The organism is Stappia sp., from assembly GCF_040110915.1.
Lineage (GTDB): Bacteria > Pseudomonadota > Alphaproteobacteria > Rhizobiales > Stappiaceae > Stappia.
In genome coordinates this window covers 792,862-850,532 of sequence record NZ_CP157793.1, presented here as the reverse complement: position 1 = coordinate 850,532, position 57,671 = coordinate 792,862, and the positions used below count along the sequence as shown (strand labels likewise).

The following is a 57,671-nucleotide window of genomic DNA, read 5'->3' as shown; positions in this document are numbered from 1 at the left end:
ACGTTGGCCCAGAGCAGGCGATTGCGGAAGTTGAGTTGCGCCAGCCCACGCTCATGCGGGTCCGGGACGCGGTCCCCCACCGGATCGCCGTGCAAACGGTTGAACACAGGCGCCAGCCGTGCAGCAAGGTCGCCCGCCAACTGCGCCGACCTCGTTAAGACCGCGTGCGTCGCCTCGGATGGATTGATGCTGTACCATCGTAAATCGCGCCGAAAGCGCCGCTCCGCGCGCCAGCGGCGCCGGGCGGCCCGCCGCTGCTCCCGTTCGTTGGCGATCAGGACCCTGCGCGCCTCGGTGCGATGCCCGCTCTCCCGCAAGACCTTGGCCAGCTGCTGATAGGGCTGCGGATGGAAGTCACTGCCGAGCCGTGCGCCCTTCTTGAGCCAGGCGAGCCGCATGTCCATGTCGAGCGGCCCCACCACATTGTCATAGGTCATGCCGACGAGGCTGAGATTGCGGACCTTTTCCCAACTTGCGCGATCATCAACGAGATCAGCGACATGCGCTGCGTGCAGGACTACCGCGCCATTCACCGACACCAGGTCGCGCCAGAACATGCCGCCCAAGACCTGCATGCGTTGCCCGTTGAGCGCCGTCCCATCGCCGCCGTCGAGCTTGGCGCCGTTGCAGGCAAGCTGCCCGCCGATCTCCGCGCCAGCCAAGTTCACCTTGCCGGTGCTCTCGAGCTTCAGCAGAAACACGCCGCCGGTGATCGTTGCACTGTGGGCATTGAGCGCCATCCCGCCGCCGCCGTCGAGCCTGGCGCCCGTGCAGGCAAGCTGCCCGCCGATCTCGGCGCCCGCAAGGTTCACTTCGCCGCTGCTCTTAAACCCCTCCAGAAAGACATCGCCGGTGATTGTCGCCCCTTGCGCGTTGAGCGCTTCACCGCCGCCGTCGTCGTTGAGCTTGGCACCGCTGCAGTCCAACTGCCCACCGATCTCGGCGCTGTTAACATCAACCGTTCCGGTGCTCTCGAGCTTCAGCAGAAATACGCCGTCGGTGATCGTTGCACCTTGCGCGTTGAGCGCATTTCCGTCGCCGCCGTCAAGCTTAGCGCCGTTGCACGAAAGCTGCCCGCCGATCTCGGCGCTGGTTACATCAACCGTTCCGGTGCTCTCAAGCTGTCGCAGAAACACGCCGCCGGTGATCGTTGCGCTGTGCGCGTTGAGCGCATTTCCGTCGCCGCCGTCGAGCTTGGCGCCGTCGCAGTCAAGCTGCCCGCCGATCTCGGCGCCGACGAGGTCGACCGGCCCGGCGCTCTCGAGGCGGGCGAGCCAGACGTTTCCTGAGACGCTCGCGCGCGACGCAAAGAGCCCCGGAAGCCGGCTGCCCGCGAGATCGAGTCGCTGCAGCCGCGCCTGCGGCGCCAGAATTCCCATCTCTAACATGCAGTTTCGCATCAGCGTCGCGCCGCGCGCCGTGGCGAAGCTGAGATCCAGCGCCCCCGCCACCCAGGCTCCCTGGAGCCCTACGCCGCGCTCGTGCACCCGGCAGCCGTCGCAGCCGCCGAGGATGAGGTAGCGCAGCAGGTCGGCGCGCACGGTGCGGCCGTCGCTCGGGTCCGAAGGGCGCGTGCCGTCCTCCAGAACGACCATCTCTCCGGCCTGACAGCCCGCGATCAGGGCATTTTCGGCACGCGTCAATTCGCCCTGCGCCTCAAGCGCGTCGATATCCGCCTTGGATCGGATGGGCATCGGCAGCGGGTTTTCGGACATGGGGCAACGGCTGGACTGCGTTGGTGGCGGAAGGCGCGAATGCAACCCGACGCTAGGCGCTTCGCCCCACCGCCGCAACGCCCGGCGTGCCCGCATCCCCAGCCCGGCCCGCGTATGCCCGGACGCAGGCGAAGCCGGCGAGCCGGGGGCCAATCGATGCCCGAGCCGGAGTGGCGGTGCGGACAGCGCCCCCCCCCTCGCCCCATGCCCACCCGCTCGGGTGCCAATGGGCCCCGGCTCTCGCGGACGCTCGGCCGGGGTGACGCCGGAGTGGGCTCGAGGCTGCGTGATGACGGCGGCGCTCAAGGCTCGCGGAGAGTGCCGGCCCGCATCCGCGCCGGCCGGCGGCCCATCTTGCCTCGCGAAACCTCACAATGTCAGGACTTGCAGGAAAATATCGATAAAGTCGTTTTCTGCCTCCGCAACGTCGGCAATGCGGAGAGGTAAGCACTCACATTTGTGTGATCATTTGAAAAACAATGCAGAATCAGGTCTCTTAAAGATCTATCCCTCGAGGTCCACGTAGGAAAAATATAAACTTCCGTTGAGATCGCGACACGCCGGACCGCGGACCCCATCGATGCTGCTGCAATACGTTTCCAATCTCGGCCTGCTGTCGTTCGGCGCCCTCGTGCTGTTCTTCCTGCGCATCACGCTGGACGTGTCGCGCCATGCCATTGTGAGCAAGGTCGTCATCGGCTGCACCTTCGGCGCGATGAGCGTGATGGTGGTCAATGTCCCGCTCAGCATTCCCAACGGCGCGACCTTCGACACCCGCGCCGGACCGGCGATCCTGTCGGCCTTCTACGCCGGGCCCGTGGCGGGCCTGCTGACCGCCGCGATCGGCGCCATCGCCCGATATCAGGTGGGCGGGCCGGCCGTCGTCGGAGGGATCCTCAGCTTCTTCTTCTACGCCGGCGCCGGATGGGCGGCGGGCTATTATCTTCTGTCGGTCAAGCGGCGCCTGCCGACGCTGCGCGATCTGGTGGCCATTTCCGCCGTCGGAACGCTGCTCGCCGTTCCCGCCCTCTTCATCGGCTCCGGAATTGCCTTCGGCCTGAGCCTGCTCGCGGTGGCCTGGCCCTATCTGCTGATCGGCAATATCTCCGGCGTGGTCGTGCTCGGCCTGACCACCCGCGAGGTGCTGCGCGCCAAGCAGAACCAGGACGCGCTCAGCGACGCGGTGATCACAGCCGATCTGGCGCGCGCCTCGGCGCAGCTGGCCCTTTGGCAATACGATCGCGCCATGGACCGCGTGACGCTGGACGAGGCGGGGCTTGCCCTTTACGGCCTGGATCCCGAAACCTTCTCCGGCAGCTATGCCGCCTGGCGCGAGCGCATCGTGGAGGAAGACCGGCCGGCGCTCGACGCGGCCATCGCCTCCGCGCGGCGCACGGGCGCGGCCTTCGACGTGACGGTGCGGGTGCGCCAGGACAGGGACTGGCCGCGCTGGGTGCGCGCGACCGGGCAGTTCCGCCTGGAGGGCGGACGTCCCGGCGACGAGGCGATCGGCGTGCATTCCGACATCACGGACCTGCGTCAGCTGGAAGCCGACCTGCGCCAGACCGCCCATGAGGCCTCGGAGAAGTCGCGCAATCTGGAGGTCACCCTGTCGTCGATGAAACACGGCGTGGCGGTGCTCGACAAGGACGGCTGTCTGGTGCTCGTCAACCAGCGCGCGCTCGATCTGTTCGACATGCCGAGGGACGTGGCGGCCGTGGGACGGCACTACACGAGCTTTCTGCGTTATCACCGCGAGCACGGCAATTTCCATCTCGACCCGGACGAGGCGATGCGGCGGATCTGGGAGCGGGTCGGGCGCGGCGAGATCTACCGAACGCGCATGCAACTCACGCCGGATCGGGTGATCGCCGTCACCGTCGCCCCCATGCCGGACGGCGGCTGGGTGGAAACTCACGAGGACATCACCGAGCAGGAGCGTGCGGCCGCGCAATTGCGCGAGGCGGCCGAGCGCGACGGGTTGACCGGCCTCGCCAATCGCGCGGCCTTCGACCAGGCGCTGGAGGAGGCCGTGCGCCGCGGCGCGGCGGGCGCGTCCGGCGAGGCGCTGATGCTGGTCGACCTCAATGATTTCAAGACCGTGAACGACAGTTACGGCCATTCCCTGGGCGATGCGGTGCTGAAGCGCGTGGCGGCGATCCTCGACCGGGTCGCCGGCGAACGGCATCTGGCCGCGCGTCTGGGCGGCGACGAATTCGCGATCCTGTTCCGGCCCGGCACGCAAGGCGACGACAGGCCGGAGGCCCAGGCGCGACGCGTGATCGACGAGATCGCCCGCACCCATGTCTTCGACGGCCTGCGGGTCAAGCTCGGCGTCAGCATCGGCATCGCCGCGATCACCCCCGATTGTCGGTCGCGGGCCGAGATCATGACCCGCGCCGACAGCGCGCTCTACAAGATCAAGTCGCAGCGCGAGATCGGCTTCCGGGAATTCGACAAGACCATCGAACGCGAGATCACGCGGCGCAAGCGCCTGGAGGGCAAGCTTCTGACCGCCGCCAAGGCCGAGACCTTCGCCCTGCACTATCAGCCGATCATCGATCTCGCACACGACCGGGTGGTGGGCCACGAGGCGCTGCTGCGCTGGCAATGCCCGAACGGCACGATGGTGCCGCCGTCGGAGTTCATCCCCATCGCGGAGGATCTCGGCACGATCGACGATCTGGGGCTTTGGGTTCTGGAGACCGCGGTCAAGGAGGCGATGCACTGGCCGGCGGACGTCTGCGTGTCGGTCAATGTCTCGCCGCGCCAGCTCGGCAAGGACATGTTCGTCGGCGCTGTCGAACGGGTGCTGGCCAAATGGCAGCTTGACCCGGCGCGGCTGGAGTTCGAGATCACCGAAAATGTGCTGATCGAGCGCAATGACGCCACCTTGACCGAAATCCAGGCCCTGCGCGCCCTGGGAACGCGGATCGCGCTGGACGATTTCGGTACCGGCTTTTCCTCGCTCAGCTATCTCCACCGCTTCCCGCTCGACAAGATCAAGATCGACCGCTCCTTCGTCTCGCGCATCACCAGCGATCACACCTCGGCGTCGATCGTCTCGACCATTGCCAATCTGGCCCGCAACATCGGACTGGACACCACGGCGGAGGGCATCGAGACGCAGGAGCAGAAGGCCTTTCTGGCGCTCGCCGGCTGCACCAACGGCCAGGGCTTCCTGATCGGACGACCGCAGGCCGAACCGCTGCTGCCCGAGGCGCTGATCCACGAACCTGCCCGGCGCTGAGCGAAGGCGCCCGCTCCGGACCGCGCCCCGGACAAAGCCGGAACGACGGGGTTTCCGTCGCCGGCCTTTCGGACCATATTGCGGCCATGGCCAAGCGACCCGACCCGACCCGCCCCTCCGCCGCGAAAGCGAAACCCGAGCCGGAGGCCGATGCCTATCCGACCGCCGGCGAGCCGGACGCGCCCGCCGGCTTCGGCGAGGCGCCGCAGGCGCCGCTCACGGGCGCGCCGCTCGGCGGCGGCATTTCCGACTGGGCACGACAGATCACCGAGGACGATGCGGCGCCGAGCCGGTCGGCGCCGAAAGCCGGCGCGGCCGGCACGGGCAAGCGCACAGCGAAAACCTCCGCCCGCGAGCGCGAACGCGCCGGCGGCGACGGGTCGGTGCGCGCCGAGGTCTCCGAGGGACGCGGCGCGAAGCTTTCGCCCAAGGGCGCCAAGGCGAAGGGCCGGCTCCAGCCCCCCGCCCGATCCGCGCGCGGCACCTCCATGGGCGCCTCGAACGATCCCCGCGAACGCGCCGCCGGCGGGCTCAACCCGGTCGCCGGCCTGGACATGAGCCTGGAGGACGCCGAGGCGCTGCTGGCGAAGCAGGTCGCGGAGACGAAGAAGCGCACCAAGGGCAAGGGCAGGAAGCCCGCGCCGGAAATGTCCGACGGCACCACCGGGCATACCGCCACCGTCGAGGCGCTGTCGGCGCTGATCGAGAGCGGCAACCCGCTGCACAAGAACGGCGAGGCCTGGGTTCCGCATCGCCCGGAGCGGCCGGAAAAATCCGAGGGCGGTGTCGAGATCGTGCTCAAGTCGGAGTACGAGCCGAAGGGTGATCAGCCGACCGCCATCGCCGATCTGGTGGAAGGTCTCCAGACCGACGACAAGACGCAGGTGCTGCTCGGCGTCACCGGCTCGGGCAAGACCTACACGATGGCGCAGGTGATCGCCCGCACCCAGCGCCCGGCGCTGATCCTGGCGCCCAACAAGACGCTGGCCGCCCAGCTCTACGGCGAGTTCAAGTCGTTCTTCCCCGACAACGCGGTGGAGTATTTCGTCTCCTATTACGACTACTACCAGCCCGAAGCCTACGTCCCGCGCACCGATACCTACATCGAGAAGGAATCATCGGTGAACGAGCAGATCGACCGGATGCGCCACTCGGCCACCCGGGCGCTGCTGGAGCGCGACGACGTCATCATCGTCGCCTCGGTCTCCTGCATCTACGGTATCGGCTCGGTCGAGACCTACACCGCCATGACCTTCGCCATCGAGGTGGGCGAGCGCATCGACCAGCGGCAGCTGCTCGCCGATCTCGTGGCGCTGCAATACAAGCGCAACGACGCCGCCTTCCAGCGCGGCACCTTCCGGGTGCGCGGCGACACGGTGGAGATTTTTCCGGCCCACTACGAGGACCGGGCCTGGCGCGTCTCGCTGTTCGGCGACGAAATCGAGTCGATCACCGAGTTCGACCCGCTGACCGGCCAGAAGGCGGCGGAGATGAAGTCCGTCAAGATCTACGCCAACTCGCACTATGTGACGCCCAAGCCGACGCTCGATCAGGCGATCAAGTCGATCAAGAGCGAGCTGAAACAGCGGCTGGAGGAGCTGAACGCCCACGGCCGGCTGCTGGAGGCGCAACGGCTGGAGCAGCGCACGCTGTTCGACATCGAGATGCTGGAGGCGACCGGCTCCTGCGCCGGCATCGAGAACTATTCGCGCTATCTCACGGGCCGCAATCCCGGCGAACCGCCGCCGACGCTCTTCGAGTATCTGCCCGACGACGCCATCGTCTTCATCGACGAAAGCCATGTCACCGTGCCGCAGATCGGCGGCATGTATCGCGGCGACTTCCGCCGCAAGGCGACCTTGGCCGAATACGGCTTCCGCCTGCCGTCCTGCATGGACAACCGCCCCTTGCGTTTCGAGGAGTGGGACGCCATGCGGCCGCAGACGATCTGCGTCTCGGCGACGCCGGGAAGCTGGGAGATGGACCAGTCGGGCGGCGTCTTCGCCGAACAGGTCATTCGCCCGACCGGTCTGGTCGATCCGCAGATCGACATCCGCCCCGCCTCGTCGCAGGTCGACGATCTGCTCGGCGAGGTGCGCGCGGTGGCGGCCAAGGGCTATCGCGCGCTGGTCACCGTGCTGACCAAGCGCATGGCGGAGGATCTGACCGAATATCTGCACGAGAACGGCGTGCGGGTGCGCTACATGCACTCCGACATCGACACGCTGGAGCGCATCGAGATCATCCGCGACCTGCGGCTCGGGGCCTTCGACGTGCTGGTCGGCATCAACCTGCTGCGCGAGGGGCTGGACATTCCCGAGTGCGGGCTGGTCGCCATTCTCGACGCCGACAAGGAGGGCTTCCTGCGCTCCGAGACCTCGCTCATCCAGACCATCGGCCGCGCGGCGCGCAACGTCGACGGGCGCGTGCTGCTCTATGCCGACCGGACGACCGGCTCGATGGAGCGCGCCATCGCCGAGACCAACCGGCGCCGGGAGAAGCAGGAGGCCTACAACGCCGAACACGGCATCACGCCGGAAAGCGTGCGCCGCTCCATCGGCGACATCATGGACTCGGTCTACGAGCAGGATCACGTCACGGTGGACGCCGGCTTCGCCGAGGACGGCAAGCTGGTCGGCCACAATCTGCAGGCGCATATCTCCGATCTGGAACGGCAGATGCGCGAGGCGGCGGCCGATCTCGACTTCGAGACCGCCGCCCGGCTGCGCGACGAGGTCCGCCGGCTGCAGGAAACGGAACTGGCCGTGGCCGACGATCCGCTGTCGCGGCAATCGGAGCTGGACGAGAGGACCGGCGGCTACAAGGGCGACCGGAAATTCGGCAAGGGCGGCACCAAGGCCGGCGCCAGCGGCGCCAGGAAGGAAACCGCCCGGGACCGCGCCGCAAAGGCCCGCGCGGGTGCATCCCCCTTGCCCGACACGTCAAGAGTGCGCAAGAATACGCTCGACGAGATGACCGTGGGCCGCACGGAAGTGCCGCTGTCGAACCGGCCGCTGCCGACAAAGCCGGTCAACCCGGCGCAACAGGCGGAGGACGACGCCCGCCCGCTCCGCCGCGGCAAGATCGGCGCGGGGTCCTATGAGGACCCGGCGGAGGAAAAGCGGCGCCGGGGGCGGCCGAAGAAGAGTGGACGGCCGGGGCAATGAGGGGCATTACGCGGCACACTTTCCTGAGGGAGCCGAAAACGCTAGTTGGTAGATGAGAATGGGATATAGGGTCAAAACCTATTGATCGTATTGATTTAACGCACCAAGCCAGCTTCAAGATTTTCAATCAATGGGGCGGTGGCTTGGATGGGGCGCTTGTTTTGGTTGTCGGATGAGCGATGGGCGGTCATCGAACCGCTCTTGCCGAGGAACAAGGGCGGCGCGCGCCGGGTCGATGACCGTCGGGTGATTTCCGGCATTATCCATGTGCTCAAAGTGTGCTGCAGGTAGTGCAATTGTCCGGCAGACTATGGGCCTTCGACGATGATCTACAACCGCTTCAACCGATGGTCCCGCAAACGGTTCTGGACGGACCTAGTCGAAGCGCTCGCGGCGTCCGGCACGGTCACCAAAAGCACCTCCATCGACAGCACCTACGTCAAGGCGCATCGCTCGGCCTATGGCGGAAGAGGGGGCGAAATAACTGCTCGCCCACAAGGGCTATTACGCCAACAGTCTGCGAAAGCGCTCGCGCCAGGGCGCAATCATCCCGGTCATTCCCGGTCGTTCCAACCGAAAGCGCGCCATCCGTTATGACAAGTCCCGCTACAAGAGCCGACATCTCATCGAGAACGCCTTTTGCCGCCTGAAGGATTTTCGCCGTGTCGCAACCCGCTACAACAAACTCGCCAGGAACTTTCTTTCCGCCGTCGCCTTGGCTAACCTCGTCGCGTTCTGGCTATAATTGAGTCTAGAGCTTAACAATCAAACAGATTTGTGCCACGCGTGTTGCCATGCAGACGTCCAGAGAATTTTTCGAATACGATTTCACCAGCACACTGTTTCCGATGGAAACGTGCCGATTTCTCATTGGCAACGGAGCAGTTGAAATTAGTTCTCATATTCAAAGGTGTTTGAGCAAATCAGACGAAGACAAATCCTACCAATTTCTCGCGCAGACGCGCGTATATGCGTCAAAGCCTCGGAACCATCTTCGTCGAACTGTGAAGCTTGACCCTGTGTCTGAGTTCTTTCTGTATGACGTAGTCTTCCGAAATCGTTCAAAGTTTCGCAAGCCTTTCCACAATGACAAAAAGCACTTCGGATATCGCTTTGAAGATGGGAAACCTATTCCCGCAACAGCTTCCTATACGGGATACAAGAAAGCAGTTGTCGCATATGCTGCAAAGTTCGACCATTCTTTGAGCTTTGATGTCGCTTCATATTTCAACGGCATTTACCACCACGACATTGTTGCATGGTTTGCCAACCTGGGTGTCGATATGGACGACGTGAGCGCCCTTGGCACATATTTGAGGCAAAGCAACTCAGGGCGGAGCATCGACTGTTGGCCGCAGGGAATGTACCCCGCCAAAATGGTCGGCAGTGACTTTCTGCGATTTATCGAACAGCACCACGGAATTAAGTCTAGCGCTGTTGTCCGTTTCATGGATGACTTTGTCCTATACTCAGACGATCAAGAAACGCTGAAAGAAGATTTTTATTTGATACAAAAATTACTTGGCCAGAAGGGTTTGACGGTCAACCCCAGCAAGACTGTTGCTGGCGGCGCTGTCGCCGCACAAGTCGAAGATAACATTGACGAAGTGAAGGCCAACTTGCTCGCCAAACGCAGAAAGGCTGCGCGTCTCGTATATCTGGATGACTTTGAATCTGCGTTTGAAGAAATTCAGATTACAGATAAAGAACTTGAATACCTACGAGAACTCCTAAAATCGCGGCACCTTGAGGAAGAAGACGCTGAGCTTGTCCTGAGCCTTTTTCGTGACCATCCCGAGGAAGTGCAGCCTCACCTTGCGCACTTTGCCACGAGCTTCCCCCACTTGGCCAAAAACATTTGGTCATTCTGCAAGCACATCGAAGATAATGATTTTATCGGAGAAATGATTTCTGCAGCCACTTATTACGGTGGCTTGCAAGAATATCAAATATTCTGGTTTGCTTGGATTTTGCAAGACTATGCGATGAACACAAAATACGCCCCTGAAATCATTTCAAGGCTCTACAATCATCCGAATGCTTCAATTATCTCAAAGGCCAAGATTTTGGAAATCTCCGACAACCGATTTGGGCTTGTGGAAATGCGTGACGAACAACTTGTTGCTGGCCGTTCTGATTGGCTCGCATGGGCAAGTGCGGTCGGTCACAGAAGTCTATTGCCGATATCACGCAATCATAAGCTTGAGTATTTCGCTAATTCATCACCAATGAACCATTTAATCAAATCAATATTGTCTGGAACTTAAACGCTTTTACTCGGGCCACTGCAAGAGACCTGCTCCACTGAATGTACCCGTTCATAGGCTAGGCTCCAGGCTCAATTATAGCCAGAACGCGACGAGGGTAGCCAATGCGACGGCTGACAGCCTATGGGCCTTCGACGACGATCTATAAGCGGTTCAACCGCTGGTCCCGCAAACGGTTCTGGGCGGATCTGGTCGAAGCGCTCGCGGCGTCCGGGCGCGGTCACCAAGAGCACCTCCATCGAAAGCAGCTACGTCAAGGCGCATCGCTCGACCCATGGCGGAACTTGTGCCGGGGATCTTCGTCGAAGGCGAGTCGGCAGTGCGTCTCGCCGCTCCCGCGCCCGACTGCGCCGCCCTCGGGTCGGCCGACGTCCCTCTGGGCGGGGCGGCGGCGGAACGCGCCGGCGACGCGACCTGCCCGCCGCGCTGAAACGCTTGCGGAGGTATCCAAGAGCGCCCGATCTCGGGCGGCCGTTGCGCTAACGCGGACCGGCTGAGGGCCCCAATGGACCCCGGCTCGGAGGCCGGGGTGACGCAGGTGGGTGGGGTGGATGTGGCGGTACGCCGCTAACTGGCGTGGCCGGCCCCGAAATGGGAGGTAAACCGGCTGCCCTTTCGGCCTGGTGGTCACCACGGACACCGCGCAGGCGGCGGTCCTGTGTCAAATGACGCCCCCGACCGAGGTGGAGGGCGGCGCGGCCGGGATATGTTTCCCGCATCCCTTTAGCGGACAGTGCGATGCTTGGGCCTCACCGCGGATGCAACTCCGCTCGCTATCCCCCTCACGCCTCCGGTTCGGTCTCGAACCTCAGGGGGAAGCCGTGGGCCTTGGCGGCGTCGCTGGCGCGGGTGGCCTTGGTTTCGGCGACGTCGCGGGGATAGACCGCGACGACGCAGACGCCCTGCTGGTGGGCGGTCAGCATCACCTTGAAGGCCTCGTCGTCGGACATGCGGAACTCGGCCTTCAGCACCGCCACGACGAATTCGCGCGGAGTGAAGTCGTCGTTCACCAGAAGCACCTTGTAGAGGCGCGGACGCTCCGTCCGGGTTTTGGTTCCGGGCGCCAGTTTGGTCGCATTGTCGGTCATGGGCGTGTTTCATATCACAGGCGGCGCGGATTTGCACGCGCGCGGGCGCGCGACCCTTGCCTTCGCGCGGCGAACCGCCTACCTCCGCCTCATGCTGAACCGACCGAACACCCCCGCTCCGCGCGCCGCAAGGCGCCCCGTCACCCACACCGTCCACGGCATCACGCGAACGGACGATTACGCCTGGCTCCGGGCGGACAACTGGCAGGAGGTGATGCGCGCGCCCGACACGCTCGACGCCGACATCCGCGCCTATCTGGAGGCGGAAAACGCGCATCTCGAGGCCGGGCTCGCCCACACGCAGGACCTGCAGGACACGCTCTTCGCCGAGATGAAGGGCCGCATCAAGGAGGACGACAGCTCCGTTCCCTCCCCCGACGGCGCCTATGCCTACGGCGTGCGCTATGTCACCGGCGGTCAGCACCCCCGGCTGGTGCGCATTCCCCGCGAGGACATGGACAGCGAGGACATGCAAAGCGCGGATGGGGGCAGCGACAGCGCCCGCGAGGAGGTGCTGATCGACGGCGACCGCGAGGCCGAGGGCAAGGCCTATTTCCGCCTCGCCGGCGCGATGCACGCGCCCGATCACAGCCGCCTCGCCTGGGCGCATGACGACACCGGCTCGGAGTTCTTCACCCTGTCCATCCGCGATCTCGCGACCGGGGAAGACCTGCCGGACCGCATCCCCGACACCGCCGGCGGCGGGGTGTGGTCGGCCTGCGGGCGCCATGTGTTCTACGTCCGCCTCGACGCCAATCACCGGCCGTCGAAACTCTTCCGCCACGAGATCGGCACGGATGTCGCCGACGACGTGCTCGTCTACGAGGAGCCGGACGCCGGCTTCTTCATGGGTGTGGGCAAGACCCAGTCGGGCCGCTTCATCGTCATCGACGTGCACGACCATGAAACCTCGGAAGTCCGGCTCATCCCGGCCGACGATCCGACCGCCGCGCCCCTGCTGGTGGCCCCGCGCGAGACGGCGGTGGAGTATTCCATCGAGGACGACGGCGGCGACCGGCTCGTCATCCTGACCAATGCCGACGGGGCGGAGGATTTCCGCATCGCGACCGCGCGGCTCGCCGATGTGCGCGCGGGCCAGGGGCGCGCCGCCTGGTCCGATCTCGTGCCGCATGTGCCGGGCCGGCTGATCCTGTCGCACACGGTCTATGCCAAGCACATGGTGCGGCTGGAGCGCGAGGACGGCCTGCCGCGCATCGTCGTGCGCCGGCTCGCCGACGGCACCGAGCATGCGATCGCCTTCGACGAGGAGGCCTATTCGCTGGGGCTTTCGGACGGCTACGAGTTCGACACCAACCGCATCCGCTTCTCCTATTCCTCGATGACCACGCCGTCGCAGGTCTTCGACTACGACATGGAGACGCGCGCGCGCACGCTTCGCAAGACGCAGGAGGTGCCCTCGGGCCACGACAGGGACGCCTATGTCACCCGGCGCATCCACGCCCCGGCGGCGGACGGCGAGACGGTGCCCGTCACGCTGCTTTATCGCAAGGACACGCCGCTCGACGGCTCCGCGCCCTGCCTGCTCTACGGCTACGGCTCCTACGGCATCACGATCCCGGCGAGCTTCAACACCAATTGCCTGTCGCTGGTGGACCGCGGCTTCGTCTATGCGATCGCGCATATCCGCGGCGGCAAGGACAAGGGCTTTCGCTGGTACGCAAACGGCCGGCGGGAGACCAAGGCCAACACCTTCACCGATTTCATCGCCGCCGCGCGGCATCTGGCGGGCGAGGGCCTCACCTCGGCGGAGCGGATCGTGGCGCAGGGCGGATCGGCCGGCGGCATGCTGATGGGCGCGGTCGCCAACATGGCGCCCGACGCCTTCGGCGGGATCATCGCCGAGGTGCCCTTCGTCGACGTGCTCAACACCATGCTCGACGAGACGCTGCCGCTCACCCCGCCGGAATGGCCCGAGTGGGGCAACCCGCTCGCGCGGGAAGAGGACTACCGCGTCATCGCCGCCTATTCGCCCTATGACAACGTCGAGGCGAAAGCCTATCCGGCGATCCTCGCCGTCGGCGGGCTGACCGATCCGCGCGTGACCTATTGGGAGCCGGCGAAATGGGTCGCGCGGCTGCGCGAGCGCAAGACCGGCGATGCGCCGCTGTTCCTCAAGACCAACATGGACGCCGGCCACGGCGGGGCCTCGGGCCGCTTCGACCGCCTGAAGGAAGTCGCGCTCAACTACGCCTTCGCGCTGTCGGTCGTCGGCAAGGCCTGACCGCACTCCCGGTCGCGGTCCCGGGCGCGCGCCGGGCCGCGATCCGGCCGCGCGATCCGGGGCGGTGGGTGGCACGTAGACAGGGGCAAATTCTCACCCGGAGACCCTGCCCATGCCCTTTGCCATTCCTTCCCGCACCTCTTTCGGATTGCGGCGCCTGTGGCCGGCGCTGGCCGTCGTGTCGTCGCTCGCGGCGATGGCCCTTGCCGCCCCGGCCGCTCTGGCCAAATCGGATGCCCTCGTTCTGGAGGAGTATTTCCAGGGCCGCACGGTCGGCAAGGGGGTGTTCGAAAGCGGGATCGCCGGGGTGCGCCGGGAGTTCACCGTGGTGACGCACGGGACCTGGAACCCGAAGACCTTCACCCTGCGCCTGCGCGAGGATTTCGCCTATGACGACGGGGAACGCGACACCAAGGTCTGGTTCTTCCAGAAGGTCGCGGCCGACCGTTACATCGGCACCCGCTCCGACGTGCTCAATCCGGTGACGATCCGCGCCGGGGGCCCGAGCATCACCTTCAGTTATGCCGCCGAGGTCGCGACCGGGGACGGACCCGTCGCACTGCGCTTCTTCGACACGCTCACCAGGGTGGACGCGCGCACGGTGCGCAACACGGCCGATGTCATGAAGTACGGGATCGTCGTGGGCACGGTCGATCTGACCTTCCGCAAGCGCTGATGCGCAGGGCCGCAAGCGCTGACGCGCGGGGGTCCGGACGTCGGCACGAAAGGAAGGACCGGAGACCCCGTCGTCTCCGGTCCGCGCAAGGCCCGCCGGCGCCGTCCGTGGCTGGTCGGCGACGCCGCCGGTCCGTGCCTTTTCCCCCTATTGTCGATCGGGCCCCCCTTTTGTCGACGGGGCCCCTATTGTCGACGGGGCCCCTTTTGTCGACGGGGCAAGGGGGAGGAGTTCGCCTCAGTTCGTCTTGCAGGTGTTCATGCCAACGAGCGTGTAGGCCGGGCACCAGCGCAGGAACGCGGTGACCAGCGGCACGACGCCAATCCAGCCGACCCATTTCCAGGCGATGTCGGCGGGGCCGAACAGCGCGAAGGCGATGAGCGCCAGTCCGGCGACGATGCGGATGATGCGGTCGGTCGAGCCGACGTTGGTGGTGACGAGTGCCATGAGACTGCCTCCTGTGCGGGCCGTGCCGCCCGTCGCCTGTCGCGCGGGCCGACATGCGGCCGATGTCTGACGGAACGACCCTAGCGCCCGGGCGCGCGGGCGTCGGTGACTAGGTCACACAGGATGCGAACCGGAGCATGACACGGGCGGATCAGGCCGGGTCGTCCGGACACAGGCGTTCCAGCCGCGCGCGGTCCAGCACCGCGATTTCGCCCCGGCGCCGGTCGACGATCCCTTGCGCCGCCCAGCGGGCCAGCAGGCGGGACACCACCTCGCGCGCCGTGCCCAGATCGGTCGCCAGATCCGCCTGGGTGGCCCGCAGACAACCGTCGCCGCCGGCGCGGCGCAGCAGCAGGCGCGCCAGCCGGGCGTCGACACGGTGGAAGACGGCATCCTCCATCGTCTTGAGGATCTCGCCCAGCCGATGCCCGAAGCCGCGAAACACCAGCCGCCGGAAGGCGGGCGACTCGTCAAGCAACGCCGCGACGCGCCCGGCCGGCAGCATCAGCGCGCGTGTCGGGGCCTCCGTCTCGCCGGTCGCCGCATATAGGTCGTCGCCGAGGAGACACGCCGTGGTGAGCACGCAGGTCTCCCCCGCGCCGACGCGGTAGAGCACCATTTCGCGCCCCGTGTCGGCGGTGAAGGTCACGCGCACGCTGCCCGCGAGCACCAGGATCCACCCCCGGCAGGCCTCGCCGGGCGCGAACACCCTTTGCCCCTGCGGCAGGTCGAGAACCTGCGCCTCGGCGGAGATGCGCGCGGCAATCTCTCGCGGCACGCCGGGCAGATCCAGGGCTTGCAGTGTCCCGGCATTGATCGCATTGTCCGTCACGGCGTCGTCCTTGTTTCGCGTTGGCGGAAGTCTTAGCGCGGACACGCCGGCACGCCGTCGCCCGCCCCGCCTCCAGGTCCGGCGACGCGGCGCGCCACCCTTGCCCGTTCGATCGAGGATCGCATGACCAAATCCTTCACCGCCACGGTGCTTGCCGCAAGTCTCGCCCTTGCCGCCTGCACGCCCGCCTCGACCACGACCGGCGACGGGGTCGTCGAACGGCTTCTCTTCGCGCCGACCTACGACGAGGCCTATGTGCCGCAAACCTACGGCACGCGCTACGACTGCCGCAGCATGACCGCGCAATACGGCGCCGCCAACGTGTGGCGCGGCCTGATCGGCGGGCGCAAGCAGGTCGACTTCAAGACACGTCCCTACTCCCGCGAGGGGTGCTTCCGCACCGAGGCGGAATGCCGCGCCTTCCTCACCTACATGTCGGGCTTCCTGCTGCAGACCTTCACCCGCGAGTGCCGCAAGGGCGCGTGAGACGGGGCGGACAACGGGCGGGCCTATCCACGCTCCGACACGTCGCCGGCGAGCATTTCGTCGAGCGTGAAGACCCGCTCCACCTCCAGAAAGTCCGCCAGCCGGTGCACCGGGTTGATCAGGTAGTTGAATCCTTGCGCGCGGGCCGAGGGCACGCGCAGCAGCGGCGCGCTGGTGCCCCGCAGCCAGGCATCGCCGATCCGCCGCGTGACAAGCGGATCGTCGCGCCAGCTATCCGGCAGGTCTTGCGGGGCGAGCTCCTCGACCGTCGCGGTGGCGGGCACCGAGATGCGCAGGAGACAGAAGCTGTCGGGCCACAGAAGCGGGGGCAGACCGAGGCCCTCTTCCACCTCGATCCGCGCGAGGGCAAAGCTCTCGGCGCAATAGACGACCGCCCGCCCGCGATTGTGCCAGCGCCCGGAGGCGACCAGACCGCCCCGGCCGCTCAGATCGCGATAGTTGGAAAGCCGCCACACCCGCATGTCACACGCCCCCCGCAGGCGCGCGGCAGGCGCGCCGGCATTCAAGGGGAATCATACACCGATCGGTCACCCTGACCAGAACGGCGTTTCAGGAATGGGGGCGGTGCGACCGGGCACGGGGAGAACGGCGGGGCGTCAGGCGGCCATGCCGAAATCGATGCGCGAGAGAAGATCCTCGACGGCATTCGCGCCGGTTTCCGTTCCAAGGCATTCGATGGGCGCCCGGCCCGACAGCGCCTTGCTCGGCGTGCGCAGCCACAGGAACGCCTTCCGGTGATTGTCGAACACCTGCTCCGCGAGGCGCACGACACGGGCGAAGCGGCAGGCGCGGTCGGAATGCTCGAGCGACAGGCGCGACGCGCTGCGCACATCCTCCGGCCGGCCGGAGGGAAACACGACCCGGTCGATCTCCGTCTCCGCGATCCCCATTTCCGACAGGATGTCCAAGAGCCGACGCTCGACGTGGAAATCGACGGGCGAGGAAATCGCCAGGGTCTCGGCCTTGCGGTGCAGGCGCTCCAACTCGTCGATCAGGGATTTCGGGTTTGCATTCGTCCGGGCAGACGTCATCGTATTGCGTTCCATCGATAGGATGTCCTGCCCCATCTCCCGACCCCGGCGGGCCTCGCCACGGCAGGATGCCCCTCACAGTCCCCTCAGACTCAGCGCCCAAAAGGTTAACAAAAGGTTAACGCCTCGTCCCCGCCCCGTCATGCGCCGGGGCCGCGCCCGGAGGAACCGGCACAAGCACGCACCTCTACGAAAAAGGCGGGCGACCGGGTCGCCCGCCTTTCGCGGTTTGCCAGATGCCGGCGTCGTGCTTACGACGCGGCCTGGAACAGCTCGTCGACGTAGTCCCAGTTGACCAGGTTGTCGACGAAGGCTTCCAGGTACTTCGGCCGCGCGTTGCGGTAGTCGATGTAGTAGGAGTGCTCCCACACGTCGACGCCCAGCAGCGGCGTCGCGCCGTGCACCAGCGGGTTCTCGCCGTTCGGCGTCTTCATGATGACGAGCTTGCCGTCCTTCATGGCGAGCCACGCCCAACCCGAGCCGAACTGCGTCGTGCCGGCGTTGATGAAGTCGGCGCGGAACTTGTCGTAGCCGCCCAGATCGCTGTCGATCTTCGACGCCAGGCCGCCGGGAAGCGACGTGCCGCCGCCGTTCGGCTTCATCCACTTCCAGAAATGGATGTGGTTGTAGTGCTGGCCGGCGTTGTTGAAGAGGCCGGCGTTCTTGCCGAAGCTCTCCTTCACGACCTCTTCCAGCGACTTGCCCTCGAGCCCGGAGTCCTTCAGCAGATTGTTGCCGTTGGTGACATAGGCCTGATGGTGCTTGTCGTGGTGATACTCCAGCGTCTCGGCGGACATATAGGGGCCGAGCGCGTCGTAGGCATAGGGAAGATCGGGAAGTTCAAAAGCCATAAAATCATCCTCCAGATGGAAGCATGTCGGGCGAAGATCCTCGCCCCCCGCCAGCCGGCCGGCCGGCCGCGCGGCGGGAAACCTCGTTTGTGTCGCGGCACCGGAAAAACCGGCGTCCGCGGCGCGGCGGCCCGTCCGGCCGCCCGCGTCCCACGCCGGCAACATAGGACCTCGCGTCGCCCTCGGCAACGCATCATACGGAAAAACCCTGAGGAATCGGCATCGACGGACACCGTGTCCCGCCCCCGCCGGACGGCGTCCGGCGGCGTGTTCCGCAGCGTCCGAGGCGCGCGTGGCCCCGCGTCAGTAGGTCATCATGGGATCGAGCGCCTTGGCCTGCTCGACCCATTTTTCCACCGCGCCGGCGCTGGGAAGCTGGCGGACCAGCTTCTTCTCGCCGTTCACCTCGGCCATCTTCGCGTGCAGGTTCGCCGCGTTGCGGTGCTTGAGTTCCTTCACCGTGTCGACGCCGGCGGCTTCCAGAAGTTCGGAATACTCCTCGCCGACCCCGGAAATGCGCATCAGGTCGGCCATGTTGGCCCACTTCAGAATGCGCTTGTCGTCGATGCCGGTTTCCTCGGCCAGCGCCTTGCGGCCCTTGGGGTCCTTCGCCCGCTCCAGATAGGCGGCCGTCGTCTTGATGCCGATCGCATTGAGCTTCTCGGCATAGGCCGGACCAATGCCTTCAATCTCGGAAATCGAATAGGACATCTGCACCTCCATCGTCGCCGGCCCGCGCCGGTCTCTCTCCTCCGACGGCCCTCACAGTCTGCCGAAAGCCCCGCCGGGCGACCGAACGCCGCCCGGACCGCGCCTTCACAGAACCTGATTGAGACCGGGGATCGCGTTGACCACCTCGTCGACCGTCTCGTCGCCGGCGTGCTCGCGCGCCACCGCGACCAGTTCCTGCGTCACGGTCTGGACCTGCTCCATGTCCAGGCCGGCATTGGTCAGCTCGTTGAGCGCGGCCATCGCGCCCATGCCGCCGCCCAGCATGCCGCCGAGGCTGCCGAGCAGGCCGCCGCCGCTGCTTTCCTCGGTCAGATAGGCTTCCGCACCGGGAAGCGCCGCGATGATCTGCTGGACCTTGTCGCTCGGTCCGTCCCGGTTGAGGAAATTGAGGATGATGGAGACGGCCTGCTTCGCTGTGTCCTCGCCGATGCCGGCAGCACTCGCGATGCGGCCAATGATCTCGTCCATGTCTCTCTCCCGAGAATCGGTGCGTGTCTCGCGATATCTGACACGACTGGCCGAAGCATCTCAACCGCTATACAGGCGCATTCGCGCGGGTTACATGAGGTTTTGTCAAGGCGATCCGTGAGGAATCGCGCGCAAGCGGCGTGGGAGCGACAGGTGCTGGACGACGACAGGATCTTTCTCGGCGGATCGGGCAAGCCGGAATACCTTCATCTCAAGCTCGCCAACCGGCACGGGCTGATCACCGGGGCGACCGGCACGGGCAAGACCGTGTCGCTGCAGATCCTTGCCGAGGGCTTCTCCAACGCCGGCGTCCCGGTCTTTTGCGCCGACGTGAAGGGCGACCTCTCCGGCATCGCGGCGGCGGGCGAGGAAAAGGACTTCCTGGAAAAGCGCGCCCGCACCATCGGCTTCGACGAGGACTATATCCTCGAGGACTTCCCGACGCTGTTCTGGGATCTCTTCGGGGAGAAGGGGCACCCGATCCGCACCACCGTGTCGGAGATGGGGCCGCTCCTGCTCGCGCGGCTGATGGATCTCAACGCGACGCAGGAGGGCGTACTCAACGTCGCCTTCGAACTGGCCGACGACGAAGGGCTGCTGCTGCTCGACCTGAAGGACCTGCAATCGCTGCTCGCCCATGTGGCGGAGCGCTCCTCGGAGCTGTCGCGGGTCTATGGCAATGTCTCCAAGGCCTCCGTCGGCGCGATCCAGCGCCAGCTTCTGGTGCTCGAGCGCCAGGGCGGCGAGGCCTTCTTCGGCGAACCGGCGCTCGACATCCGCGACATGATGCGCACCACCCGCGACGGGCGCGGCCAGGTGTCGGTGCTCGCCGCCGACAAGCTGATGGCCTCGCCCCGCCTCTATGCCACCTTCCTGCTGTGGCTCCTGTCGGAGCTCTTCGAGGAACTGCCCGAGGTCGGCGATCCGGACAGGCCCCGCCTCGTCTTCTTCTTCGATGAGGCGCATCTGCTCTTCGACGAGGCGCCCAAGGCGCTGATCGAGAAGGTGGAACAGGTCGTGCGGCTGATCCGTTCCAAGGGCGTGGGCGTCTATTTCGTCACCCAGAATCCGCTCGACGTGCCCGAGACGGTGCTCGCCCAGCTCGGCAACCGCATCCAGCATGCGCTGCGCGCCTATACCCCGCGCGAACAAAAGGCCGTGCGCGCCGCCGCCCAGACCTTCCGCCCCAATCCGGATCTCGACACCGAACAGGTGATCATGGAACTGGGTGTCGGCGAGGCGCTCGTGTCGACGCTGGAGAAAAAGGGCGTGCCCTCGGTCGTCCAGCGCACGCTGATCCGTCCGCCGTCGTCGCGCCTCGGGCCGCTCACCGATGCCGAGCGCCGCGACCGCATCGCACTCAGCCCGCTGTCCGGGATCTACGACCGTGTCGAGGACCGCGAGTCGGCCTTCGAGGTGCTGAAGCGCCGCGCGGAGGAAGCCGCCCTGCTGGAGGAACGCCAGCAGTGGCGCGAGGAACAGGAAGAGCGCCGGCGCGGCGAGACCCGCCGCTCGCGCTCCGGCTTCCAGCTGCCCGATTTCGGCCGCGACGACCGGCCGGCGACGCGGCGGCGCACCACAAGGCGCTCGCGCAGCGACAGCGTGGTGGAAACGGCGGCGAAATCCGTCGCCCGCTCGCTCGGCTCGGCGCTCGGGCGCGCGCTCGTGCGCGGCATCATGGGGTCCCTGAAGCGGGGGTTTTGAGGCGCGGCGGCCGCATCTTCGAAAGGCAAGCGGGGATTGGCATGCAGAAGATCGGGTTGATCGGCGGCTTGAGCTGGGTTTCGACGGCGGAGTATTATCGCCAGATCAACCAGCGTCTGCAGAGGCGTCTCGGCGGAGTGGCCTCGCCGCGCATCGTGCTGGAAAGCGTCAATCGTCAGGCCTATGTGGACGCCGTCATCGACCGGCGCGACGAGGCGGCGGCCCTGGCGCAGATCCTCGACGCCGCCCGCGCAGCCGAACGCGCCGGCGCCGATTTCCTCGTCATCACCTGCAATGACGTTCATCGCTTCGTCCCGGATATCCAGCCGCATCTCTCGATCCCCTTCCTGCACATCGCCGACGCGACCGCCGACGCGATCGAACGGGCCGGCCTGACCCGGGTCGGTCTTCTGGGCGTGCGCAAGACGATGGAGGGCAGCTTCTACGGGGACATCCTCGGGCCGAGGGGCATCGCGGCGCTCGTCCCGGACGAGCCCGACCGCAGCTACGTGCACGACCGCATCTACGACGAGATGGTGCACGACGTCTTCACCGACGCAACGCGCGCGGGCTACCAGCGCGTCATCGGCAACCTGGCCTCGCGCGGCGCGCAGGGCATCGTGCTGGCCTGCACCGAGATCCCCCTCCTGCTGTCGGGCGAGGACGTCGATCTCCCGACCTTCTCGACCACCGACCTGCATTGCGCGGCGGCCATCGACCGCGTCGTCGCCGCGCTTTAGGCTCCCGACGACGCCCTTGCCCCGCTGCGCGATCTGTGGCCATCTGACGCCGACCGATCCGACGCGCGCATCCGCGCGGCATTCCTTCCAGCGCCGTTCAAGCGAAGACCCAAGCGCTCTTCCAGACGCGCCCTTCCAGCGGAGACCTGTCATGTCCGATCTCGACCGGGTTCTGGCACGCATCGATGCCGATTTCGACGCCTCGCTCGACCGTCTCGTCGACCTGCTGAAGATCAAGAGCATCTCGACCGATCCGGCCTTCACGGGCGATTGCCGCGCCGCCGCCGACTGGCTCGCGCGCGAGCTCACGGCGCTCGGCATTCCGGCCACGGTGCGCGACACCAAGGGCCACCCGATGGTGGTCGGCCACAAGACCGACGCGGCCAAGCCCGGCCCGCATGTGCTCTTCTACGGCCATTACGACGTCCAGCCGGTCGACCCGCTCGACCTGTGGGAGCGCGAGCCCTTCGACCCGCAGGTGGTGACCCGCGACGACGGCACGAAGATGATCGTCGCGCGCGGCGCGGCCGACGACAAGGGCCAGCTCATGACCTTCGTCGAGGCGGCACGCGCCTGGATCGCGGAAACCGGCGGCCTGCCGCTCTCCGTCTCCGTGCTGCTGGAGGGCGAGGAGGAATCCGGCTCGCCCTCGCTGCATCCCTTCCTGGAGGCGAACAGGGACGAACTGTCCTGCGACCTCGCGCTCGTCTGCGACACGGGCATGTGGGACCGCGAAACGCCGGCCATCACCACCATGCTGCGCGGGCTGGTGGGTGAGGAAATCACCGTGACGGCGGCCGACCGCGACCTGCATTCGGGCATGTTCGGGGGGGCGGCGCGCAATCCGATTCATGTGCTGACCGAAATCCTCGCCGGCCTGCACGACGAGACGGGCAAGGTGACGCTGCCGCATTTCTACGACGGCGTAATCGACATGCCCGCCGACGTGACCGCCCTGTGGGACGATCTCGGCTTCGATCACGAAGCCTTTCTCGGCGGCGTGGACCTCAAGCACCCGGCCGGCGAGGCCGACCGCGGCGCGCTGGAGCAGATCTGGACCCGCCCGACCTGCGAGATCAACGGCATCTGGGGCGGCTACACGGGCGCGGGCTTCAAGACCGTCATCCCCTCGCAGGCCCATGCCAAGGTCTCCTTCCGCCTGGTCGGCGATCAGGATCCGGACGAGATCCGGCTCAACTTCCGCACCTACATCCGCAAGCATCTGCCCGCCGATTGCACGGTCAGCTTCGCCAAGCACGGCGGCAGTCCGGCGCTGCGCCTGCCCTTCGACAGTCCCGCGCTCGCCAAGGCGCGCAAGGCGCTCTCCGACGAATGGGAGCGCGAGGCCGCGCTGATCGGCTGCGGCGGCTCGATCCCCATCGTCGGCGACTTCAAGACCATGCTCGGCATGGACTCGCTGCTGATCGGCTTCGGCCTCGACGACGACAAGGTGCACTCGCCCAACGAGAAATACGAAATGTCGAGCTATCACAAGGGCATCCGCTCCTGGGCGCGGGTCCTCGACGAACTCGCGAAGGGCTGAGCCTCCCGCCCCCGCACGTTTCCACATTTCCGGGAGATCTCGAATGGACTCCATCTGCGTCTTTTGCGGCTCCAGCATGGGAGCGCGCTCCGACTATCGCGACGCGGCCGAGGCGACCGGGCGGGCGATCGCCCGCTCCGGCCGGCGTCTCGTCTACGGCGGGGCGAAGGTCGGGCTGATGGGCGTCGTCGCCGATGCCGCGCTGGCCGAGGGCGGCGAGGTCGTCGGCGTGCTGCCCCGCGCGCTGCAGGAAAAGGAACTGGCGCACGAGGGCCTCAGCGCCTTGCATGTCGTCGCCTCCATGCATGAGCGCAAGGCGATGATGGCGGATCTGTCGGACGGCTTCCTCGCGCTGCCCGGCGGCGCCGGCACGCTGGAGGAGCTGTTCGAGATCTGGACCTGGGGCCAGCTCGGCTATCACCGCAAGCCCTGCGGCTTTCTCAATGTCGCCGGCTTCTACGACGGCCTGCTGGCCTTCCTCGACCTGCAACGCGAGGAGGCCTTCGTGCGCCCCGAAATGCGGGCGATGGTCAAGGTGGCGGACACGCCGGAGGCGCTGATCGCCGAGTTCGAGACCTACACCGCGCCCGACACGCCGAAGTGGATCGAGCGCGCGGAGACCTGACACCCACAGCTGACGCCCTCGGAGGTCCCGGCGACGTCGCCCATGCTCTCCCGGGACCGGCTCAGCCGAGCGCGGCCAGACCGTTCAGGTCGCTCAGGACCGCGACCGGAGGCAGGTCGGTGTATTCATCCGCCGCGCCGGTGCGGTTGATCCACACCGTGCGGAAGCCGAAGGCGGTCGCGCCCGCGATATCCCAGCGGTTCGACGACTGGAAGGACACGGCCTCGGGATAGACGCGGAAGGCGTTGGTCACGAGTTCGTAGACATCCGGGCGCGTCTTGTAGGTCTTCAGCCGGTCGGTGGAGAACACTTCGTCGAGATAATCCTCGATGCCGGCGGCGCGCGCGGCCGCCTCCAGCATGGCCGGAGAGCCGTTCGACAGGATCGCCAGCTTGTGCCCGGCCTGCTTCAGGTCCTTCAGCACGCCCGGCACTTCCGGGTAGCAGTCGAGCTGCCAGTAGGCGTCGAGCAGCCGCTGGCGCAGCGCGGCGTCGGAGACGCCGGTGATCGCCATCGCGGTGTCGAGCGCCTGTTCGGTCAGCGCCCAGAAATCGAGATAGCGCTCCATGAGCGCGCGCGTCCAGGAGTACTCCAGCTGCTTGTCGCGCCAGATCGCCGACAGACGCTGCGCCTCCGGCCCGAGGTCTCCCGCGTGACGGCGCACCGCCGCGTGGACATCGAACAAGGTGCCGTAGGCGTCGAAAACATAGACGGAAACCGGCTTGGCAGAGGGAGGCGACATGGCCCGGGCCCTTACATGGCTGCGTGGTGTCTGGCGGCGTGCTTCTTGAATGGCCGCCTAGAAAACAGCCATCGCCGGGCGAGGTCAATCGATTTGTGCGATGCACAATGTCCGGGGCCGAAGCCCTCAGCTCCCGGAGACGGGCGGGGGAAGCTGCAGGCGGCCGGCCGCGTCGAGCGAGGAAAAGGGATCATGGGCGATCTCCAGCAGATGGCCGCCGGGAATGCGCACATATCCGGAATAGCCGCCCCAAAAGACCTTTTGCGGCGTCTTGACCGCCTCCGCGCCGGCCGCGAGCGCCTCCTTGAAAGCCGCATCGACCTCCGCCTCGTCGCGCCCGTTCCAGGCGATGGTCACGGCGGCGAAGTGCCCGGCGTCATCGGTCACGCCCGCATCCTCCGCGAGCGCTTGGCGGCCGAAGAGCGCAAGCACCGTTCCGCCCATGTCGAAGAAGGCAATGTCGTCGCTGTCGTAGACGGCGGCGCGCCAGCCCAACCCTTCCTCGAAGAAGCGGCGGGTTTCGGCGACGTCGTTCACGCCGAGCGTGACGATGGACAGGCGTTGTTCCATGGAGGCCTCCAGGAGCGCTTCGGGCAGTGGGGCAGTCAGCCGGGGGCATGCGCGGCCCCGCTCGACGCCGGTTCGCAGGATAGGTTTGCAGCAGGTGTCTGCCGCACGTGGTTGCCCCGGTCTTCGCACAGCTCGCCCGCCGGATCGACGGCGCGACGCAGGGCCAGACGGCGAAACGCGAGAACATTCCGAATTTTTCGCGTCCCTGAAATATTCTTCGCACCACACCCGGAGACGCAGGGATGATCCTTCCGATTTGACCGCAGGTTGCGCGCGGGTCTTGACCTTCACGCGCCTTCGGCGTTCGATCCCCGCATTCGACGCGCGGTATCCCGCGCACGGGGATTTCAAGGAGAGCGGTATGGCGGAGTGGTCGCAGACCTGGAACTGGATCGACGGATCGTGGATCGAGGGCAATCCACCCATGATGGGCCCGCGCAGCCATGCCGCTTGGCTCGGCTCAAGCGTGTTCGACGGAGCGCGCGGCTTCGAGGGCGTGACGCCGGATCTCGACCTGCATTGCCAGCGTCTCAACGATTCGGCCGTGGCGCTCGGGCTCAAGCCGACCCTGCGCCCGGAAGAGATGATGGAACTGACGCAGGAGGGCATGGCCAGGTTCCCCTCCGATACGGCCGTCTACATCAAGCCGATGTACTGGGCGGAAGGCGAAGGCATCGGCACCATCGCGCCCGACCCCGACAGCACGCGGTTCTGCCTGTGCCTGTTCGAGGCCAAGCTCGCCCCGGTCGACGCGGCCATCGCGATCACCCTGTCGCCGTTCCGCCGGCCGACGCTGGAGACCATGCCCGTCAACGCCAAGGCCGGCTGCCTCTATCCCAACAACGCGCGCGCCATCGTCGAGGCGAAGTCGCGCGGCTTCGACAATGCCATCGTGCTCGACATGCTGGGCAATGTGGCGGAGCTGACGACGGCCAATGTCTTCATGGTCAAGGACGGCGCGGTGCACACCCCGGCGTGGAACGGCACCTTCCTGAACGGCATCACGCGCCAGCGCATCATCCAGCTGCTGCGCGGCAGCGGCATCGACGTGCATGAACGCACGCTCGGCTACGGCGACTTCCTCGACGCGGACGAGATCTTCTCCACCGGCAATTACTTCAAGGTCGTTCCGGTCAAGCGGATCGAGGACCGCGACCTGCAGCCCGGCCCGATCACGGCCCGCGCCCGTGAGCTCTACTGGGAATTCGCGCACGGCTGAGGCTCATGCGCGCCGCGCGCCGGGCGGGCGCGTGAGACCGGCGGCGGCCACCAGAAGGGCCGCCGCGCCGAGCGAGGGCCACAGGAAGCCGCCGGTGAGGTCGGCCAGCCATCCGGCGAGCGCCGGCGCCAGCGCCTGCCCCAGCCCGAAACAGGCCGTCATCAGACCGAGCGCCCGCGCCGGCGGCCCTTGCGACAGGCGCCGCGCCTCCACCAGGCCGAGCGCGGTGATGCCCATGAAGGTGCCGCCGAGCAGCAGCGCGGCCAGCGCCGGCCCGGCAAGCCCCGGCACCAGCACGCTGGCGGCGACGCCCAGCGCCTCCACGCCACAGGCAAGCGCAAAGGCCGACGCCGCCCCGATGCGCGCCGCGACCCGGCCCCAGACCCAGACGGAGCCCGCCGCCGCCAGACCCACGGCGGCCCAGACCGGCGCCTCGAAGGGCGCCAGCGTCTGCGAGGCGCGCAGAATGCTGGTGAGAAAGGTCGCGGTGACCACATAGCCGCCGCCGAACAGGCCATAGGCCACGGCGAGTCGCAGCAGATCGCCGGACATGCGCGCCGGGGTCTGCGTGGCGGCCGAAGTCGCCGCTTCCATGCGCTTCGGCGGCAACAAAGCGGGCCACAGGCACACGAGCGCCGCGCAGGCCAGCAGCGCCGCCACTCCGCCGGTGCCGAGCCAGAGGACACGCCAGCCGCCGGGCTCCGCGCCGAGCCCGCCGACCACGAGCGCGGACAGGGCGATGCCGCAGCCGACGCCGGCGAAATGCAGCGCGGCGAGCCCGGGCCGGGCGGAGCGCGTCAGTCTCTCGAGGATCAGGGTGGAGGCGAAGACGAGCACGCCGGCGCTCGCGAGCCCCGCCGCGAAGCGCAAGACGGCCAGCAGAACGAGATGATCGCTCGCCGCCATCAGGGCGGTCGTCGCGGCACTCGCGGCGAGCGCGCCGACGAACCCGGGCACCAGCCAGGCCTCGCGCGCAGACATGGCGGCAAGCGCGCCGACGAGATAGCCGGCGAAATTGGCGGACGCCAGGGCCCCGGCCTGCGCCGCCGTCAGCGGCAATCCATAGCTCATGAAGGGAAGAACGGGTGTCAATGCAAAGCGGCCGATGCCCATGGCCGCCGCCAGCGCCAGCAAGCCGCCGAGCGCCAGCCGGACCGGCGCGACCCGGGCCGGCGCTTCAGGTGTGTCCTTCATCGGCGAGCCCCCGCTCCCGCTCGGTGTCCGGCCCGGCTCTCAGGCCGTCACATCACCGGGCCCGGATCCCAAGCCCCAATACATCAGGTCCATCGGCCTACGCGTCCGGGCGGTGGGCCCGTGTCAGCTCACATACATTCCCGTTCAGAGGCATCCCCGTTCAGAGGCATCCCCTCGTGGGCAGCCCGATCATGGACGCCCCGCTTGACATCTGTCCAGTAAACAGGCGCTTCGGTTCACAGGCGATCCGGTTCGAAGGTGTCGGGGTTCAAAGGTGTCCGGGTTCAAGGGTGTCCGGGTTCAAGGGCGTCCCCGTTTGATGGCGCCCGAGGCCGTCGGGCCAACGCAGCGCCAGCCGCCTTCACGTGGCGCCCCGCCTCTGCCGACCATGGTCGCCGGACGCTGCGCCCGTCGTCGATCACCGCCCTGCGCCCCTGGCCGGCCGGTTCGCCCGGCGAGGCCACTTGGACAACGCAACTTGGACAACGGAACTTGGGCAACGCACATGACGGCTTGCCGGCAGCAGCACGGATCGCCCCGTGGCAAAGCGCCCCCGACCGGCGGGCACGTCGTCCACCTGTTCACCGCTCCGTGTTCATCGTTACGTGTTCACCGCTGCCGCACCGCCTCTGGAACGCCCTGGCCGGGGCCGGCCTGAGCCCCACTACAGCTTGATCTGTCCGTAGCGCAGGGCCTCGACGACGGTGTGCGTCTTGTTCGAGGCATTGAGCTTGGCGCTGGCGTTTTGCAGATGCGCGTGGACGGTGCGCTGCGAAATCTCCAGCAGCCCGGCGATGTCGCTCGCGGTCTTGCCCAGCGCCGTAAGTTCGAGCACGCGGCGTTCGCGCGCCGACAGGTCGCCGGGCCGCTGTGTGGAGATCACCCCCAGATCGATCAGCCGGCGGAACGCGGAGTTGCAGATCAGCTCGAGATTGGCGAGCTCGATCTTGCCGGACTCCAGATTGGCGCCGCCGCCCAGAACCAGCGCCTGGAACGGATGTGCCTCGGTGACCGGCACCACGACGACCTGGGTGTCGCCGCCAAGCGCGGCAAACAGTTCGGAATGAGACACGTCGCCGGTCGTCACGTCCCAAACGAAGGCGCGCGAGCGCATCAGACCGAGCAGAAGGGCGCTGTCGTTGGCATCCAGTTCCGAGAGCTCGATGCCACCGACGCGATTGTCCGGCCAGCGAAAGCGGTGCACGAGCCCGTCGATCGGCCGCTTGGGCATCGGCAGGCCCGTCACGAGAATGTTTGTGGCGCCCATCCGGCGCAGTTGTGCCTCGACGACGTCGAGCACATGCTTGCCGCTCACCGCGTCGGCAATCGCCTGCGCCTTGGACTGCATCTCATTCGGGTTGGCCATGCGCTCCTGCCTTTCCGTCATGGCTTGGCACCCCGCCGGTCTCGACGGCGCCTGTGCCGGCCTCGCATCTCCATTGCGGCGCAAGAGGCACGTCCGCTCCGCGCGGAGCCTGCCCCTTCTGCGCACCTTCGGCCACCCAGATGCCGATGCCCGCGCTCTCTCGCGGGCCGTGTGACGCCCACCCCGATATCCGCAGGCAGCGGACCAACCACCGCCTTTTTTCTACCCATCGAAGAATACACGCTGGTCTCCCGACAATCCAGATTCTTCACAATCCCCGCCCCCCGCGGCACCCGATCCGCGCATGGCAGCATATACCTATGAGCGAGCCCCGCCGTCATCGCGGGCGCGCGACGACCCGACCCGATACAACCGACCGCGCGCTTGCCCACGACATCCAACTCCCTCATTTGTCGACACATGTCATTCAGGACCCGAATCTCAGGCTACACCAATTACGCACATAATGAAAAGCACGCACGTGATACCGCGTAAGATTCCTTCAAGAATACACCTATTGCGTGCATTTACGGATTTGCCCCATATGGTAAAAATTGCATGGTCATCTTTTCGAGCCACGGTTCGCGCGGCAGCTAGGGCCGGCACGGCGGCCGATGCCATCGGGACGCGGCCGCAACGCGACCGGGCGACCGGCCGGGGCTTTCTCCGACCGCGCGACAATGCTATCGGGCTGCAACTCCTTCGGTCCACGGGGCGCCGCTGCGTGCCCGTCCACACACCCTTTCGAGAGATGCCATGCGCTCACGCCTGTCTCCCCTCCTCGCCCCGCTGGCGCTCCTGGCGCTTGCCGCCTGCTCGCCCACGCTCGACGGCGGTCCCGTCCAGATCGCCCGCACGTCCGACGTCACGCTCGTCAAGATCACCGAGCAGGGCGCCGGAGGACTGACCGCCGACACCCCCTATTCGCAAAAGGCCATTCAGCAGGCCCTGCCGGGGTTCACCACGGAGGGCTTCCAGTCGGCGACCGAAACGCGCACCGAATGGGCCATCGGCGCCTTCAATTCCGACGGCTTCCAGGTTCTGCAGGTCTTCAAGGGCGCGGGGGGCAAGATCCGCGAGGTGCATGGCGTCACCCATCACCTGGAGGGTCCGAACGGCGAACGGATCGGCATGACCTTCGCGGAGGTGGGCAGCGCGCTCGGCGATTGCCGCGTCGGAAAGAGCCTGTGGCGCGGCATGGCGATCTGCAAGGCCCGGGGCTCGCAGCGGGTCACGCTCGTCTACGCGATCTCGCAGTACGACGGCCCCTTCGACCGGCTGCCGGCAAGCGACAAGCTGCGCGGGGCCGCGCTCCAGCGCATCATCTGGAGCGCGTCCTAGAAGCCCGGCCGGATCGGCTTCGGGCCGCGTCCCGATCCGGGACATCGCCGGCGGCATCGCTCTTGCTCCATCAGGGGCAAGGAGGACGTTCCGGCATGAACCGACCCATATCCGCACGCTTCAGATCGCGTTTCGCTGATTTGTCCGGGCCCGCGCTGTCCCGTCGCGCGATGCTGACCGGGGGCCTCGCCGCGCTTGCGGCCTCCGCGCCGCCGGCGCGCGCCGCGGTGCGGGTCGCCGATCTGCGCGGCACCATCGATGTCGCGGAGTTCGGCGTGCGCCCCAACGCGAGCGACGACCAGAGCCGGCTGCTGCAAACCGCGATCGACGCGGCCGCGAGCCGGGGCCGCGCGCTGTTCCTGCCCGGCGGGCGCTACACGGTCGCCAATCTGCGGCTGCCGTCGGGCATTCGTCTCGTCGGCCTGCCCGGCCAGACGCGCTTCGACTACCAGGGCGGCGGCGGGCATCTGCTCTATTGCGAGAAGGGCGCGGCGGTCGGACTGGAGGGCATCCGCTTCGACGGCGGCAATCGCCTGCTCGGCGAATACACGCCGGCGCTGCTGCATTTCGTCGATGTCGACGATCTGGAGATCGCGGGCTGCGCCATCACAGGCAGCGCCAAGTCGGCGCTCGCCCTCGACCGCTGCGGCGGGCGCATCCTCGGCAACCGGATTTCCGGTGCGGGCGATGCCGGCATCCGCTCCATCGAGGCCACGGGCCTGTCGATCACCGACAACCACGTCCACGACTGCGGCAACGCAGGCATCCTCGTCTACCGCTGGCAGGCCGGCGAGGACGGCTCGCTCGTCTCCGGCAACCGGATCGAGCGGATCGCCGCGCGCAGCGGCGGGACGGGGCAGAACGGCAATGGCATCAACGTGTTTCGCGCCCACGGCGTCGTCGTGCGGGGGAACCGCGTCACCGATTGCGCGTTCTCCGCGATCCGCTCCAACGCCGGCTCCAACATCGTGATCCAGGGAAATTCCTGCCTCCGGTCGGGCGAAACGGCGATCTATTCGGAATTCGGCTTCCAGGGCGCGGTGATCGCCGACAATCTGGTCGACGGCGGCGCCATCGGGATCTCCATCGCCAATTTCCTCGATGGCGGACGGCTCGCCAATTGCAGCGGCAATCTGGTGCGCAACATCGTCAACACCGGTCCCTATCCGGCCGAGGTGCAGGGTTTTGGCATCGGCATCGCCGTGGAGGCCGACACGGTGCTCACCGGCAATGTGGTCGACAGTGTCGCGCGCTTCGGCCTGCACATGGGCTGGGGCGAATACCTGCGCGATGTCTCCGCGACCTCCAATGTGGTGCGCGGCGCGCCCACCGGCGTCGCCGTCACGGTCGTGGAGGGGGCCGGGCCGGCGGTGATCGCCAGCAACCTGATCTCCGGCGCGGACAAGGGCGCCGTCGTCGGCTACCGCTGGACGGAGGCCGCGACCGGCGACCTCACGCGCGGCGGAGCGGCGGACGGTTTCGACCACCTCGCCATCCGCGACAATCTGGTGCGCTGACCGGCCCCCGAAAACCAGCACCCGAAACTCAGCCCTCGAGACTCAGCCTTCCAGACCGGCAAAGGCCGCGTCGACGGGACGGATCTCGCCGACGGAGCGGCCGACCCAGTTGCTGAGCTGCGGGCGCCGCCAGTGCGCCAGCGCCGAGGCTTCGTCGTCGGACAGCGCGAGCAGCCGCGCCAGCGTCTCGGCCATCATCGTCTCGGCCGCCCGGGTCGCGCCGTCGTCGCATTTGAGAGCAACGCCCAGTCCGCGCTCGGGGATCGAGGCGACGAACACGCCCTCCGCCCCCGTCTTGACGAAGACGCGGCCGGCGAAGGCGCGCATCACCTCGGTGCAGAAGCGTTCCGTCCCGGCGACCATCTCCGGATGGGCGGTGCAGGCATGATAGAGCCGGTCGGCGGCCTCGGCGCGCAACGGCGCGAGCCCCTCCCCGGTTCCAAAGCAGGCAAAGGCCCGCGCCAGCCGGTCGAGCGGCACCGCATAGGTCGGGATCGAACAGCCGTCGATGCCGCAGGGCGCGTGGTCGAGGGCCGCGCCGGTCATCTCCTCCAGCGCGATGCGCACCTCGCGCTGCACCGGGTGATCGGGCTCGACGTAGCCGCGCGTCGGCACGCCGAGCGTGCGCGCCAGCCCCAGGAAGCCCGCGTGCTTGCCCGAGCAATTGTTGTGCAGGGGACCGGGATGGGCATCGGCGCGGTGCAGCCTCGCCACATCCTGCATCCGGCGCGGCCACTGGCTCCCGCATTCGAGCGCGTCCTCGTCGAGGCCCGCCTTCATCAGCATGACGCGCGCGGCGTTGACATGGATCGCCTCGCCATTGTGCGAGGCGCAGGCGAGCGCCAGTTCCGCGTCGCTCAGATCGAGCGCTTCGGCCGCACCCGATTCCAGCAGCGGCAGCGCCTGAAGCGCCTTGACCGCCGAGCGGGGAAAGACGGGCGCCGTGACGTCGCCCACCGTCGCGAGCGGCGCGCCGGCCGCGTCGACCACCGCGATCGCGCCGCGATGCCGGCTTTCGACGGCACCGCCGCGCGTGACCTCGACGAGGACGGGATTGGTCGAGGTGTCGGAGGGAGTGGCGGACATGGCGCTCACCCCGCGGCCGCGGCGGTGGTTTCGGCCGCGACGGCGGAACCGGCAACCGCCGCGCCGCGTCCCGACAGCCACGTGCCGAGGCGCTGCAGCGCGCCGTCGATCACATGGTCCTGCTTGCAGAAGCAGAAGCGCACGAAATGGCTCGGCGCGTCCGACGCATAGAATGCCGAGACCGGCACCGCCGCGACGCCCGCCTCCTCGACCATGCGCGCGCAGATCGCGACGTCGTCGCCCGCAAGCCCCAGCGGCGAGAGATCGCAGGTGGCGAAATAGGTTCCCTCGCAGGGCAGAACGCCGAAGCCGAGCGCCGAAAGCCCGGAGACCATCCGGTCGCGCTTGGCCTGCATCTCCGCGCTCAGTCCGGCGAAATAGCCGTCGTCCTTGCCAAGCCCATAGGCCACCGCGCGCTGCAGGTTGGGCGGCGTGGTGAAGGTGACGAACTGATGCGCCTTGGCGATGGGCTCCAGCAGGTTGGGCGGCGCGGTGACATAGCCGACCTTCCAACCGGTGAGCGAGAAGGTCTTGCCGGCCGAGCCGATGCGGACGCTGCGTTCGCGCATGCCCTCGAAGGTCATCAGCGGACGATGGCGGCGGCCGTCGAACAGCAAGTGTTCGTAGACCTCGTCGCAGATCGCGTAGACGCCATGCTCCAGACACAGCGCGGCGATGGCGGCGAGTTCCTCCTCGGCGAAGACCTTGCCGGCCGGGTTCATCGGGTTGTTGAGCAGGATCGCCTTGGTGTTCTCGGTGAAGGCATCGGCGAGCGCGCGGACATCCAGCGCCCAGTCGGGCGGGGTCACGCGCACGCGCACGGCGATGCCGCCGGCGCGCTTCACCAGCGGCAGGTAACAGTCGTAGAGCGGTTCGATCAGGATCACCTCGTCGCCCGGCTCGATCAGCGCCAGCAAGGTGTCGGCCAGCGCTTCGGTCGCGCCGGAGGTCACCATCACCTCGCTCTGCCAGTCGACGTCGAGATCGTAGAAGCGCTTGTTCGACGCGGCCACCGCCTGACGCAGTTCGGGAAGCCCGAGCATCGGCGGATACTGGTTCGGTCCCTCGATCAGCGCCTCGGCGGCCATGCGCCGCACGTCCTCCGGCCCGTCCACGTCGGGAAAGCCCTGTCCCAGATTGATGGCGCCGGTTGCGATCGCCAGCCGCGACATGGTCTCGAAGATCGTCGTCGGCAGGCCGGTGAAAACGGGATTGGTCGGCTTCATGCTGCTACGGGTTCCTCCCCTGTCACGGTCCGGATCTGTCGTCCACGGCCGGACCGCACTGATCGGGCGTTGTAGTCGTTTGGCCCCGCGCCGTCGAGCGGCGCAAAAGCGAAAGCGCCGTCGAGCGGCGCGATCGTCTCGTCGCCGTCACACGGCGCAGGCCCCTTACGCGCGGGATGCGGCATTTGCGTGACAGGGGTCACAGCCCCCGCGCGCCGCCCATGAGAGTGTCGTCCTCAACGGGGAGCGACGGCCCAGGCGCCAAGACCCGTTCCCGCCGCGTCGGCACGCCCCATCGCGCGCTGACAATCGCGCCGTGAAGAAGCGCGAAAAACCCGGCTCCGGATCATCTCCGGAGCCGGGAGTTTTTGCATGACCGGTGTCCCCTCGCGGGCGCCTCAGCGCACCAGCACGTTGCGGAACTGCCAGGGATCGGAGGTGTCGATGTCCTCGGGAAACAGGCCCGGACGGTCGGTCAGCGGCGTCCAGTCGGTGTAATAGCCCTTCACCGGCCCGAGATAGGGCTTTTGCACCTCCAGGCAGCGGCGATAGTCCATCTCGTCGGCTTCCACGATGCCGGCCGTCGGGTTCTCCAGCGCCCAGACCATGCCGGCAAGCACCGCGGAGGTCACCTGCAGGCCGGTCGCGTTCTGATAGGGCGCAAGCTCGCGCGTCTCCTCGATGGAGAGCTGCGAACCGAACCAATAGGCGTTCTTCTCGTGGCCGTAGAGCAGCACGCCGAGCTCGTCGATGCCGTCGGCGATCTCGTCCTCGGCGAGCACATGCAGGGTCTCCTGCACCTTGCCGGCCGCGCCGAAGAGCTCGTGCAGCGACAGCACCGCGTCGTTCGCCGGGTGATAGGCGTAGTGGCAGGTCGGCCGGTAGGCGACCTTCTTGCCGTCCTTCAGCGTGAAGTAATCGGCGATGGAGATCGACTCGTTGTGGGTGACGAGAAAGCCGTATTGCGGCCCCGGCGTCGGACACCAGGTGCGCACCCGCGTGTTGGCGCCGGGCTGCTCGAGATAGATCGCCGCCTTGCAGCCCTTCTTGTGCTTCTTCGCGTTCTTCGGCTTCCAGGTCTCATGCGTGCCCCAGCCGAGCTCGGCCGGCTGAAAGCCCTCCGACAGAAAACCCTCCACCGACCAGGTGTTCCAGAAGGCGCCCATCGGCTTGGGGGTCTTGGCGCGCTGGGTGTCGCGCTCGGCGATGTGAATGCCCTTGACGCCGACCTTCTTCATCAGCTTCGCCCAGCCCTTGCGGGTGGTCGGCTCGTCGAACTTGGTGCCGGTGTCGCGGGCGATGTCGACCAGCGCCTGCTTGACGAACCAGGACACCATGCCCGGATTGGCGCCGCAGCAGGAGACGGCGGTCGTCCCGCCCGGGCTTTTTTTCTTCTCCCTGCGCACCGTCTCGCGCAGCGCGTAATTCGTGCGCGCCGCCGTGTCCGCGCTGTCGTCGAAGTAGAAGCCGAGCCACGGCTCGACCACCGTGTCGATGTAGAGGACGCCGAGTTCCCGGCACAGCTTCATCAGATCGAGCGAGGAGGTGTCGACCGACAGGTTGACGCAGAAGCCCTGTCCCGCGCCCTCGGTGAGCAGCGGGGTCAGCACCTCGCGATAGTTCTCCGGCGTGATCGCCACCTTGGAGAAGGCATAGCCGCGCTCCTCCACCAGCGCCCGGTCGGTGTCGACCGGGTCGATCACCGTCACGCGCTTGGCGTCGAACAGGAAATGGCGCTCGATCAGCGGCAGCGTGCCCTTGCCGATGGAGCCGAAGCCGATCATCACGATGGGGCCGGAGATGGTGCCATGCACCGGATGCACCGGAGCCGAGGGCGCGGGCTCCATCGGGACGGGCGCGTCCGCGACGGGTGCTGCGGTCTTCTTCGGTGAAGATTTCGTGGTCGATCTGGCGGGCGATTTGGCGGGCGATTTGGCGGGCTTCGACCGGCGGGCGTCTTCGCTCATGGCATGTGTCTTTCAGGTTCAAAAACAAACGGGATCGGCGCGCGCGTTCGGGCAACCGACCGTCGAAAGGCGGCCGCGTCCGGACGCGCGCGAGGCGACGTCCGGACCGGCAGTGTCGGGGCTGAAGCGGCCCGCGTCTAGATGACGTAGGAGCGCAGCGGATCGAAACCGTTGAAGGCCACCGAGGAATAGGTGGTGGTATAGGCGCCGCAGGCCTCGATCAGCACCTTGTCGCCGATCGACAGGCTGACGGGCAATTCGTAGGGCGTCTTCTCGTAAAGCACGTCGACGCTGTCGCAGGTCGGCCCGGCGAGCACGCAGGGGCTCATGCGGTCGTGATCCTTGTCGGTGCGGATCGGATAGCGGATCGCCTCATCCATCGTCTCGGCGAGCCCGTTGAACTTTCCGATGTCGAGATAGACCCAGCGGATCTCGTCCTCGGCGTCCGACTTCTTCGAGATCAGAACCACCTCGGCCTCGATCACGCCGGCATCGCCGACCATGCCGCGGCCCGGCTCGATGATCGTCTGCGGGATGCGGTTGCCGAAATGCTCGGCGAGCGCGCGCAGGATCGCCTCGCCGTAGCGCGGCACGCCCGGCACCTCCTTGAGGTAGCGCGCGGGGAAGCCGCCGCCGAGGTTGACCATGGAGAGCGAAATGCCGCGCTCCGCCATCTCGCGGAAGATGCGCGCGGAGACGGCGAGCGCCTGATCCCAGGCCTCGACGTCGGCCTGCTGCGAGCCAACGTGGAAGGACACGCCATAGGCCTCGAGCCCGTTGCGATGGGCATGCTCCAGCACGCCCGGCGCCATCTCCGGCGCGCAGCCGAACTTGCGCGACAGCGGCCAGTCGGCGCCGGCGCCATCGCAGAGGATGCGGCAGAAGACACGGGCGCCGGGCGCGGCGCGCGCGATCTTGTCGACCTCGGCCTCGCAATCGACCGCGAAGAGGCGCACGCCGAGCGCATGGGCGCGGGCGATGTCGCGCTCCTTCTTGATCGTGTTGCCGTAGGAGATGCGCTCCGGCGCGGCGCCGGTCGCCAGCACCATCTCGATTTCCGGCACGGAGGCGCAGTCGAAGGACGAGCCGAGCCGCTCCAGAAGCGCAAGGATCTCGGGCGCCGGATTGGCCTTCACCGCGTAGTAGACGCGGGTATCGGGCAAGGCGCGCTCGAAGGTGAGATAATTGTCGTGGACCTTGTCGAGGTCGACGACCACGCAAGGGCCGTCCTCTCGTCGCTGGCGCAGGAAGCGCCGGATTCGTTCCGTCATGGCAGTCACCCGGTGTCAGATCGGGCCGCAGGGTCGCAAATGGCAACGAACAAACCGCCCGCGATGGAGACGGGCAGCGCTCGACGACAGATGCAGACGGTCGGGCTGAAGCGCACGCGCGCTCGAGGCCGTCCCGCGATGATGCCTTGGATTGGATCGGAATCGTCCGAACCGCCCGGCCGGCAATGATGTAACAAGTGCCTCTTCAGTGACCCCGGGACTTGGAAACCCCGGCAGAGACCAAAAAAGCCCTCTTACGTCGTTGCTTTAAGCCGTTCGTATCGCCGCTCTTCATCGGATTGCTCCGACCGGAGTGACCTCCGGGCCCTAGCGAGCGGCGCCATCGGGTTGCGATTGAACGACCACGGGCACGTGCGAATTTGGGCGCGATCTGTATGAATCAACATGCCGTCACATGCAAGGGAAAATCCGCATGCTCCGGGTGAGGCCCCTCGCATCGGATCACGCCCCGATCCGGCCCGGGGACATGACATGCGGGGCTCGAGGCCCCGCATGCTCATGCGCGGTCGCGCGCTGCGAAAGCGCGCGCTGGCGCCGATCAGTCGTCGCGGTTGCCGCGCATGCCGTCTCGGCCCTTGCCGTCACGGTCCTTCCAGCCGCGGCGCGACCGGTCCTCGATCGACAGGACGCCGTCGCCGTTGCGGTCCATGCGGGCGACGAGATTTGCGGTCGGGCGCGTGGCCTCGGCCTCGGTGATCGTCAGATCGCCGTCGCGGTCGAGGCGCTGGAACATGCGCACCATGCGCCCGTCCGCCATCGCCACCCAGACGCTCTCGAACTCGTCGAGCGACAGGGCACCGTCGGCATTCTGATCCGCATCGCCGAAGAGGGCTGCGCGCGCGGCGGCGATTTCCTGCGGTGTGACGGTGCCGTCGCCGTCGGTGTCATAGTGCGTCATCATCCCGCCCCGCTTGCCGCTCCAGCGCTTGCGCCAGCCGCGCCGGTCGTCATCGTCATCATCCATGCGGCTTTCCATCCGCGCGGTCATGCGGTCGTATTCGGCCCGGGTGAGCGCGTCGTCGCCGTCGCGGTCCATGCGCTGGAAGGCGCGCACCTTGCGGTCGGCGAATTCGCGGGCGAAGGCGGTCTTGAACTCCGGCAGGGTCACCCCGCCGCTGGCATCGGCATCGGCCGCGCCGAACATCCCGGCGGTCACCGCGTCGATCTCGGCCTGGGTCAGCTTGCCGTCGCCGTCGGTGTCGAAGCGCTCCATGAAGCGCATGGCCATCTGCCCGCGACCATGCCGGCCACCCTTGTGCCAGCCCCCCTCATGCCAGCCGCTCTTGTGCCAGCCGCGCCCCTCGCCCGGGCCCCAGCGATCGGCGGCCACGGGAAGCGCCACGGCGGCGACCAGAACGGCGGCGAGCGAGCCGACAGCGACCTTCTTGAACGTGCTCATCGCGAGATCTCCTTTGTTCGTGTCTGCGATGAGGGCAACGTAAGCAGCGCTTGTCGCAGAACTATCTCCGCGCACCCGGCATTCGGTCGCAATCCGTGACAGGGCGCGCGCCCGATACATTCGATTACATTTCCCCTCCCCCGACGCGGGAGCCGCGCGCTACAACGGCGGAAAGACACGCGGAACAAACTCAAAAACGCCCGACGGACGCGACCATGACCGACCACGCCCCGCATATTCTCGTCGTCGACGACCACCGCGACATCCGCGAGTCGCTGGCGCGCTACCTGCGCAAGAACGGGCTGCGGGCGTCGATGGCCGACAGCGCCGCGCAGGCGCGCAAGGCGCTCAAGACGGCGGCCGTCGATCTCGTTGTGCTCGACATCATGATGCCGGGCGAGGACGGTCTGTCCCTGTGCCGCTCGCTGGTGGAAGGCGGCGCGACCCCGGTGATCCTGCTCACCGCCATGGCCGAGGACACCGACCGCATCGTCGGTCTGGAGATCGGCGCCGACGACTATGTGACCAAGCCCTTCAACCCGCGCGAGCTGCTGGCGCGCATCCGCGCGGTGCTGCGCCGCTCCGCGCATGTGCCGAAGGACCGCGATCCGGTGGAGGCGGAAACGCTTCGCTTCGCCGGCTGGACGCTCGACGTTCCCAAGCGGCTGCTGACCGGGGCCGACGGGGTGGCCGTGCCGCTGTCGACCGGCGAGTTCCAGTTGCTCATCGCCTTCCTGAAGCGGCCGCGCATGGTGCTGTCGCGCGACCAGCTGCTTGACCTCACGTCGGGCCGCAGCCCCGGACTGTTCGACCGCTCCGTCGACAATCAGGTCAGCCGTCTGCGCCGCAAGATCGAGGCCGATCCCAAGACGCCGGAGCTGATCAAGACCGTGTGGGGCGGCGGCTACACCTTCACCGCCGACGTCCGGGAGACGGCCCCGTGAGCCGGCCCGCCCTGCGGCTGTGGCCGCGCTCGCTCGGCGGTCAGCTCGTCGCGCTGCTGCTGATCGCGCTGGTGCTCGCCCAGGTCTTCACGCTGTGGATCTTCGCCGGCGAGCGGCGCGGGGCGCTGATCGAGATGGCGCGCACGACCTTCCTGTCGCGCACCGTCTCGCTCGTGCGTCTCATCGAGACGACACCGCCGCAGCAGCACGACGAGGTGCTCCGGGCCGTGTCCAGCCCGATCCTGCTGTTTCGCATCGCCGACGCGCCGGCGCTCGAGACGAGCGGCAACCATCCGGCCGAACGCCGCCTGAAGCAGATGCTGCAGAGCGAGCTCGGCGCGGAGCGCGCGGTGCGCGTCGACGTGGTTCCGGCGCCGCGCCTTCGCCTGCGCCGGGACGACCACGACGACGACGATGACGACCATGACAGGGACCGGCGCGGACGCTCGGGGGCGCTGTCGCTGACCATGAGCGTGGCGCTCGACGACGGGCGCTGGTTGAACGCCGCGACGCGCTTCCGCCTGCCCAAGCACACCATCCTGCCGCTGCTGGTGTCCATCGGCCTGATGGCCGGTTTCATCGTGGCGATCGTGGCGGTGACCGTGCGCCGGCTGACGCGGCCCTTGCGCGATCTGGCCAGCGCCGCCGACCGGCTCGGCCGGGGCGAGGACGTCGATGCGATCCCCGAGACGGGACCGTCGGAGGTGCGCGGCACGATCCGGGCCTTCAACGCCATGCAGGACCGGCTGACGCGCTTCGTGCGCGACCGCACCCGCATGCTCGCCGCCATCAGCCACGACCTGCGGACCCCGATCACCTCGCTGCGTCTGCGCGCCGAATTCATCGACGACGAGGAGAACCGCGAACGCATCATCGCCACGCTGGACGAGATGCAGCGCATGGTGGAGGCGACCCTGTCCTTCGCCCGCGACGAGGCCTCGCGCGAACAGGCGGCGCGCATCGATCTCGGCGAGTTCATCGACGCCATCGCCGAGGACTATCGCGACATGGGCGCGACCGTGACCTTCACACCGCCGGCGACGCGGCTGGTGACGCGGGTGCGCCCGCTCAGCCTGAAACGCGCCCTGCGCAACCTGATCGACAATGCCGTGCGGTATGGCGAGGCCGCCGACATCGCGCTGACGCGGGACGACAGCGGGTTGCGGATCGCGGTGCGCGATCGCGGCCCCGGCATTCCGCAAGAGCGGCTGAACGATGTGTTCGACCCTTTCGTGCGGCTGGAGGAATCGCGCTCGGAGGATACCGGCGGCATCGGCCTGGGCCTCTCGATCGCGCGCTCCATCGTGCATGCGCATGGCGGCGGGCTGGCACTGCGCAACCGGCCCGAAGGCGGGCTCGAAGCCTGTATCACGCTGCCCTCGGATGCCGCCGGGCGCGCGTAACGCGATTCGCGGCCGCGCGCCGCGTCATCCCGCCGCCGACAACCCGCATCGAACGACCTCTGACGGGAGGCGCACGTGGAGATTGTATAAATTCAGACGAAAGTTCAACGGCCTTTGCCGCTGCCCTTGGGGAAACGGCGCTCCGGGCTTGATTTCCCGTCGGCGCGTCCCGATCATGCGACCGCGTTTCACGCAAGGCGTTTCACCCTGGCCGGTTGCATGTGTCGGCGCGCTGCACCGGGGTTCTATTTTGTCGAGTTCTCGTGACGGGGCATTTGATGGCGAACCTTGCATCTCGCGGATCCAACCCGCTCTCCGGCCCCGTCGCCCAGGAGCGGCGGCTCACGCCCCGCGCCCGCGCCTCGACGCAGGTCATGGTGATCACCATGCGGGGGCCGATCCCGGCGCGCATGCTCGACGTCAGCCTCACCGGATGCCGCATCCGCTGCGAGGACCTGCCGAAGTTCGCCGTCAGCGTCCGTCTCGCCATCCTCTCGCACGGGCTGGAACTGCAGGCCGAGCAGCGTTGGCGGCAGGGCGATCACTCGGGCTGGCGTTTCATCTATACCGCCGAGGAGCAGCAGCGGCTGCAGGCCATTCTGCGCAGCCAGCGGGTGGCGCATGAGCCCGTCCGCCGGCTGGGCATGCCCTTTCGCTCGACCCAGCACTGACACGCGACCCGGCACCGACCGCCGGCGGGAGCGGGCCGCAGTGTCTTGCGGGCCGACGCCCGGTCATCCCGGGCGCCGGCGAAGTCACGCCGGACGTTACGCCCCCTGCCGCGCCTTGACCTCGAGACGGCGCGCATGCAGCACCGGCTCGGTGTAGCCCGAAGGCTGCGCGCGCCCCTTGAACACCAGATCGCAGGCCGCCTGGAAGGCGATGGAGCCGTCGAAATCCGGCGCCATTGGCCGGTACAGCGGATCGCCGGCGTTCTGGCCGTCGACCACGGCGGCCATGCGCTTCATCGTTTCCATCACCTGCGCCTCGCTGCACACGCCGTGGCGCAGCCAGTTGGCGATGTGCTGCGAGGAGATGCGCAGCGTTGCCCGGTCTTCCATCAGGCCGACGTCGTTGATGTCCGGCACCTTGGAACAGCCCACGCCCTGGTCGACCCAGCGCACCACGTAGCCGAGGATGCCCTGGGCGTTGTTGTCGAGTTCGGCCTGGATTTCCTCCGCCGACCAGTTCGGCCGCTCGGCGACCGGGATCGAGAGGATATCCTCGAGCTTCGCCCGGCCACGACTCCTGAGCTCCTGCTGGCGCGCCGCGACATCCACCACGTGATAATGCAGCGCGTGCAGCGTGGCGGCGGTCGGCGACGGCACCCAGGCGGTGTTGGCCCCGGCTCTCGGGTGGCCGATCTTCTGCTCCAGCATGGCCTGCATCAGATCCGGCATGGCCCACATGCCCTTGCCGATCTGGGCATGGCCCGGCAGGCCGCATTCCAGCCCGATGTCGACGTTCCACGCCTCATAGGCCTGGATCCAGGCGGCCGACTTCATGTCGCCCTTGCGGATCATCGGGCCGGCCTCCATCGAGGTGTGCATCTCGTCGCCGGTGCGGTCGAGAAAGCCGGTGTTGATGAAGCACACGCGCGCGGCGGCCGCGCGGATGCACTCCTTGAGATTGACGGTGGTGCGCCGCTCCTCGTCCATCACGCCCATCTTCAGCGTGTTGGGCGCAAGGCCCAGCGCCGCCTCGATGCGGGAGAAGAGCGTTTCGGCGAAGGCCACTTCCTCGGGCCCGTGCATCTTCGGCTTGACGATATAGAGCGAGCCGGCGCGCGAGTTGCCGCGCCGCCCGCCGCCGTGCGGACCGCCGGTGCCGATGTCGTGCATGGCGATCGCCGCCGTCATCATGCCGTCGAGCAGACCTTCCGGGATCTCATTGCCCTCGGCGTCGAGCACGGCCGGGGTTGTCATCAGGTGGCCGACGTTGCGCACCAGCATCAGCGAGCGGCCGTGCAGCGTCAGCGTCCCGCCGTCCGGCGCGGTGTAGCTGCGGTCGCCCGCCATGCGCCGCTCCACCGTGCGGCCGCCCTTCTCGAAGCTGGCCGTCAGATCGCCCTTCAGCAGGCCGAGCCAGTTGCGATAGGCGACGACCTTGTCCTCGGCATCCACCGCCGCGACGGAATCCTCGCAGTCCATGATGGTGGAAATGGCGGATTCCAGAATGACGTCGGAGATCCCGGCCCCGTCGGTCTTGCCGATGGCGCTGCCGCGGTCGACAACGATCTCCGCATGCAGGCCGTTCTTCTTGAGCAGGATCGCCTCCGGGGCGTCCGCCGCGCCGCGATAGCCGACAAACTGGCTTTCGTCGGCCAGCGCCATGGGCGCCCCGCCCGCGCCCGCCACCCGAAGGCGGCCGTCGACGACGGCAAGCCCCGTCGCCATCGTCCAGTCGCCGCCGGTCAGCGCGAAGCGTTCGTTCAACAGGGCGCGGGCATGGGCGATCACCTCGGCGCCGCGGTCGGGATCGTATCCGCCGCCGGACGGCAGGCTGCCCATCGCGTCGGTGCCATAGAGCGCGTCATAGAGCGAGCCCCAGCGCGCGTTCGCCGCGTTGAGCGCATAGCGGGCGTTGGTGATCGGGACGACGAGCTGCGGCCCGGCGATGGAGGCGATCTCCGGATCGACGTTTTCGGTCGTCACGGTGAAGGCCTCGCCCTCCGGCACCAGATAGCCGATCTCCTTCAGGAAGGCGGTATAGGGCCCAAGATCCACCGGCCCGGGATTGGCCTGATGCCAGGCATCGATCCGGCGCTGCATCTCGGCCCGGGTTTCCAGCAGCGCGCGGTTGCGCGGCGCGAGATCGCGCACAATGGCCGCAAAACCCTCCCAGAAGGTCCCCGGCGCGACGCCGGTGCCCGGCAGGGCCTCGTCCTCGACAAAGCGATAAAGCTCGGGCGCGACGTTCAAGCCCGCAACGGCGATACGGTCCATGGCCTCTGGCCCTCCCTGTTGGTCTGATCCGGCGCTCTGCTCCAGCGGCGGGGCCGCGACCGCACCGGAGTTTGGCGGTGCCGGACTTTCCCAAACAGAAATCACTCGGTCAATCTGACACAAATGGGAAGAACTTGATCCGGAACGGAAAAAATCGAGCCGCCACGCCGACGCCTCCAAGGTCACCCGAAATGCCCGTTTGACGCGAATTTTTCCGAAACATAAACTCCCGTGCGTATCGACACTCCAGATGCAACGGTCCCGGAGTTCAAGAAGATGGTCCTGGAGACGGGGGACTTCGCCTTCAGCGTGATCGGACGGGACGAGAATGCGATCTCGGCGGTCACCAGCGGATATCGCGGCGCCCGGGTGAACCATATGGGTGTGGTGGTTCAGACCCACCACGGCGCTTTTGTGCTGGAGGCCTTCTATCCGGAAGTGCGCCTGACGAAGTGGGAGGTCTTCGCCCGTCGGTCCCATGGCACGGACGACACGCCGAGGCTCCTTCTCGGGCGCCTTGCGGCGCCCCATCGCGGCCTGATCGGCGCGGCGGTGGCCTATGGCATCGCGCAACGCAACACGCCCTACGATCAATTGTATCTGACGGACGAGAGCGCGCTGTACTGCAGCGAACTCGTGGTCGACATGTTCAAGCACGCCAACGGCGGCGCGCCGTTTTTCGTCGAGCGCCCGATGCGGTTTCGCGACCTTGCCACCGGCCAGATCCACCCGACCTGGATCGAGTACTACGCCTACTTCGGGATGGAGGTCCCAAGCGGCGAACCCGGCTCCAATCCCGGAGACATCAGCCGCGATCCGCGGCTCGAGATCTACCGCGCCATCGGCCCGATCCCCGGGTTAACCTGATCGAGGCACACAGGAGGCGGACCGTCTCCCCGACGCCGGAACGCGTGGCCGCTTGCATCCGGCCGCGCAATTCGTCATACGAGACTGGCCTTTCCGCCGGCGTTTCGCCGGCCCGGACCCTCACCGGTGCGGCACGTCGCGCGGCGGATCATGTCTTTCCCAAGTGACCGGCCCAAGTGGCCGCCTCGCCGCCCCGTCAAACCGGTTCCTTCATGCCCTTGTCCTCGTTTGCCCCCGTTCAGAGCCTGTTCGCCAAGCCGATCCTCCTGCTGTTCCTGACCACGCTGTTCTGGGCCGGAAACACGATCGCCGGCCGTCTGGCGGTCGGCGAGGTGTCGCCGCTGGCCGTCGTGTTTCTGCGCTGGGTGGCGGTGTCTGGGCTGATGGTCGCGCTCTACGGACGCCAGGTGCGCGCCGAATGGCCGATCCTGAAGGCGCATCTGCCGGTGATGATCCTGATGGGGATCTTCGGCTTCACCGCCTTCAACTCGCTGTTCTACATCGCCGCGCACAGCACCACCGCGCTCAATCTCGGCATCATCCAGGGATCGATGCCGATGTTCGTGCTGCTCGGCGCGCTGGTCATCCTGCGCACGCCGATCCGCGCGGTCCAGGCCATCGGCGTGGCGATCACCATGGCCGGTGTCGTCTTCATCGCCAGTCAGGGGGACCTGTCGCGGCTGACGGAGTTGGAGATCAACCCCGGCGACGGGCTGATGATCCTCGCCTGCCTGCTCTATTCGCTCTACGCGGTGCTTCTGCGCAACCGCCCGGCGGTGTCCGGCATGGTGTTCTTCACCGTGCTGTCGGTGGTCGCGGCGATCACCTCCGTGCCCGTCTTCCTCGTCGAGCTCTGGCAGGGCGCCACCCAGATGCCGACGGCCAAGGGCTGGCTGATCGTCGCCTATATCTCGGTCTTCCCCTCGTTCCTGTCGCAGATCTTCTTCATGCGCGGCGTCGATCTGATCGGTCCGGGACGGGCGGGCGTGTTCATCAATCTGGTGCCGATCCTGTCGTCGATCCTGGCGGTGGGCCTGCTCGGCGAGCCCTTCCATTTCTATCACGCGGCGGCGCTGGCGCTGGTGCTGGTCGGCATCGCCCTGTCCGAGCGCAAGTCGGCCGCCTCCCGGGCAGGCGCCTCGGCACCGGGTGGCGGCGCGCAATGACGGCCCGCCGCGCCCGCCCCGCGCCAACCCGATAGGACCGGCCCCGTCATGGAAGCCTCCCTCGTTCTCGCCGCCACCGCCGGACTGCTCGTGGTCATCTCGCTGATCCAGCCGCTCGCCCGGCGGCTCGGGGTCACGCCGTCGGTTCTGCTCGCCCTCGTCGGCGTGGCCATCGGCTTCTTCGCGACCTGGCTGCTGTATACGCCCAGCACCGACGCCTTCAACGAGATCGCGGCCGTCTTCGTCGACCCGCCGCTCGACTCGCAGGGCATCCTGCATCTGTTCCTGCCGGTGCTGCTGTTCCAGACGACGCTGACCCTCGACATCCGCCGCATGATCGACGACGGCGGCGTCATTCTGGTCATGGCGGTGGTCGCGGTGCTGGTCGCGACCGCCGTGATCGGACTTGTGCTGGCGCCGTTTTCGCCGGTGTCGCTGATCGCCTGCCTGCTGCTCGGCGCCATCGTCGCCACCACCGACCCGGTCGCCGTCGTCTCGATCTTCCGCGACATCGGCGCACCGGCGCGTCTGGTGCGTCTGGTGGAGGGCGAAAGCCTGCTCAACGATGCCGCCGCCATCGCGCTCTTCGTGATCCTGCTGTCGGCGCTGACCGGCGGGGCCACGCCCCGGATCGTCGACGGGCTGGCGCTTTTCCTCTGGAGCTTCGCCGGCGGGATCGCGCTCGGTTATGTTGGCGGGCAGGCGCTCGTGCGCCTGCTTCCGCTGGTGCGCGACTTCCGCCTGGCGCAGGTCACGCTCAGCGTCGCCCTGCCCTATCTCGTCTATCTGGGCGCGGAGCATCTGGCGGGCGTGTCCGGCGTGGTCGCCGTGGTGGCGGCCGGCATTCTGCTCAATCTCACGGGCCCCTCGCGGGTGACGCCGGACGGCTGGACCTATCTCAACGCGGTCTGGGACCAGATCGCCTTCTGGGCCTCCTCGCTCGTCTTCATGCTGGCCTCGATCCTGATTCCGAAGCTGCTGGTCGACGTGGGTTGGGCCGACCTCGGCCTGCTGCTGCTGCTCGTTGCGGCGGCACTCGTCGCCCGCGCGGTGGTGCTCTTCGCGCTGTTGCCGCTGCTGAGCGCCCTCAAGCTCGCCCAGCCGGTCAGCCTGCCGTTCAAGACCGTGATCCTGTGGGGCGGCATGCGCGGCGCCATCACGCTGACGCTCGCCCTCGGCGTGACCGAAAACGCCGCCATCGACCCGGAGGTCCAGCGCTTCGTCGCGGTGCTCGCCACCGGCTTCGTGCTGTTCACGCTGCTGGTCTATGGCACCACGCTCAAGCCGCTGATCGCGGTGCTCGGGCTCGACCGACTGAGCCCCATCGACCGCGCCCTGCGCAACCAGGTGCTGGCGCTCGCCCGCACCAACGTGCGCGAGGGCGTGGCGCGCGCGGCCGCCGACTATGGCATCGCCGCCTCCGTCTCGAGCCGGGTGGAAGACGCCTGCGCGGAGCGCATGGAGGAGGCGGCCGGCACCGCGCGGCTGGACGAGGACGTCCAGGACCGCGACCGGATCACCATCGGACTGGTGTCGCTCACCAACCGCGAACGCGAGATCGTGCTGCGTCACCTGCGCGAACGCACGACCTCGATCCACACCGCCGAGGACCTGCTCGCCCGGCTCGGGCGGATCGCCGACAGCGCGCGCTCCGGCGGCCGGGTGGAGTACAACCGTGCCGCGCGCCAGGCGCTGGCCTTTCCGCGCACCATGCGGCTGGCGCAATGGTGCCAGCGCACGCTCAAATACGACCGCTGGCTGGCCCGGCTGCTGGCCGACCGCTACGAGATGCTGCTGCTGAACCGGATCGTGCTCGACGAATTGCGCGGTTTCACGACGTCCCGCATCGCCCCGCTGCTCGGCGCGCGCGTGGCGGACCTGCTGACCGAAATCCTGATGAGCCGGCGCGAGGCGACCAACACCGCGCTGGAGGCGCTGCGGCTGCAATATCCCGACTATGCCGACGAGCTCGACCGGCGCTTCCTGCAAAAGACCGCGCTGCGTCTGGAGGAAGACGGCTATCGCGCGCTGCTCGAACAAAACCTCATCGGCGAGGAGTTGCACGCCAATCTCGCCCAGAGCGTTCAGGACGGGCGGGCGGAGGCCGACCGGCGGCCGCATCTCGACATGGGCATGCGCATTCACGACCTGACCGCGCAGGTGCCGCTCTTCCGCGATCTGCCGGAGACCCGCATCCAGGCGATCGCCCGGCTCATGCGCCCGCGCTTCGCCGTGCCCGGCGACGTGCTGATCCGCAAGGGCGAGCGCGGCGACGCCGCCTATTTCATCTCCTCGGGCGCGGTGGAAGTGTCGACGGGCAGCCGCCGGATCCGGCTCGGCCGGGGCGAGGTCTTCGGGGAAATCGCCCTTCTGACGGGCGCGCCGCGCACGGCGGATGTCCGGGCGCTCGGCTATTGCAATCTGCTGGTGCTGTCGCGGACCGACTTCGAAAGCCTGCTCGCCCGCGATCCGGATCTGCGGGCGCATATCGCCGAGGTCGCCCGCGCCCGGCAGGACATGAACGCCGCGTTGCCGGCGGAGGCCGAGGAAGACACCGAGCCCGCGACACAGGCCGGGAGCACGCCCGGCGCGGGCCCCGCCGCAAGCTGAGCGGTCAGGTCAAATCGCCGCGCGCCTCGGACGCCGGCGTGCCGGCCCCGCCCGCCGGGGTCTGGTTCCAGGTCTGCAGCCGGCGATAGAGCGTCGAGGGGCTCACCTTCAGCGCATGCGCGGCGCGCGGGATATTGCCGTCGCACAGGGCGATGGCCCGTTCGATGGTGGCGCGGATGACGCTGTCGAGCGGCTCGATCCGCTCCGGCGCGTCTCCCCCGGCATCGCCCGCACCCTCGGACGGCGGCGCTTCGGCGCGCGGCCCGTCCGCGGCCGGTCCGGAGGCGTCCGCGACCGCGCTCCCGGCTGCGGGACGTCCCCCCGCGATCGCTCGCGCGCCCGCCCCGTTGCCACCCGGTCCCGGAGCGATGGCGCGCCCGGCGACGGGCCCGCCCGCGCCACGGCCGGGCGGCAGCCCGAGCATGGTCTCGTCCATCCACTCGCCGTCGTTGAGCACCACGGCGCGGCGGATCGTGTTCTGCAATTCGCGGATGTTGCCCGGCCAGGCATGGGACAGCATCGCGTCCTCGCAGGCCGGCGTGAAGCCGCGGAACCGCTTGCCATCCTCCCGCGCGAAGAGGGAGAGAAAATGCCGGGCGATCAGCAGCACGTCGTCGTCGCGCGCGCGCAGGGGCGGCAGATCGACCGGAACCACATGCAGGCGATAGTAGAGATCCTCGCGGAAGCGCCCGGCGGCGACCTCGGCTTCCGGGTCGCGGTTGGTTGCGCAGACGATGCGCACGTCGACCGCCTGCGTGCGGTCCTCCCCGACCCGCTGCACCGTCTTTTCCTGCAGGACCCGCAGCATCTTGGACTGCAGGTCGAGGTTCATCTCGCAAATCTCGTCGAGGAACAGCGTCCCGCCGTCGGCCGACAGGACCGCGCCGCGCCGGTCGCCGACGGCGCCGGTGAAAGCCCCCTTGGCGTGGCCGAAGATTTCGCTCTCCAGCATGCCGGCGGGAATGGCGGCGCAATTGATGGAGATCAGCGGCCCGGCGGCGCGCTTGCTCTGCGCGTGCAGCGCGTGGGCGCACAGTTCCTTGCCGGTCCCGCTCTCGCCGGTGATGAAAACCGTCGCATTGGTCGGCGCCGCGTTGCGCAGGATGCGATAGACGGTCTGCATGGCATAGGAGCGGCCGATCATCTGCTCGAACCGCTCGGGCTCGAGTTCCTCGCCGATCTGCTCCAGCCGGTTGGCCAGCGTCAGCCGATCCAGCGCGTTGCGCAGGGTCACGCGCAGGCGGTCCGCCGAAAACGGCTTCATCACGAAGTCGAAGGCGCCCTCGCGCATCGCCTCAACCGCCATGCTGACCGACGCCTTGCCCGTGATCACGACGACCTCGCAGGGCACGTCCCGGCTCTTGATCCGGCGCAGCAGGTCGAGCCCGTTGCCGTCCGGCAGATTGACGTCGAGCACGATCACCGACGGCGCCTCGCACGCGATGGCCTCCATCGCCTCGGCGCCGGTTTCCAGGCATGTGACGTCCCAGCCGAGCGGGACGAGATAGGCCTTGTAGGTCTCGGCAAGCGCGCGCGTGTCCTCGACAAGGAGGACTTTGGGGACATTCCCTGTCATCCGAGCAATCAACCACCCCTGAATGTCGTCGCGCATCGGCGGTTCGTGGTCAGCAAAACGGGCCCGCGAACGCGCGTAACCCTCCACCGGATGCACTGCGAGTCTAGGCGATCCCCGGCGCCGGGGAAACAGCCAGATTGCACGACCGCCCAAGGTCGTAGGCAAAAGAAGGCCGTGGGCAGCAGAAGGCCGTGGGCAAACGACCGGAGTGCCCGCACCCCCGCGCAAGAGCGACGGCGCGCGTGTAACCCGTGCGACCCGACGCGGCCCGACTGCGACCCGACGCGGCCCGCCCCTTCGCAGGATGGCGCCCCTCGCCTGGCCGATGACGATCATATCACGCCATACGTGCACACATAATACCGATTCTCCATAGGCTGCATGCTGATGGGCCTGATGCCGATGGCCTGCGGGGGGAACCGTGTTCCGCGCCGGAGCCGAAGTGGCTCCCGGTGCCGGGCGGGCCGGTCACGTGTCGCGCGAAGCCGGTTACGCCTGCGCGTAACCCCGACACATCCGTCCGGGCTCGAAACGGGAGTTCGAAAAAGGAGGCCCTGGACGGGGGCTCTGGACGGGAGCTCGAAGACGGGGGCTCGAAGACGGGGGCTCGAAGACGAGCCTCGAGACGGGGCGAAATGAGCGCGGGTTGCAAACTTCGTCCGGCGGCGTGATCGGCGGGCCGAAGACACGAGGAAGACACGGGAGCCGGGTCACCGGGACGCCGCGACCGCGGAAGCGGAGCCCGGGCGACGCGCCGGGCAAGGCGTCCCGGGCGCGACGAGAGCGGGGACGGACCTCGGCGCGATAAACCGGACGAACAGCGGGGCTTCACATGCATGGAGGGGTGGCCAGCCAGGGCTTGCGGGAGCGGATCGAACTCCAGCTTCGGCAGCGCTCATCGAGGGCGGACAGCTCCGGACCCTCTCCTGCCGCGGATGATCTTGCCCCGGCGCGAGCGGTGTCTCCGCGACCCGAGGCCTCCGGCGATCCGCAGCCCGTCGCCGCGACGCGGGACACCTATATCGGCCTCGAGCCGCCGGGGCGTCCCGGCGAGACCGACGTGGGCGCGACCGAATATCTCTTCGAACAGATCACGCGCAAGCTCGCCCGGACCCCTGCCACCTTCGCGGGCACATCGGGACTCGATGGGGCCGGGAACGGGAACGGGGACGGGGACGAGCCGCTGAACCCCGCCATCCCCGCCGGCTACGCCTTTCTGGCCCAGTTCGCGATCCACGATCTGCTTCGGCAGGGCGCGGAGGCGGATCTCGGCGACGGCGCCGACCGGCGTCTGTTGCGCACGCGCCCCCTCGCCCTCGAGACGCTTTACGGTCATGGCCCGGCGATGCAGGCGGGCTGCTATGCTTCCGCGCCCGGCCTTCGGACCGACAGGCATGCAGAGTTTCCCGCGACCCGCTTTCGTCTGGCGCCGGCCGACATCGGCATCGGGCGGGCCACGGTCGAGGATGGCAAATGCCCGGTGTCGATCCCGCTGATCGCCGATGCCCGCAACGATGACAATGCGATCCTGTCGCAATTCACGGCGCTTTTTCAGCGCGTCCACAACCGCGCGATGGACAGGCTTGATCACGGGCGCGCGGCGGAATCCCCGCAAGCGAGCGCGATGAACTTCGCGGTGGTGCGGGCGGCGCTGACGCATGTCTACCGGCGCATCCTTCGCCACGACCTGCTGGCGCGCCTGCTCGACCCGACCGTACGGGCGTATTTCGAGGCACGACACCGCGCGCCGGCCGGTCCGGCCGGGCCAGGCTGCGCAACCGCGGCCGATCTCGCCCATGCCGCGCTGCGCCTCGGCCATGCCATGATCCGCGCGCGCTACTGTCTTTCGCCGGACGAGCCGGATTCCACCCCCTTGCACGATATCCTGTTGCACACGCCGGATCGCGCACCGGCGCGCCCGCCGTCGGAGCGCGATCGGCCCGTCGCATGGGGAGACTTCTTCGACCTCCCGGCAGGTCGCAGGCCGCAGCCCTCGCGCCGCCTGTCGCCTGCGCTTGCCGAGCCGCTCTGGGATGAAACGCTCTTCCCGCCACCCGCGCCGCACAAGCCGGCCGGCCTGGCCTATCGCGACCTGCTCCGCTGCACCGTCTCCGGCGTCCATCGCATCGACGCGTTGTGCGCGCGTGCGCGCAAGGCATATCCGGATCTCGCCGAGGCCTCGCCGTGGCTCGGCGACACCGCCTTGCGCCACGACGCCATGCGCCTGTGGATCCGCAGCGAGCCCGATGTCGATTTCGGCGAGATGGAAGAGGGGCTCGTGCAGAACCCGCCCCCCGTTCTCTACTACCTGATCGAGGCGGCGGTCGCGACCGGCGGGCGGACCTTCGGCCCCCTCGCCTCTCTTATAGTTGCAGAAAGTATATTTGGCATTCTTGACGCGCACCCGGAAGCGCCGTCTAATTCCGTTGTCGCCTCGGAAGCCGCGAAGGTCATCTTCGGCACCACCGTCCCGAGAACGATGCCCGAGTTGGTCCTCTGGCTCGACGACACGGGGTCCGCCGCGCCGTAAGGAAGCGCTCCCCACCGCGCCGGCCACCTGACCGGACGACGGAGGACGGGCGCCTGGGGATCGCCGGCGCGGGCCGCACAGGAGGCACGCGCCGGAGCGCCGTGAAGGAGGCGCGCGCCGGAGCGCCGTGAAGAAGTCTCTTTGGTGGAGCGCCAACGGTGAAGCGCGCCTTGATGGAGCGCGCCGTGGTAGAGCGCCCGTGGTGAAGGGAACCGCCGGCGCATGTCGACCAGCCTGTCGAACAGGAGGAGTCTCGAAATGCTTGCATCGGCCGAACTCAAGAAAGTCGAAATCCACGACCACAAGGCCTTCGGAGAGCTCATCGCGGCCTATGCCACGGGTCGAAAGCCCTGGCCCGAGACACTCGCCGACTTCAAGGCCGAGGTCGAGGGGCGCGACATCGCCAGCGTTCCGGAGCATCTCAAGGCGCTTCAGGTGGTGCAGCCCTCCGAGGAGGTGCTCTTCCTGCGCCTCCCGCCGCGCAAGATGATCGAACAGTCGCTGGAGCGATACGCCCGCAACGATGCCGAGGGCACGGACGAGCCCTACCCGCTCGCCCCGTTCTATGCGGAGATGGCGTGCGGCGACGAGCGGATCTCCCATTCCGATTTCTTCCTGCATCGGGTGGCGGATTACACCATCGCCGTGTGCACCTGACCGGCGCCAGCCGGCCATGATGCGCCGGCGCGGGTCGTGACAAGCGGGGCTTGCCGCGCAGGCGTAAGCCGCGGGATAAAAGCGCAGGAAGGACGTCGCCGTGTCGGGTCGAGGTCTGCGCGCGGTTCCTCTGCGCGCGGTGTCAAAACACCGTGGCGGAGAGCCGATCAGCGGGCCGCCCCAACTGGCCGCCTCAACTGGTCGCCTCAACTGGTCGCCTCTGGGGGCAGCCTCGAAGAGCAGCCTCAGGAAGCGACGTCAGGGGGCCCGCGCCGCCGACCCCGCCTCGGGAGCCATGTCAGGGGGCCAGGTCCGGCGGCAGATCCAGGCCGGCGCGGGCCAAGCCGTCGCGAAAACGCTCCCATGTGTCCGGATCGGAGATCGGAAAGCAGTTCGCGATCCAGCGGGCGATGTCGGCACGGCTCGGCGGCTCGGAATGCACCCAGCGCTCGGCGATGCGCGCTTCCAGAAGCCGGCGCTGCGCGATCGCCTCGTCGGTGTCCCCGGTGAGCGCCAGCGCCGCGACGTACCACGCCTCGACGCCGAGATAGCCGCCGTCGAGCTGCCGGAACCCGTCGATTGCCTGCGCGTCGTTGCCGCTCAGAAACATGATCCCGACGTAATAGCTCCAATGCAGCGGAGAGGTCAGCAGACCGCTATCGCGCTGCCGTCCGGCAATGCGCGCCGCCTCCAGCCCGTGCCCGGCGTAGGCGAGACCATGCGCCGCCGACAGGGCCGTCCACGGATCATTGTCGTTGAGCTGGAGCGCCTGGCGATGCCCCTCCTCGGCGGCCGAAAACCGGCGCTGCAGGGCAGCCGTCCAGGCCGCGCACAGCACGGCGCGCGAATCGAAGGGATCGAGCGACAGGGCCGTGCGGGCGAGGGTCGCCGCGCGCTCCAGCGCCTCCGGCGTGTGGCGGTGACCGGGGAACACGATGTGGCGGGAGTTCAGGATCTGGGCAAGGCTCGAGTAGGCCGGCCCGAAGCGCGGGTTTTCCTCGATCAGCGCGGAGATGATCTCTTCCGCGCGATAGGTGTCCTCGATGCGCCAGGTGTAATGCAGGCGCTGCCCCATCAGCAGCCGGTCGTAGTGGTCGAGGGACGCCTCCGGCAACCGCGCCAGACTGGAGAGCCGCTCGGCGGAGATGCTGATGTTCATCGACACGGCGATGTCGGCGACCAGCGACGACTGGCGCGCGAACAGGTCCTCGACGTCGACCTCGGCGTTCTGGCCCCAGACGAAGGCGTTGGTGTGCGAGTTCTTGACCGTGACCGAGTAGGACAGGCGCGGGCCCGAACGCAGCGTGCTGATCGCCACGCGGTAGAGCGGAACGGCGGAACGCAGCAGCTCCTCCGTCGGGCCGTCGACCACCGACCATTCCCGGAACCGCACGAGACGCGAGATCAGGTCGTGGCGGAAGACGCGCGCAAGGCGCACCTCCTCGTCCGACTCCTGCAGTTGCAGGATCGGGTCGAGAATGATGACCGGACGCTGGGACGCGGCCGAAGCACCGGCCGGGCGCGCCTCGCCCGCCGCCGGCGCCGGATCTGCCTTGCGGGCAACGGGGGCCGGGGGCGCGGCGGTCTCCGCGGATAGCCGGGCCTGCTCCTGCCGGAGCCACTCGGGAAAGCGACCGAGCTTGATGTCGACGACGAGATCCTGCGTCTCTCCCGAGGGCGTGCTGTCGAAATCCTCGTCCAGCAGGTTCCACAGGTCCTCATAGGCCCTGAGCGCGGCGGTATAGTCTCCCTGCGCGGCGCGGGCGATCATATAGGCGCGGCAGGCCGGCTCATGGGTGGGATCGAGGTTGAGCAGGGCGAGCGCCGCTTCCTCGGTGCGTCCCCATTGGGCCGCGCGCAGGGCAATCGCCGGCTCCAGCGCGGCGCGGATCCGATCGTGCAACTGCTGGCGGCGCACCCGCAGCCAACCGGTGAAGGCATCGCCGACGAGTTCGCCGCCCTCCACCAGACGCTCCGACAGGCGCTTTTCGCGCAAGAGGCGCGGCGGGATGCGGGTCGGCACCGCCGCGATCTCGTCGATATCGAGATCGACCCGCTCAAGATCCAGCTCGATGGTGAGCTTGTCGCTGCGCAGCCCGTCGAACCCGGCCGACTCGAGGGTCCGTCGCAGGATCAGCAGCGTCTGGCGCAGGGAGGAGCGCGCATGATGCTCTGAGCTGTCGCCCCAGAAGAGATTGGCCGCCGTCTCGCGCGAAACGCGGCCGCCGGGGTCGAGGCACAGGCGCACCAGCAGCCCCTCCGCCTTGCGCGAGCGGAACACCAGCGGCGCGCCGGCCACCTCGAAGCGCGGCGCGCCCAAAAGAAAAGCGCGCAGCGGCGTGACCGTGCGCCCCGGCCCCGCTTGCGCCTCCTTCGCCCCGGTTTTCTCGTCGCTCATCGCAAACGACCCTCGATCGCCGCGGCGTCTCCTTGCGCGGCCTGGCTTGGCGTCACGTCCGGTCTCTCCGCATCACACCCCTCAATAAAGCCGCACGCGGTCGCCCGCGATCGTGGCCGTGGTCCCGCCCTTTGTCCCGGCGTCGCGCTGGCGCTGCAGGCGCGCGCTCACACGCGGGGACGGATCCGGTTGCAGCCCCGTCACGATGGCACGCATGACCGGAACGCCGAGGTCCTCGCGCGTGAGATCGACCACATGCGCCCGGCAGCCCGACGCGTGCAGCCGACGGGCCAGAACGGTCGCCGGATCGGTGGACGATTCCTCCGCGTCACGATCCCGCGCCGGGTCGTCGCCTGTCCCCGGCACCGCATCGGCGATCCGCGACGGATGCAGGATCTCCCAGGCATCGGTGACCGTGTCGCGGCGCTCCAGGTGCCGGCGGTCGACCGCGTTGAGCGCATCGTCCCCGCCTTCCGCGCGCTTGGCGGCCACCAGCCGGTCGGCAAGCTCGATCTGCAGCAGTTCCTCGAACGCGGCGCGCAAAGCCTCTTCAAGAGTGAGACGCGCGGCGAACCCATAGGCGAACCCGCGTCCATCCGGTCCGCACGACAGGGCCGCCACGACGGGAACGGCGACCTCCGTCGTCAGATCCAAGAACCACGTCCGGCGGTTGCGCAATCCGCCGCGATACGCCTGCATCCGCTCCGGGATGCCGGCATCGACCAGACGCTCCAGGACGACCGAACGCGCCCGGCGGCCGCCGCGCCACCACAGGGCGACGGCATCGCGCTCGATCCATTCCAGCACGGCGCGCTGGCTCGCGGTCCGGGGATCGACCCCGGCCGCGACACCCAGGCCGGGCGCGAAGGCGGGACGCAGACCGGCATCGCCCTCGACGTTTCGCCAACACAGGCCGGCCGGAAGACCGACCGGCGCGCCCCCCTCGAACGGCCGCGCCGCCACGCGGGGAGATCCGTCACCGGCCTCGCCATCGCCCTCGCCCTGATCCTGGCCGAGATCGCACCAGGCGGCGGCGAGCGCCTCATCCGGCAGGTCGCAGGCAACAGCTGAGGCGCGCGGCTCGTCGACGCGGGCGAACTGGCAGACGAACTCCGCGGCTTCCGCGACACAGGCCCTCAGCGCCGCGAGACGATCCGCCCCGACGCCGGAGACACAGGCGCGATGCGCCTGCGGGACATCGAAGGCATCGGTGTTCACCTGTGCACCGAAACAGGCAAGGCCCGGCGCATCGGGTACGGGAATGGCGAACAGCCGCTCGAGCCGGGCCGCGATGGCGACCAGGCGCGCGAGATCGCGGTCGCGCTCGACGTCGGCCGGGTCGGCGATCCCGAGAAACCGCAGCAGGTCGCAGGCCTCGGCGGGCCAGCGCGCGGACGGTCCGGCCGCAAGGGCCTCGGCGGCGGCGGCGAATGCCCGGCTCAGCGCGTCGCGCATCGATCCGCCTCCGCGCCCGGTTGTAGGCGACATATTCGAAAATCACGAACAGATAACGGCGTCTGGTGTCTTGTGCCTCCAACGAGGGAGTGAAGCGACAAGGCTTTGTTCCCGTGGCGGTTTGAGCGCCAGTTCTTTGAATTTTCGGATGATGGCGGGCAGGATCCGTGCCCAGTCTCGCGCAGGGTGTCGCTGTCCCGGTCAAGGCGGTGCGTGACGGCGACGCGTCCACGTGAGAGGCGTTCGCGGGGCTCCCGTCTGGATGTGGGTTTTTGCGATGCGGGCCGGTTGGATGCGATCCGATGGGAGGCGAGAC

Annotated in this window: 42 protein-coding genes and 4 pseudogenes (1 of these 46 running past the window's edge); 24 read left to right on the top strand and 22 right to left on the bottom strand. The window is 67.9% G+C overall.

Annotated features, from left to right (window positions below):
• Positions 1-1,715, bottom strand: partial view of a hypothetical protein gene (locus ABL312_RS03765; protein WP_349360040.1) — the 5' portion only. Its footprint begins 490 nt before the window's first position; the window shows 1,715 of its 2,205 coding nt (coding positions 1-1,715); it begins with the start codon at positions 1,713-1,715; its stop codon lies off the left edge, out of view.
• Positions 1,716-2,295: 580 nt separating this feature from the next.
• Here ABL312_RS03765 and ABL312_RS03760 point away from each other — a divergent pair.
• From ABL312_RS03760 to ABL312_RS03740, 6 genes and pseudogenes are all read left to right on the top strand, one after another.
• A complete protein-coding gene (locus ABL312_RS03760; RefSeq protein ID WP_349360039.1) occupies positions 2,296-4,965 on the top strand; it encodes an EAL domain-containing protein in 2,670 nt (889 codons plus the stop codon).
• Positions 4,966-5,207: 242 nt separating this feature from the next.
• Positions 5,208-5,541: pseudogene (locus ABL312_RS20895) on the top strand (excinuclease ABC subunit UvrB); the annotation flags it as partial.
• A gap of 89 nt (positions 5,542-5,630) precedes the next feature.
• Positions 5,631-8,132: pseudogene (gene uvrB / locus ABL312_RS03755) on the top strand (excinuclease ABC subunit UvrB); the annotation flags it as partial.
• A gap of 147 nt (positions 8,133-8,279) precedes the next feature.
• Positions 8,280-8,877 (top strand): annotated as a pseudogene (locus ABL312_RS03750) (transposase).
• Positions 8,878-8,926: 49 nt separating this feature from the next.
• On the top strand, positions 8,927-10,399 hold the full coding sequence (gene drt5, locus ABL312_RS03745) for an antiviral reverse transcriptase Drt5 (RefSeq protein WP_349360037.1): 1,473 nt from the start codon (positions 8,927-8,929) through the stop codon (positions 10,397-10,399).
• Between the two features lie 116 nt (positions 10,400-10,515).
• Positions 10,516-10,681, top strand: a pseudogene (locus tag ABL312_RS03740) (IS5/IS1182 family transposase); the annotation flags it as partial.
• A gap of 500 nt (positions 10,682-11,181) precedes the next feature.
• Here the strand turns inward: ABL312_RS03740 and clpS are convergent.
• Complete coding sequence (gene clpS, locus ABL312_RS03735) at positions 11,182-11,487, bottom strand: ATP-dependent Clp protease adapter ClpS (RefSeq protein WP_349360036.1); 306 nt, start codon at positions 11,485-11,487, stop codon at positions 11,182-11,184.
• Positions 11,488-11,578: 91 nt separating this feature from the next.
• On the opposite strand from clpS, the gene ABL312_RS03730 reads away from it, so the two are divergent.
• Positions 11,579-13,729: a S9 family peptidase gene (locus ABL312_RS03730; RefSeq protein ID WP_349361336.1), complete on the top strand. Its 2,151-nt coding sequence runs from the start codon at positions 11,579-11,581 to the stop codon at positions 13,727-13,729.
• A 112-nt stretch (positions 13,730-13,841) separates the two neighbouring features.
• The gene (locus ABL312_RS03725; RefSeq protein ID WP_349360035.1) at positions 13,842-14,405 is read left to right on the top strand and encodes a DUF3833 family protein; all 564 of its coding nucleotides are present in this window, start codon (positions 13,842-13,844) and stop codon (positions 14,403-14,405) included.
• A 237-nt stretch (positions 14,406-14,642) separates the two neighbouring features.
• Here ABL312_RS03725 and ABL312_RS03720 read toward each other — a convergent pair whose 3' ends face one another.
• Complete coding sequence (locus ABL312_RS03720) at positions 14,643-14,852, bottom strand: DUF2892 domain-containing protein (protein WP_349360034.1); 210 nt, start codon at positions 14,850-14,852, stop codon at positions 14,643-14,645.
• A 151-nt stretch (positions 14,853-15,003) separates the two neighbouring features.
• A complete protein-coding gene (locus ABL312_RS03715) occupies positions 15,004-15,684 on the bottom strand; it encodes a Crp/Fnr family transcriptional regulator (RefSeq protein ID WP_349360033.1) in 681 nt (226 codons plus the stop codon).
• Positions 15,685-15,807: 123 nt separating this feature from the next.
• On the opposite strand from ABL312_RS03715, the gene ABL312_RS03710 reads away from it, so the two are divergent.
• Positions 15,808-16,170, top strand: coding sequence for a hypothetical protein (locus ABL312_RS03710; RefSeq protein ID WP_349360032.1), 363 nt, complete (start codon positions 15,808-15,810; stop codon positions 16,168-16,170).
• A gap of 23 nt (positions 16,171-16,193) precedes the next feature.
• On the opposite strand, the gene ABL312_RS03705 is transcribed toward ABL312_RS03710, so the two are convergent.
• The 5 genes from ABL312_RS03705 to ABL312_RS03685 all read right to left on the bottom strand — a co-directional run bounded on the left by ABL312_RS03705 (position 16,194) and on the right by ABL312_RS03685 (position 19,273).
• Positions 16,194-16,652, bottom strand: a complete 459-nt coding sequence (locus ABL312_RS03705) for an RES family NAD+ phosphorylase (RefSeq protein ID WP_349360031.1) — start codon at positions 16,650-16,652, stop codon at positions 16,194-16,196.
• 135 nt (positions 16,653-16,787) lie between these two features.
• Entirely contained in the window at positions 16,788-17,222 is a 435-nt protein-coding gene (locus ABL312_RS03700; protein WP_349360030.1) for an antitoxin Xre/MbcA/ParS toxin-binding domain-containing protein, read from the bottom strand.
• A gap of 251 nt (positions 17,223-17,473) precedes the next feature.
• On the bottom strand, positions 17,474-18,073 hold the full coding sequence (locus ABL312_RS03695; protein ID WP_349360029.1) for a superoxide dismutase: 600 nt from the start codon (positions 18,071-18,073) through the stop codon (positions 17,474-17,476).
• Between the two features lie 303 nt (positions 18,074-18,376).
• Positions 18,377-18,784: a DUF4332 domain-containing protein gene (locus ABL312_RS03690; RefSeq protein WP_349360028.1), complete on the bottom strand. Its 408-nt coding sequence runs from the start codon at positions 18,782-18,784 to the stop codon at positions 18,377-18,379.
• A gap of 105 nt (positions 18,785-18,889) precedes the next feature.
• The gene (locus tag ABL312_RS03685; RefSeq protein WP_349360027.1) at positions 18,890-19,273 is read right to left on the bottom strand and encodes a DUF2267 domain-containing protein; all 384 of its coding nucleotides are present in this window, start codon (positions 19,271-19,273) and stop codon (positions 18,890-18,892) included.
• 153 nt (positions 19,274-19,426) lie between these two features.
• Here ABL312_RS03685 and ABL312_RS03680 point away from each other — a divergent pair, with 153 nt between their 5' ends.
• From ABL312_RS03680 to ABL312_RS03665, 4 genes are all read left to right on the top strand, one after another.
• Positions 19,427-20,977 carry a helicase HerA-like domain-containing protein gene (locus ABL312_RS03680; RefSeq protein ID WP_349360026.1) on the top strand — a complete coding sequence of 517 codons (1,551 nt, stop codon included), beginning with the start codon at positions 19,427-19,429 and terminating at the stop codon, positions 20,975-20,977.
• A 41-nt stretch (positions 20,978-21,018) separates the two neighbouring features.
• Positions 21,019-21,717 carry an amino acid racemase gene (locus ABL312_RS03675; protein ID WP_349360025.1) on the top strand — a complete coding sequence of 233 codons (699 nt, stop codon included), beginning with the start codon at positions 21,019-21,021 and terminating at the stop codon, positions 21,715-21,717.
• A gap of 151 nt (positions 21,718-21,868) precedes the next feature.
• A complete protein-coding gene (locus ABL312_RS03670; RefSeq protein ID WP_349360024.1) occupies positions 21,869-23,260 on the top strand; it encodes a dipeptidase in 1,392 nt (463 codons plus the stop codon).
• A 43-nt stretch (positions 23,261-23,303) separates the two neighbouring features.
• Positions 23,304-23,885 (top strand): TIGR00730 family Rossman fold protein, encoded by a 582-nt coding sequence (locus ABL312_RS03665; RefSeq protein ID WP_349360023.1) that lies wholly within the window; start codon positions 23,304-23,306, stop codon positions 23,883-23,885.
• Positions 23,886-23,946: 61 nt separating this feature from the next.
• Here ABL312_RS03665 and ABL312_RS03660 read toward each other — a convergent pair whose 3' ends face one another.
• On the bottom strand, positions 23,947-24,627 hold the full coding sequence (locus ABL312_RS03660; protein ID WP_349360022.1) for a haloacid dehalogenase type II: 681 nt from the start codon (positions 24,625-24,627) through the stop codon (positions 23,947-23,949).
• A 126-nt stretch (positions 24,628-24,753) separates the two neighbouring features.
• Entirely contained in the window at positions 24,754-25,197 is a 444-nt protein-coding gene (locus tag ABL312_RS03655) for a VOC family protein (protein WP_349360021.1), read from the bottom strand.
• A gap of 361 nt (positions 25,198-25,558) precedes the next feature.
• On the opposite strand from ABL312_RS03655, the gene ABL312_RS03650 reads away from it, so the two are divergent.
• Positions 25,559-26,416 carry a branched-chain amino acid aminotransferase gene (locus tag ABL312_RS03650; RefSeq protein ID WP_349360020.1) on the top strand — a complete coding sequence of 286 codons (858 nt, stop codon included), beginning with the start codon at positions 25,559-25,561 and terminating at the stop codon, positions 26,414-26,416.
• 3 nt (positions 26,417-26,419) lie between these two features.
• Here ABL312_RS03650 and ABL312_RS03645 read toward each other — a convergent pair whose 3' ends face one another.
• Entirely contained in the window at positions 26,420-27,610 is a 1,191-nt protein-coding gene (locus ABL312_RS03645; RefSeq protein ID WP_349360019.1) for a YbfB/YjiJ family MFS transporter, read from the bottom strand.
• A 664-nt stretch (positions 27,611-28,274) separates the two neighbouring features.
• Entirely contained in the window at positions 28,275-28,997 is a 723-nt protein-coding gene (locus ABL312_RS03640; protein ID WP_349360018.1) for a LuxR C-terminal-related transcriptional regulator, read from the bottom strand.
• Positions 28,998-29,732: 735 nt separating this feature from the next.
• Between ABL312_RS03640 and ABL312_RS03635 the strand changes: the two genes are divergently transcribed.
• Both ABL312_RS03635 and ABL312_RS03630 read left to right on the top strand, forming a co-directional pair.
• The gene (locus tag ABL312_RS03635) at positions 29,733-30,317 is read left to right on the top strand and encodes a DUF1131 family protein (protein WP_349360017.1); all 585 of its coding nucleotides are present in this window, start codon (positions 29,733-29,735) and stop codon (positions 30,315-30,317) included.
• Positions 30,318-30,487: 170 nt separating this feature from the next.
• The gene (locus ABL312_RS03630; RefSeq protein WP_349360016.1) at positions 30,488-31,834 is read left to right on the top strand and encodes a TIGR03808 family TAT-translocated repetitive protein; all 1,347 of its coding nucleotides are present in this window, start codon (positions 30,488-30,490) and stop codon (positions 31,832-31,834) included.
• A 42-nt stretch (positions 31,835-31,876) separates the two neighbouring features.
• On the opposite strand, the gene ABL312_RS03625 is transcribed toward ABL312_RS03630, so the two are convergent.
• The 5 genes from ABL312_RS03625 to ABL312_RS03605 all read right to left on the bottom strand — a co-directional run bounded on the left by ABL312_RS03625 (position 31,877) and on the right by ABL312_RS03605 (position 38,804).
• Positions 31,877-32,920 carry an asparaginase gene (locus tag ABL312_RS03625; RefSeq protein ID WP_349360015.1) on the bottom strand — a complete coding sequence of 348 codons (1,044 nt, stop codon included), beginning with the start codon at positions 32,918-32,920 and terminating at the stop codon, positions 31,877-31,879.
• Between the two features lie 5 nt (positions 32,921-32,925).
• Complete coding sequence (locus ABL312_RS03620; RefSeq protein ID WP_349360014.1) at positions 32,926-34,146, bottom strand: aminotransferase; 1,221 nt, start codon at positions 34,144-34,146, stop codon at positions 32,926-32,928.
• Positions 34,147-34,544: 398 nt separating this feature from the next.
• Positions 34,545-35,930 carry a homospermidine synthase gene (locus ABL312_RS03615; protein ID WP_349361334.1) on the bottom strand — a complete coding sequence of 462 codons (1,386 nt, stop codon included), beginning with the start codon at positions 35,928-35,930 and terminating at the stop codon, positions 34,545-34,547.
• A 320-nt stretch (positions 35,931-36,250) separates the two neighbouring features.
• Complete coding sequence (locus tag ABL312_RS03610; RefSeq protein ID WP_349360013.1) at positions 36,251-37,384, bottom strand: type III PLP-dependent enzyme; 1,134 nt, start codon at positions 37,382-37,384, stop codon at positions 36,251-36,253.
• A gap of 559 nt (positions 37,385-37,943) precedes the next feature.
• Positions 37,944-38,804 carry a hypothetical protein gene (locus ABL312_RS03605; RefSeq protein ID WP_349360012.1) on the bottom strand — a complete coding sequence of 287 codons (861 nt, stop codon included), beginning with the start codon at positions 38,802-38,804 and terminating at the stop codon, positions 37,944-37,946.
• Between the two features lie 215 nt (positions 38,805-39,019).
• Here ABL312_RS03605 and ABL312_RS03600 point away from each other — a divergent pair, with 215 nt between their 5' ends.
• The 3 genes from ABL312_RS03600 to ABL312_RS03590 all read left to right on the top strand — a co-directional run bounded on the left by ABL312_RS03600 (position 39,020) and on the right by ABL312_RS03590 (position 41,822).
• Positions 39,020-39,748: a response regulator gene (locus ABL312_RS03600; protein ID WP_349360011.1), complete on the top strand. Its 729-nt coding sequence runs from the start codon at positions 39,020-39,022 to the stop codon at positions 39,746-39,748.
• Complete coding sequence (locus ABL312_RS03595; RefSeq protein ID WP_349360010.1) at positions 39,745-41,151, top strand: ATP-binding protein; 1,407 nt, start codon at positions 39,745-39,747, stop codon at positions 41,149-41,151. Before ABL312_RS03600 ends, ABL312_RS03595 begins: the two co-directional genes overlap by 4 nt.
• A gap of 278 nt (positions 41,152-41,429) precedes the next feature.
• Positions 41,430-41,822, top strand: a complete 393-nt coding sequence (locus ABL312_RS03590; RefSeq protein WP_349360009.1) for a PilZ domain-containing protein — start codon at positions 41,430-41,432, stop codon at positions 41,820-41,822.
• 96 nt (positions 41,823-41,918) lie between these two features.
• On the opposite strand, the gene ABL312_RS03585 is transcribed toward ABL312_RS03590, so the two are convergent.
• Positions 41,919-44,096 carry a malate synthase G gene (locus ABL312_RS03585; RefSeq protein WP_349360008.1) on the bottom strand — a complete coding sequence of 726 codons (2,178 nt, stop codon included), beginning with the start codon at positions 44,094-44,096 and terminating at the stop codon, positions 41,919-41,921.
• 276 nt (positions 44,097-44,372) lie between these two features.
• Here ABL312_RS03585 and ABL312_RS03580 point away from each other — a divergent pair, with 276 nt between their 5' ends.
• The 3 genes from ABL312_RS03580 (at position 44,373) to ABL312_RS03570 (ending at position 48,739) form a co-directional block, all read left to right on the top strand.
• Positions 44,373-44,963, top strand: coding sequence for a YiiX/YebB-like N1pC/P60 family cysteine hydrolase (locus ABL312_RS03580; RefSeq protein ID WP_349360007.1), 591 nt, complete (start codon positions 44,373-44,375; stop codon positions 44,961-44,963).
• A gap of 212 nt (positions 44,964-45,175) precedes the next feature.
• Positions 45,176-46,129 (top strand): DMT family transporter, encoded by a 954-nt coding sequence (locus ABL312_RS03575; RefSeq protein WP_349360006.1) that lies wholly within the window; start codon positions 45,176-45,178, stop codon positions 46,127-46,129.
• 48 nt (positions 46,130-46,177) lie between these two features.
• On the top strand, positions 46,178-48,739 hold the full coding sequence (locus ABL312_RS03570; protein ID WP_349360005.1) for a cation:proton antiporter: 2,562 nt from the start codon (positions 46,178-46,180) through the stop codon (positions 48,737-48,739).
• A gap of 4 nt (positions 48,740-48,743) precedes the next feature.
• On the opposite strand, the gene ABL312_RS03565 is transcribed toward ABL312_RS03570, so the two are convergent.
• Entirely contained in the window at positions 48,744-50,315 is a 1,572-nt protein-coding gene (locus ABL312_RS03565; RefSeq protein ID WP_349360004.1) for a sigma-54 dependent transcriptional regulator, read from the bottom strand.
• A gap of 958 nt (positions 50,316-51,273) precedes the next feature.
• Here ABL312_RS03565 and ABL312_RS03560 point away from each other — a divergent pair.
• A complete protein-coding gene (locus ABL312_RS03560; protein ID WP_349360003.1) occupies positions 51,274-52,845 on the top strand; it encodes a hypothetical protein in 1,572 nt (523 codons plus the stop codon).
• A gap of 258 nt (positions 52,846-53,103) precedes the next feature.
• Positions 53,104-53,502: a hypothetical protein gene (locus ABL312_RS03555; protein ID WP_349360002.1), complete on the top strand. Its 399-nt coding sequence runs from the start codon at positions 53,104-53,106 to the stop codon at positions 53,500-53,502.
• Positions 53,503-53,800: 298 nt separating this feature from the next.
• On the opposite strand, the gene ABL312_RS03550 is transcribed toward ABL312_RS03555, so the two are convergent.
• Positions 53,801-55,900, bottom strand: coding sequence for a BTAD domain-containing putative transcriptional regulator (locus ABL312_RS03550; RefSeq protein ID WP_349360001.1), 2,100 nt, complete (start codon positions 55,898-55,900; stop codon positions 53,801-53,803).
• A gap of 81 nt (positions 55,901-55,981) precedes the next feature.
• Complete coding sequence (locus ABL312_RS03545; protein WP_349360000.1) at positions 55,982-57,355, bottom strand: YcaO-like family protein; 1,374 nt, start codon at positions 57,353-57,355, stop codon at positions 55,982-55,984.
• Positions 57,356-57,671: the final 316 nt, after the last annotated feature.

Bases quoted from the DNA above. Each gene is read 5' to 3' on its own strand.
- ABL312_RS03760 (WP_349360039.1), top strand. From the start codon at position 2,296: ATGCTGCTGCAATACGTTTCCAATCTCGGCCTGCTGTCGTTCGGCGCC.
- drt5 (WP_349360037.1), top strand. From the start codon at position 8,927: ATGCAGACGTCCAGAGAATTTTTCGAATACGATTTCACCAGCACACTG.
- clpS (WP_349360036.1), bottom strand. From the start codon at position 11,487: ATGACCGACAATGCGACCAAACTGGCGCCCGGAACCAAAACCCGGACG.
- ABL312_RS03730 (WP_349361336.1), top strand. From the start codon at position 11,579: ATGCTGAACCGACCGAACACCCCCGCTCCGCGCGCCGCAAGGCGCCCC.
- ABL312_RS03725 (WP_349360035.1), top strand. From the start codon at position 13,842: ATGCCCTTTGCCATTCCTTCCCGCACCTCTTTCGGATTGCGGCGCCTG.
- ABL312_RS03720 (WP_349360034.1), bottom strand. From the start codon at position 14,852: ATGGCACTCGTCACCACCAACGTCGGCTCGACCGACCGCATCATCCGC.
- ABL312_RS03710 (WP_349360032.1), top strand. From the start codon at position 15,808: ATGACCAAATCCTTCACCGCCACGGTGCTTGCCGCAAGTCTCGCCCTT.
- ABL312_RS03705 (WP_349360031.1), bottom strand. From the start codon at position 16,652: ATGCGGGTGTGGCGGCTTTCCAACTATCGCGATCTGAGCGGCCGGGGC.
- ABL312_RS03700 (WP_349360030.1), bottom strand. From the start codon at position 17,222: ATGACGTCTGCCCGGACGAATGCAAACCCGAAATCCCTGATCGACGAG.
- ABL312_RS03695 (WP_349360029.1), bottom strand. From the start codon at position 18,073: ATGGCTTTTGAACTTCCCGATCTTCCCTATGCCTACGACGCGCTCGGC.
- ABL312_RS03690 (WP_349360028.1), bottom strand. From the start codon at position 18,784: ATGTCCTATTCGATTTCCGAGATTGAAGGCATTGGTCCGGCCTATGCC.
- ABL312_RS03685 (WP_349360027.1), bottom strand. From the start codon at position 19,273: ATGGACGAGATCATTGGCCGCATCGCGAGTGCTGCCGGCATCGGCGAG.
- ABL312_RS03675 (WP_349360025.1), top strand. From the start codon at position 21,019: ATGCAGAAGATCGGGTTGATCGGCGGCTTGAGCTGGGTTTCGACGGCG.
- ABL312_RS03670 (WP_349360024.1), top strand. From the start codon at position 21,869: ATGTCCGATCTCGACCGGGTTCTGGCACGCATCGATGCCGATTTCGAC.
- ABL312_RS03665 (WP_349360023.1), top strand. From the start codon at position 23,304: ATGGACTCCATCTGCGTCTTTTGCGGCTCCAGCATGGGAGCGCGCTCC.
- ABL312_RS03660 (WP_349360022.1), bottom strand. From the start codon at position 24,627: ATGTCGCCTCCCTCTGCCAAGCCGGTTTCCGTCTATGTTTTCGACGCC.
- ABL312_RS03655 (WP_349360021.1), bottom strand. From the start codon at position 25,197: ATGGAACAACGCCTGTCCATCGTCACGCTCGGCGTGAACGACGTCGCC.
- ABL312_RS03650 (WP_349360020.1), top strand. From the start codon at position 25,559: ATGGCGGAGTGGTCGCAGACCTGGAACTGGATCGACGGATCGTGGATC.
- ABL312_RS03645 (WP_349360019.1), bottom strand. From the start codon at position 27,610: ATGAAGGACACACCTGAAGCGCCGGCCCGGGTCGCGCCGGTCCGGCTG.
- ABL312_RS03640 (WP_349360018.1), bottom strand. From the start codon at position 28,997: ATGACGGAAAGGCAGGAGCGCATGGCCAACCCGAATGAGATGCAGTCC.
- ABL312_RS03635 (WP_349360017.1), top strand. From the start codon at position 29,733: ATGCGCTCACGCCTGTCTCCCCTCCTCGCCCCGCTGGCGCTCCTGGCG.
- ABL312_RS03630 (WP_349360016.1), top strand. From the start codon at position 30,488: ATGCTGACCGGGGGCCTCGCCGCGCTTGCGGCCTCCGCGCCGCCGGCG.
- ABL312_RS03625 (WP_349360015.1), bottom strand. From the start codon at position 32,920: ATGTCCGCCACTCCCTCCGACACCTCGACCAATCCCGTCCTCGTCGAG.
- ABL312_RS03620 (WP_349360014.1), bottom strand. From the start codon at position 34,146: ATGAAGCCGACCAATCCCGTTTTCACCGGCCTGCCGACGACGATCTTC.
- ABL312_RS03615 (WP_349361334.1), bottom strand. From the start codon at position 35,930: ATGATCGGCTTCGGCTCCATCGGCAAGGGCACGCTGCCGCTGATCGAG.
- ABL312_RS03610 (WP_349360013.1), bottom strand. From the start codon at position 37,384: ATGACGGAACGAATCCGGCGCTTCCTGCGCCAGCGACGAGAGGACGGC.
- ABL312_RS03605 (WP_349360012.1), bottom strand. From the start codon at position 38,804: ATGAGCACGTTCAAGAAGGTCGCTGTCGGCTCGCTCGCCGCCGTTCTG.
- ABL312_RS03600 (WP_349360011.1), top strand. From the start codon at position 39,020: ATGACCGACCACGCCCCGCATATTCTCGTCGTCGACGACCACCGCGAC.
- ABL312_RS03590 (WP_349360009.1), top strand. From the start codon at position 41,430: ATGGCGAACCTTGCATCTCGCGGATCCAACCCGCTCTCCGGCCCCGTC.
- ABL312_RS03585 (WP_349360008.1), bottom strand. From the start codon at position 44,096: ATGGACCGTATCGCCGTTGCGGGCTTGAACGTCGCGCCCGAGCTTTAT.
- ABL312_RS03580 (WP_349360007.1), top strand. From the start codon at position 44,373: ATGGTCCTGGAGACGGGGGACTTCGCCTTCAGCGTGATCGGACGGGAC.
- ABL312_RS03575 (WP_349360006.1), top strand. From the start codon at position 45,176: ATGCCCTTGTCCTCGTTTGCCCCCGTTCAGAGCCTGTTCGCCAAGCCG.
- ABL312_RS03570 (WP_349360005.1), top strand. From the start codon at position 46,178: ATGGAAGCCTCCCTCGTTCTCGCCGCCACCGCCGGACTGCTCGTGGTC.
- ABL312_RS03565 (WP_349360004.1), bottom strand. From the start codon at position 50,315: ATGACAGGGAATGTCCCCAAAGTCCTCCTTGTCGAGGACACGCGCGCG.
- ABL312_RS03555 (WP_349360002.1), top strand. From the start codon at position 53,104: ATGCTTGCATCGGCCGAACTCAAGAAAGTCGAAATCCACGACCACAAG.
- ABL312_RS03550 (WP_349360001.1), bottom strand. From the start codon at position 55,900: ATGAGCGACGAGAAAACCGGGGCGAAGGAGGCGCAAGCGGGGCCGGGG.
- ABL312_RS03545 (WP_349360000.1), bottom strand. From the start codon at position 57,355: ATGCGCGACGCGCTGAGCCGGGCATTCGCCGCCGCCGCCGAGGCCCTT.